Origin of the sequence: Ruminococcus sp. J1101004sp1_RTP21198st1_B9_RTP21198_201120 (genome assembly GCF_040924245.1) — a bacterium.
Taxonomy (GTDB): Bacteria; Bacillota; Clostridia; order Lachnospirales; family Lachnospiraceae; genus Blautia_A; species Blautia_A faecis.
Genome location: NZ_JBCOMI010000029.1, coordinates 1 through 51,252, shown reverse-complemented (window position 1 = coordinate 51,252; position 51,252 = coordinate 1). Strand labels below are relative to the sequence as shown.

General features: G+C 40.7%; 56 protein-coding genes and 1 pseudogene. 48 read left to right on the top strand and 9 right to left on the bottom strand.

Annotation, left to right across the window (positions count from 1 at the left end; genetic code table 11):
* The 8 genes from AB5618_RS16980 to AB5618_RS16945 all read left to right on the top strand — a co-directional run.
* Nucleotides 1–465 (top strand): ParA family protein (locus AB5618_RS16980; RefSeq protein WP_368366927.1); only part of this gene is annotated, 465 nt, incomplete at its 5' end.
* Nucleotides 455–1,366 carry a ParB/RepB/Spo0J family partition protein gene (locus AB5618_RS16975; protein WP_015514764.1) on the top strand — a complete coding sequence of 304 codons (912 nt, stop codon included), beginning with the start codon at nt 455–457 and terminating at the stop codon, nt 1,364–1,366. The genes AB5618_RS16980 and AB5618_RS16975, both read left to right, overlap by 11 nt.
* A 78-nt stretch (nt 1,367–1,444) precedes the next feature.
* Nucleotides 1,445–2,443, top strand: a complete 999-nt coding sequence (locus tag AB5618_RS16970; protein WP_015514765.1) for a DUF6017 domain-containing protein — start codon at nt 1,445–1,447, stop codon at nt 2,441–2,443.
* Nucleotides 2,444–2,452: 9 nt separating this feature from the next.
* Nucleotides 2,453–2,749, top strand: a complete 297-nt coding sequence (locus AB5618_RS16965; protein WP_015514766.1) for a hypothetical protein — start codon at nt 2,453–2,455, stop codon at nt 2,747–2,749.
* Between the two features lie 13 nt (nt 2,750–2,762).
* Nucleotides 2,763–3,161: a hypothetical protein gene (locus AB5618_RS16960; RefSeq protein ID WP_015514767.1), complete on the top strand. Its 399-nt coding sequence runs from the start codon at nt 2,763–2,765 to the stop codon at nt 3,159–3,161.
* A 279-nt stretch (nt 3,162–3,440) separates the two neighbouring features.
* On the top strand, nt 3,441–4,043 hold the full coding sequence (locus AB5618_RS16955; RefSeq protein ID WP_015514771.1) for a Type 1 glutamine amidotransferase-like domain-containing protein: 603 nt from the start codon (nt 3,441–3,443) through the stop codon (nt 4,041–4,043).
* A gap of 54 nt (nt 4,044–4,097) precedes the next feature.
* Nucleotides 4,098–4,616, top strand: coding sequence for a ClbS/DfsB family four-helix bundle protein (locus AB5618_RS16950; RefSeq protein ID WP_033126079.1), 519 nt, complete (start codon nt 4,098–4,100; stop codon nt 4,614–4,616).
* A gap of 63 nt (nt 4,617–4,679) precedes the next feature.
* Complete coding sequence (locus tag AB5618_RS16945; protein WP_008392833.1) at nt 4,680–4,889, top strand: DUF6219 family protein; 210 nt, start codon at nt 4,680–4,682, stop codon at nt 4,887–4,889.
* A gap of 105 nt (nt 4,890–4,994) precedes the next feature.
* Here the strand turns inward: AB5618_RS16945 and AB5618_RS16940 are convergent, their stop codons facing one another.
* The 3 genes from AB5618_RS16940 to AB5618_RS16930 form a co-directional block, all read right to left on the bottom strand.
* Nucleotides 4,995–5,645, bottom strand: a complete 651-nt coding sequence (locus AB5618_RS16940; RefSeq protein WP_015514775.1) for a CpXC domain-containing protein — start codon at nt 5,643–5,645, stop codon at nt 4,995–4,997.
* A 65-nt stretch (nt 5,646–5,710) separates the two neighbouring features.
* Entirely contained in the window at nt 5,711–6,235 is a 525-nt protein-coding gene (locus tag AB5618_RS16935) for an ImmA/IrrE family metallo-endopeptidase (RefSeq protein ID WP_242953242.1), read from the bottom strand.
* An 82-nt stretch (nt 6,236–6,317) separates the two neighbouring features.
* Nucleotides 6,318–6,737: a helix-turn-helix domain-containing protein gene (locus AB5618_RS16930; RefSeq protein ID WP_015514776.1), complete on the bottom strand. Its 420-nt coding sequence runs from the start codon at nt 6,735–6,737 to the stop codon at nt 6,318–6,320.
* A gap of 253 nt (nt 6,738–6,990) precedes the next feature.
* On the opposite strand from AB5618_RS16930, the gene AB5618_RS16925 reads away from it, so the two are divergent.
* The 27 genes from AB5618_RS16925 (at nt 6,991) to AB5618_RS16795 (ending at nt 36,196) form a co-directional block, all read left to right on the top strand.
* On the top strand, nt 6,991–8,313 hold the full coding sequence (locus AB5618_RS16925; RefSeq protein ID WP_101872277.1) for a DNA repair protein: 1,323 nt from the start codon (nt 6,991–6,993) through the stop codon (nt 8,311–8,313).
* A 14-nt stretch (nt 8,314–8,327) separates the two neighbouring features.
* Entirely contained in the window at nt 8,328–8,744 is a 417-nt protein-coding gene (locus AB5618_RS16920; protein ID WP_242953241.1) for a hypothetical protein, read from the top strand.
* A gap of 234 nt (nt 8,745–8,978) precedes the next feature.
* Nucleotides 8,979–9,206 (top strand): hypothetical protein, encoded by a 228-nt coding sequence (locus tag AB5618_RS16915; RefSeq protein ID WP_005334838.1) that lies wholly within the window; start codon nt 8,979–8,981, stop codon nt 9,204–9,206.
* Between the two features lie 659 nt (nt 9,207–9,865).
* A complete protein-coding gene (locus AB5618_RS16910; protein WP_227176742.1) occupies nt 9,866–10,486 on the top strand; it encodes a sigma-70 family RNA polymerase sigma factor in 621 nt (206 codons plus the stop codon).
* A gap of 473 nt (nt 10,487–10,959) precedes the next feature.
* Nucleotides 10,960–16,221: a SpaA isopeptide-forming pilin-related protein gene (locus tag AB5618_RS16905; RefSeq protein WP_368366926.1), complete on the top strand. Its 5,262-nt coding sequence runs from the start codon at nt 10,960–10,962 to the stop codon at nt 16,219–16,221.
* 68 nt (nt 16,222–16,289) lie between these two features.
* Nucleotides 16,290–16,436: a hypothetical protein gene (locus AB5618_RS16900; protein WP_162290843.1), complete on the top strand. Its 147-nt coding sequence runs from the start codon at nt 16,290–16,292 to the stop codon at nt 16,434–16,436.
* Entirely contained in the window at nt 16,423–16,701 is a 279-nt protein-coding gene (locus tag AB5618_RS16895; protein ID WP_055183036.1) for a hypothetical protein, read from the top strand. Before AB5618_RS16900 ends, AB5618_RS16895 begins: the two co-directional genes overlap by 14 nt.
* The gene (locus AB5618_RS16890) at nt 16,702–17,265 is read left to right on the top strand and encodes a PcfB family protein (RefSeq protein WP_118447861.1); all 564 of its coding nucleotides are present in this window, start codon (nt 16,702–16,704) and stop codon (nt 17,263–17,265) included.
* Nucleotides 17,262–19,076, top strand: a complete 1,815-nt coding sequence (locus AB5618_RS16885) for a VirD4-like conjugal transfer protein, CD1115 family (RefSeq protein WP_368366925.1) — start codon at nt 17,262–17,264, stop codon at nt 19,074–19,076. The genes AB5618_RS16890 and AB5618_RS16885 overlap by 4 nt, the downstream gene beginning before the upstream one ends.
* A complete protein-coding gene (locus AB5618_RS16880; protein ID WP_226837804.1) occupies nt 19,060–19,632 on the top strand; it encodes a helix-turn-helix transcriptional regulator in 573 nt (190 codons plus the stop codon). Before AB5618_RS16885 ends, AB5618_RS16880 begins: the two co-directional genes overlap by 17 nt.
* Before the next feature lie 249 nt (nt 19,633–19,881).
* Nucleotides 19,882–20,097, top strand: coding sequence for a Maff2 family mobile element protein (locus AB5618_RS16875; protein ID WP_005334815.1), 216 nt, complete (start codon nt 19,882–19,884; stop codon nt 20,095–20,097).
* A 19-nt stretch (nt 20,098–20,116) separates the two neighbouring features.
* A complete protein-coding gene (locus AB5618_RS16870; RefSeq protein ID WP_055195005.1) occupies nt 20,117–20,989 on the top strand; it encodes a VirB6/TrbL-like conjugal transfer protein, CD1112 family in 873 nt (290 codons plus the stop codon).
* A gap of 22 nt (nt 20,990–21,011) precedes the next feature.
* The gene (locus AB5618_RS16865; RefSeq protein ID WP_173721528.1) at nt 21,012–21,401 is read left to right on the top strand and encodes a PrgI family protein; all 390 of its coding nucleotides are present in this window, start codon (nt 21,012–21,014) and stop codon (nt 21,399–21,401) included.
* Nucleotides 21,316–23,820, top strand: a complete 2,505-nt coding sequence (locus AB5618_RS16860) for a VirB4-like conjugal transfer ATPase, CD1110 family (protein ID WP_243277353.1) — start codon at nt 21,316–21,318, stop codon at nt 23,818–23,820. Before AB5618_RS16865 ends, AB5618_RS16860 begins: the two co-directional genes overlap by 86 nt.
* Complete coding sequence (locus AB5618_RS16855) at nt 23,807–24,265, top strand: hypothetical protein (RefSeq protein WP_173721530.1); 459 nt, start codon at nt 23,807–23,809, stop codon at nt 24,263–24,265. The genes AB5618_RS16860 and AB5618_RS16855 overlap by 14 nt, the downstream gene beginning before the upstream one ends.
* 51 nt (nt 24,266–24,316) lie before the next feature.
* On the top strand, nt 24,317–26,560 hold the full coding sequence (locus AB5618_RS16850; protein ID WP_368366924.1) for a CD1108 family mobile element protein: 2,244 nt from the start codon (nt 24,317–24,319) through the stop codon (nt 26,558–26,560).
* A 26-nt stretch (nt 26,561–26,586) separates the two neighbouring features.
* On the top strand, nt 26,587–26,895 hold the full coding sequence (locus AB5618_RS16845; protein WP_005334805.1) for a DUF4315 family protein: 309 nt from the start codon (nt 26,587–26,589) through the stop codon (nt 26,893–26,895).
* Nucleotides 26,870–27,604: a CD1107 family mobile element protein gene (locus AB5618_RS16840; protein ID WP_005334804.1), complete on the top strand. Its 735-nt coding sequence runs from the start codon at nt 26,870–26,872 to the stop codon at nt 27,602–27,604. The genes AB5618_RS16845 and AB5618_RS16840 overlap by 26 nt, the downstream gene beginning before the upstream one ends.
* 72 nt (nt 27,605–27,676) lie before the next feature.
* On the top strand, nt 27,677–29,788 hold the full coding sequence (locus AB5618_RS16835; RefSeq protein WP_226822776.1) for a DNA topoisomerase 3: 2,112 nt from the start codon (nt 27,677–27,679) through the stop codon (nt 29,786–29,788).
* A 28-nt stretch (nt 29,789–29,816) separates the two neighbouring features.
* Nucleotides 29,817–30,866, top strand: coding sequence for a DUF5688 family protein (locus AB5618_RS16830; RefSeq protein WP_005334802.1), 1,050 nt, complete (start codon nt 29,817–29,819; stop codon nt 30,864–30,866).
* Nucleotides 30,867–30,948: 82 nt separating this feature from the next.
* Nucleotides 30,949–31,116 (top strand): hypothetical protein, encoded by a 168-nt coding sequence (locus AB5618_RS16825; RefSeq protein ID WP_005423587.1) that lies wholly within the window; start codon nt 30,949–30,951, stop codon nt 31,114–31,116.
* Nucleotides 31,106–33,688, top strand: a complete 2,583-nt coding sequence (locus tag AB5618_RS16820) for a JAB domain-containing protein (protein WP_368366923.1) — start codon at nt 31,106–31,108, stop codon at nt 33,686–33,688. The genes AB5618_RS16825 and AB5618_RS16820 overlap by 11 nt, the downstream gene beginning before the upstream one ends.
* Complete coding sequence (locus AB5618_RS16815) at nt 33,685–33,945, top strand: transposon-transfer assisting family protein (protein ID WP_003864553.1); 261 nt, start codon at nt 33,685–33,687, stop codon at nt 33,943–33,945. The genes AB5618_RS16820 and AB5618_RS16815 overlap by 4 nt, the downstream gene beginning before the upstream one ends.
* On the top strand, nt 33,935–34,819 hold the full coding sequence (locus tag AB5618_RS16810) for a YodL domain-containing protein (RefSeq protein WP_005334798.1): 885 nt from the start codon (nt 33,935–33,937) through the stop codon (nt 34,817–34,819). The genes AB5618_RS16815 and AB5618_RS16810 overlap by 11 nt, the downstream gene beginning before the upstream one ends.
* 3 nt (nt 34,820–34,822) lie before the next feature.
* Complete coding sequence (locus tag AB5618_RS16805) at nt 34,823–35,113, top strand: molecular chaperone (RefSeq protein ID WP_118001299.1); 291 nt, start codon at nt 34,823–34,825, stop codon at nt 35,111–35,113.
* Nucleotides 35,114–35,337: 224 nt separating this feature from the next.
* Complete coding sequence (locus AB5618_RS16800) at nt 35,338–35,652, top strand: helix-turn-helix domain-containing protein (RefSeq protein WP_003864550.1); 315 nt, start codon at nt 35,338–35,340, stop codon at nt 35,650–35,652.
* A gap of 115 nt (nt 35,653–35,767) precedes the next feature.
* Complete coding sequence (locus AB5618_RS16795) at nt 35,768–36,196, top strand: hypothetical protein (RefSeq protein WP_003864549.1); 429 nt, start codon at nt 35,768–35,770, stop codon at nt 36,194–36,196.
* A 130-nt stretch (nt 36,197–36,326) separates the two neighbouring features.
* Here the strand turns inward: AB5618_RS16795 and AB5618_RS16790 are convergent, their stop codons facing one another.
* From AB5618_RS16790 to mobC, 6 genes are read right to left on the bottom strand one after another with little or no spacing between them, the layout of a single operon-like run.
* Nucleotides 36,327–36,605: a helix-turn-helix domain-containing protein gene (locus tag AB5618_RS16790; RefSeq protein ID WP_118001297.1), complete on the bottom strand. Its 279-nt coding sequence runs from the start codon at nt 36,603–36,605 to the stop codon at nt 36,327–36,329.
* Between the two features lie 4 nt (nt 36,606–36,609).
* A complete protein-coding gene (locus AB5618_RS16785) occupies nt 36,610–37,023 on the bottom strand; it encodes a dUTP diphosphatase (protein WP_118001296.1) in 414 nt (137 codons plus the stop codon).
* Nucleotides 37,013–37,792, bottom strand: a complete 780-nt coding sequence (locus AB5618_RS16780; RefSeq protein WP_118700680.1) for an FAD-dependent thymidylate synthase — start codon at nt 37,790–37,792, stop codon at nt 37,013–37,015. Before AB5618_RS16780 ends, AB5618_RS16785 begins: the two co-directional genes overlap by 11 nt.
* Complete coding sequence (locus tag AB5618_RS16775) at nt 37,779–38,105, bottom strand: hypothetical protein (RefSeq protein ID WP_118930657.1); 327 nt, start codon at nt 38,103–38,105, stop codon at nt 37,779–37,781. Before AB5618_RS16775 ends, AB5618_RS16780 begins: the two co-directional genes overlap by 14 nt.
* Before the next feature lie 29 nt (nt 38,106–38,134).
* A complete protein-coding gene (locus AB5618_RS16770; protein WP_368366922.1) occupies nt 38,135–39,688 on the bottom strand; it encodes a relaxase/mobilization nuclease domain-containing protein in 1,554 nt (517 codons plus the stop codon).
* Nucleotides 39,666–40,052 (bottom strand): plasmid mobilization relaxosome protein MobC, encoded by a 387-nt coding sequence (mobC, locus tag AB5618_RS16765; RefSeq protein ID WP_368366921.1) that lies wholly within the window; start codon nt 40,050–40,052, stop codon nt 39,666–39,668. Before mobC ends, AB5618_RS16770 begins: the two co-directional genes overlap by 23 nt.
* A gap of 366 nt (nt 40,053–40,418) precedes the next feature.
* On the opposite strand from mobC, the gene AB5618_RS16760 reads away from it, so the two are divergent.
* The 13 genes and pseudogenes from AB5618_RS16760 (at nt 40,419) to AB5618_RS16700 (ending at nt 50,575) form a co-directional block, all read left to right on the top strand.
* Complete coding sequence (locus tag AB5618_RS16760; RefSeq protein ID WP_015535374.1) at nt 40,419–40,589, top strand: hypothetical protein; 171 nt, start codon at nt 40,419–40,421, stop codon at nt 40,587–40,589.
* Nucleotides 40,590–40,618: 29 nt separating this feature from the next.
* A complete protein-coding gene (locus tag AB5618_RS16755) occupies nt 40,619–41,047 on the top strand; it encodes a hypothetical protein (protein WP_138340621.1) in 429 nt (142 codons plus the stop codon).
* Nucleotides 41,048–41,237: 190 nt separating this feature from the next.
* On the top strand, nt 41,238–41,966 hold the full coding sequence (locus AB5618_RS16750) for a hypothetical protein (protein ID WP_243130888.1): 729 nt from the start codon (nt 41,238–41,240) through the stop codon (nt 41,964–41,966).
* Nucleotides 41,956–42,018: pseudogene (locus AB5618_RS16745) on the top strand (TnpV protein); the annotation flags it as partial. The gene AB5618_RS16750 and the pseudogene AB5618_RS16745, both read left to right, overlap by 11 nt.
* A 366-nt stretch (nt 42,019–42,384) precedes the next feature.
* A complete protein-coding gene (tet(O), locus tag AB5618_RS16740; protein ID WP_014636291.1) occupies nt 42,385–44,304 on the top strand; it encodes a tetracycline resistance ribosomal protection protein Tet(O) in 1,920 nt (639 codons plus the stop codon).
* A gap of 69 nt (nt 44,305–44,373) precedes the next feature.
* Nucleotides 44,374–45,594 (top strand): tetracycline efflux MFS transporter Tet(40), encoded by a 1,221-nt coding sequence (gene tet(40) / locus AB5618_RS16735; protein ID WP_368366928.1) that lies wholly within the window; start codon nt 44,374–44,376, stop codon nt 45,592–45,594.
* A gap of 387 nt (nt 45,595–45,981) precedes the next feature.
* Nucleotides 45,982–46,377: a DUF6483 family protein gene (locus AB5618_RS16730; RefSeq protein WP_004614494.1), complete on the top strand. Its 396-nt coding sequence runs from the start codon at nt 45,982–45,984 to the stop codon at nt 46,375–46,377.
* A 54-nt stretch (nt 46,378–46,431) separates the two neighbouring features.
* On the top strand, nt 46,432–46,746 hold the full coding sequence (locus tag AB5618_RS16725; RefSeq protein ID WP_005342838.1) for a DUF3784 domain-containing protein: 315 nt from the start codon (nt 46,432–46,434) through the stop codon (nt 46,744–46,746).
* A gap of 29 nt (nt 46,747–46,775) precedes the next feature.
* Entirely contained in the window at nt 46,776–47,153 is a 378-nt protein-coding gene (locus AB5618_RS16720) for an SdpI family protein (protein WP_003864540.1), read from the top strand.
* Between the two features lie 50 nt (nt 47,154–47,203).
* Nucleotides 47,204–47,632, top strand: coding sequence for a hypothetical protein (locus AB5618_RS16715; protein WP_008121327.1), 429 nt, complete (start codon nt 47,204–47,206; stop codon nt 47,630–47,632).
* Between the two features lie 263 nt (nt 47,633–47,895).
* A complete protein-coding gene (locus tag AB5618_RS16710; RefSeq protein ID WP_003864535.1) occupies nt 47,896–48,072 on the top strand; it encodes a helix-turn-helix domain-containing protein in 177 nt (58 codons plus the stop codon).
* A gap of 120 nt (nt 48,073–48,192) precedes the next feature.
* Complete coding sequence (locus tag AB5618_RS16705) at nt 48,193–49,182, top strand: helix-turn-helix domain-containing protein (protein ID WP_117499823.1); 990 nt, start codon at nt 48,193–48,195, stop codon at nt 49,180–49,182.
* A gap of 1 nt (nt 49,183) precedes the next feature.
* A complete protein-coding gene (locus tag AB5618_RS16700; protein ID WP_173684843.1) occupies nt 49,184–50,575 on the top strand; it encodes a tyrosine-type recombinase/integrase in 1,392 nt (463 codons plus the stop codon).
* Nucleotides 50,576–51,252 lie beyond the last annotated feature (677 nt).

The window sequence follows — 51,252 nt, the reverse complement described above, 5'->3', positions numbered from 1 at the left end:
AGCAGAGAAATGATCATGAAGGAATATATCGATGCGATAAGATGCCGATACGATTATATCCTGATCGACTGTATGCCAAGCCTTGGTATGATGACAATCAATGCACTGGTCTCCTCTGATTCTGTGCTGATACCTGTACAGGCCGCATATCTGCCTGTTAAAGGACTTCAGCAGCTGATCAAGACCATTCTTACAGTAAAGAAAAGACTGAACCGGAAACTGGCGATTGAGGGCATTCTCCTGACTATGGTAGATTTCAGAACCAATTACGCAAGAGACATTGCATCGAGAGTACATACAACCTACGGAAGCCAGATTGAAGTATTTGAAAATGTGATCCCGATGTCTGTAAAAGCAGCTGAGACCAGTGCAGAGGGAAAAAGTATTTACATGCACTGTCCGAAAGGAAAAGTTGCCGAGGCATATATGAAATTGACACAGGAGGTTTTGAGTAATGAAAAATAGAAGTGGCGAAAAGATTAAACTGGCAAGTATTGATGAACTGCTTGGTGTGGTAAATGAAGAGTCAGCAATGGAGATAGAAATTAGTAAGATCCATCCGTTTAAGAATCATCCGTTCAAGGTGCTGGATGATGAAAAGATGCAGGATCTGGTTGAAAGTGTAAAGATCAATGGAGTACTGACTCCGGTACTGCTTCGCATGGATGAAAATGAAGAATATGAAATGGTATCCGGTCACAGAAGAATGCATGCAGCACAGCTTGCAGGACTTACGACTATTCCGGCAATCGTAAGAGAATTATCGGATGATGATGCCATTGTGGCGATGGTGGACGCTAACATTCAGCGAGAGGAACTGTTGCCGAGTGAGAAAGCTTTTGCTTATAAGATGAAATTAGCAGCTATGAAAAGACAAGCAGGAAGACCAAAAAGTAATTCTGGCCAAAATGACCAGAATTTAATAGGAACTGTATCTAGGGATGTATTAGCAGAGCAAGTTGGAGAAAGTTCTAAACAGATTCAGCGTTACATTCGCCTGACAGAATTGATTCCTGAACTTCTTGATCTGGTAGATAACAAAAAGCTTCAATTCACGGTTGCTGTAGATATCTCTTACATCGATAAGGAAGTACAGGGATGGATTTACGAATATATCTGCGACACAGGATTTATCAAACCAAAACAGATTGCAGCACTCAGAAATCAGCTGAATGATGGACCAATCAATCAGATCCAGATGTTATCAATTTTCAATAACTGTGTGATGGCAAAGAAAGTATCCCGATCTCTTACTTTCTCAGAAAAGAAACTGACAAAGTACTTTCCGGATGATTATACAGCCAAAGATATGGAGCAGGTGATTGAATCATTATTAGAAAAATGGATGCAGGAACAGTCCTGTTAAGGATAGAAAATGCTAAGAAAACAAAGTCAAAGAAGTTTAAAAAGAGGACTTCTTAGCAAAAAATGAAAGGAGGAAACTATGGAGAAAAAAATGACATTTAATTATTTTTACGGTACCGAAGCTGATCAGTTCAGCTTCTACCGCATACCAAAAGCATTATTTACAGACAGTTATTTTAAAGATTTATCGAGCGATGCTAAAATTTTATATGGACTGATGTTGGATCGAATGTCTCTTTCCATCAAGAATCAGTGGTTTGATGACAAAAACAGAGCATATATCTATTTTTCCATCGAAGATATCATGGAATTACTGAACTGTGGCAGAAATAAAGCCATCAAATCCATGAGAGAACTGGATGACGAAACAGGAATTGGTTTGATTGAAAAACGCAGACAGGGATTTGGAAAGGTGAACGTTATCTACGTGAAAACCTTTATGCCCGAGAAAACAGATGAGAAAAAATTTGAAGAGGAATTAAAGAAGTTTAAAAAACAAACTTCTTTGGAAAATGAGGAACCTACAGAAGTTTACAATTCAAACTTCATGAAGTCCCAAAATCAAACTTCTAGAAGTCCCGAAAACAAACTTCAAGAAGTTTACATTTCAAACCCTAATAATACTAATCTTAGTGATACTGAAATGAATGATAATAAATCTAATCATATCATATCTGTGGATGAGAAAAGATTTGATAGCGATAACCGCTCTGAGGATTATCAGGCTTATGAAAACCTTGTCAAAGAGACCATTGATTATGAATCACTGGAAGTAACCCATCATGACGATATGCGGCAGGTAGATGAAATCGTGAACCTGATCGTAGAGACTGTGATGTGTAAAAATGACAAGATCTTGATTGCCAGCAACTGGTATCCGGCATCACTGGTGAAGAAAAAATTTCTGATGCTGACCTATTCACATATCGAGTATGTCTTACACTGTATGAGTGGTAACACCACAAAGGTGAAGAACATCAAGAAATATTTATTAGCAGCCCTGTTTAATGCACCGTCAACGATGAACGGGTATTATCAGGCAGAGGTGAACCATGATATGCCAGGACTGGCAAGATAGGAGGTGCACATGTTTATTTTAAAACTTGCTGGGAAGATATTATTACTGCCGGTATGGCTGATACTTTTTGTGATCGGCCTGGCAGTGAAGATGACAGTACAGACTTATGCGGTTGTCAGAGGAATCCTTGGATTTATATTCACTTTGTTGATTATAGCGACTGCATACTGTTACCATGATTGGGTACAGGTTGCATTCCTGTTTTCGCTGAGTGTAATTCTGTATCTGATCCTGTTTGCAGGAGTGTTTGTAGACACTGTACTGGATATGACAAGAGAAAGTATTATTGATTTTATTTTATCGTGAGGAGGATATGAAAATGAGCGAAAACAATGATTTTATTCAGTTACCACCGATCAAAAAAGACACACCTTCCGAAGTGGTCTCAATGATCTGGCAATATTTGAAATTACCCGAGGAATCCAGAAAAAGGGTGAAAGCAGAGCTGATTAATGTACATGAGAACTGTGGGAAAGAAGATTTTCAGATTCCTAATCTCTATGACATCGTTCCAAAAGAGGAAATCGCAGAATTTGAGGACATCATGCGTAAGATCATAACAGGAATTATTTCTGAGGCTAGTGGTATAGCCACCTGGGTGTATGTGCAGAAATATGAGAAACACAAAACTCTGGATGAAATGCTGCAAGAATGGCAGGGTGCAGGCCAGTTTATTATTGTCATGGATACCTGGTTCGAAAAATTGATGGCGGAATAACATGATTCTGTGATAGAATGAAGAAAATGATTTGATGTGAAAATCGGAATTTGAAGGAGTGCACATGATGAAAAGAAACAAAATAACAGCATTATTATATTTTATAACGTCTTTGCTTTTCTACGTTAGTGCTATATTAAATTTTACTAGTGATGTTGGGATGGGTGTTATATATCTATGTCTAGGTTCAACCTCTTTGTGTTTTGGTGCTACATGGTTGAATAAAAATAAAAAAGATGATGATAACAAATAAATCGGTATTTATAAAGGAGAATATTGATGAAACTATTTTTATGTTCGCACTTTTCAAGTGTAGGAAGTCTGATAAAAGAAGAAATTGAAAATAAGAAAGTCGCATTTATTCCAACAGCTTCGTTGCGTGAAGGCTACACCGGTTATGTCGGCTCGGCTCGAAAATTATTCAAAAAGTTGGGAGCAATCGTAACTGAAATTGATATTTCAACGGAGGCTTATTCAACGATACAGTCTGTTTTTGAAGATGCAGATGTGATATATTTTACCGGCGGAAATTCTTTCTTTCTTATGGACCAACTCCGTAAAACAAGAACTGATGGGTTGCTGAAAAAGGAATTGGTAAATGGAAAATTGATGATCGGCGAGTCGGCAGGCGCAATTATATGCGCTCCAAGCATCCAATATATCGAGCAAATGGATGAAAAGCCGGAGGACTACTCACAAGAAGATGATGCAGGGCTTGATTTGATTGATTTCTATGTTCTTCCGCATTATCTTACAGCACCATTTAAGAAAGTTACCGAGAAAATAATGACTGAGTTTTCGGATTTGAATCTATGCCCTATTAACAACCATCAGGGAATTGTAATTGATGGTGAAGGTTCAAAGGTTATTTGCAAAGACTAATTTGAAAAATCCTTTTTTTGAAACTGGAAAATCGGAAGCTGAGGAGATAGACTATTGAGAACATATGAGAATAAAGACGAGCTTAAAAACGAGATAAATAAAAGCTTTGCAAAGTATATTTCAGAATTTAATGATATTCCGGAGCATTTAAAAGATAAGAGAATTGATGAGGTCGATCGAACTCCGGCAGAAAATCTTGCTTATCAGGTTGGCTGGACAACTCTTGTTATTAAATGGGAATCAGACGAAAGAAAGGGTATTCCTGTCAAAACTCCTTCGGATAATTTTAAGTGGAATCAGCTTGGCGAATTATATCAATGGTTCACAGATACATATGCTCAGCTGTCACTGCAAGAATTGAAAGACAGATTGAATGAGAATATCAACTCTATTTATGCAATGATTGATTCTCTGAGTGATGAAGAATTATTTAAACCACATATGAGAAAATGGGCTGACGAAGCAACTAAAACAGCTGTCTGGGAAGTATACAAATTCATACATGTTAATACAGTTGCTCCGTTCGGAACCTTTAGAACCAAGATTAGAAAATGGAAAAAGATTGCACTATAACTTTCAGTTTGTATATATCTTTTAAAAGGTATATGATTAAGAAAAACGGCAGGAGGTATCTGAATGAAATCACATAAATATTGGTCTATCGGTGCACTGATTACAATGCTTGGAACTTTTTATACAGGTTATAAGGGATCAAAAGAAGGCCATAAGTACTTTGCAGCAAGTTCTTTGCTTTGCATGATTATGGCTATTTATACAGGACACAAGATGATTTCTGGTAAAAGTAGGAAGAAAAAAGAAGTTTCAGTAGAGAGTGTTGAAGATTAAAAAACAAAATATTTTAATAAATAACGCCGGTGCGGGATTTTTAATATCCAGTACTGGCGTTATTTATTCTACAGGGGCTTGGGGGTGTAGCCACCAAATATATTATTAATTTTCTTCTTCGGTAAGTTTGTTAAGGATCCACTCCCTATTGATAACAATATCCTCATCATCGCGGAGATCTTTGAAATCAGTGCAGTGTGAAGAAGCAAATTCATACATATTGTCAATGTCAACTGCACCAGTAATCTCACCCTTATTAATGATTACAAGAATATTTGTTCCGTCGTCGTCGACAGCAAAGCGCAGTTCATCAAATTCTATATCGGGATCATTTTTGAGAATAGAATCTGTCGCAAGTAATTTAACAAGTTCCATTACCCTGTCATCTTTACCTGCATCAAAGATCTGGATCTTTTCAACGAGCTGATTTGCTGATGTCACAATCCGGTATAAGTACTTTTCGGTACGATAATCAGCCAAAGCATTTTTTTCATAAAATATTTCATATGTCTTCTTTACTTCTGATTCAGGAACCAGATAAATCATGACAAGATCTTCCATCTGGTGATAGAGTGTGGAGTAGTTTAAACGAAAGGTCTCTCCACAGCTCGGGCAGGTATAAAGGAAAATAGATTGATTAAGTACCTTCTCTTTCATTTCAGGATCCAGTGCAGTATTAATACTGTCCCAGAGCTCAAAATCCCCCTCATGATGGCAGGAAGGACAAGTTACCTTTTCTATATGATGTCTTGACATAAATGTTCCTCCTTTCAGTGAGATAAATCTATAGTTTTCTTATTGTAGAATGCGCTTATCCTTTATTATTTTGCCAGGAAATTACTCTGAATCTCCATCGGCATATGATAAGCCTGGCCTCGTTTTGTCAGGCTGTATAGTTTAAAGCTCATGAGTTCCGGAGTTGCATTCAGAGAACTGCAGAGTCCGAAATAATCCAGGTCTTCGTTCTGAACCATATCTTCGATCTCCTCATCATCAATCAGAAGATCGGCAGCAAACAGATTGGCCTGGTATTCTGTATTATCCGTCATATTATAGAGTGTATCATCTTGCATCGGAGCCATTTTCAGCTGGGAACGATGCAGCATGATATGCCCTAATTCATGGGCGGCAACGATCATCTTTTCTTCTTCTGAAAGGAAACTGCTGATCATGACATAGATCGTCTTGCAGCTCATAAAACAATATCCTTTCAGTGTCTTATATCTGGAAGTTTCCCCGACAACAATGTTCATCTGATCCATGATCTCAAATGGATCTCGGGTTCCATATTTCTTGATTAATTTCTTTGTTTCTGTATATATGTAAGTGTTTCTCAAATAAATCACCTCAAAAGTAAAAAATAAAAGGGCAGAAATATCCTTGTAACTATAAGGTAACAGATTAGGTGTACAATAATCCCGCCTTCTATTATTTTTCCTCTTGGTTTTTCAGATATTTTTTCGGTGTAAATTTCTTTGCACGTCTTTTGGAATCCAGATAAAGGCTCTGGATCTCATCCATAAAAGCTATTTTATCTTCGTCTGTCAGTGATCCACCGGCAAACATAGCTGCAGCCTGTTCCAGAATCTGCTGAGCCTGTTTGGCACCGCGGTTACCAAACTGTTCGGATGCCTCTGTGATAAAAGCTTCATTCTCACTCATGAGATAAGAAACATCACACTGTAATGCATCTGCCAGTTTCTGATACAGAACATTTTGTTTTGGGAAACGTCCTTCTACTTCCCAGGATCGAATGGTCCTATATGAAACACCAACCATGCTGGCCAGTTCCTGCTGACTCATCTTTTTTTCTTTTCTTAATGATCTTACTTTTTCACCGAATGTCATAAACATACCTCTTTCTAAGCCTTGTCTTATAAGTTTCATTAGCCGCTTCAAGGCAAAACGGGAAATGTGTCTCCTAAAAAATAAAAATTAATCTTGACAAAGGGAAATATCTCTCCTATAATGTGAATCACAGATAAGGGAAACATCTTTCCTATAAGATACACAATATTTCCTCTTTTGTCAATGAATATGTGAAATGAATTTCCTATATTTTGAAGAAAACAGGAAAGATAGACAGTCATTGATAGTTAAAATGGGATACATGTTACAGAAAGAGGAAAGACGTATGGGAGGTGGCAATGTGAGTCAGGATCAGACTTCTATTATCTGTATTGATCTAAAGTCCTTTTATGCTTCTGTGGAATGCGTAGAACGTGGGCTGGATCCATTTAAAGCAAACCTGGTGGTTGCAGATCCGACCAGATCAAAGTCAACAATCTGCCTGGCAATCACTCCGGCTATGAAGGCTCTTGGCATCAAGAACCGGTGCCGGATCCATGAGATACCGGATTGTGTGAAGTACATCACAGCCATGCCAAGGATGCAGCTGTATATGGATTATTCCGCAAAGATCTATGGAATCTATCTGCGGTACGTCTCAAAAGAAGATATCCATGTGTACAGTGTCGATGAGTGTTTTATTGATGTGACAAACTATCTGCAGCTTTATCATCTCACTGCAAAAGAAATGGCGGTAAAGCTTATGCAGGAGGTTATGGAAGAAACAGGTATCACTGCAACCGCTGGTGTGGGAACCAATCTGTATCTTGCTAAGATCGCAATGGATATCGTAGCAAAGCATGTGGATGACCATATTGGAATCCTGGATGAATTCTCTTACAGAGAGCAGCTATGGGATCACAAACCATTAAGTGACTTCTGGAGGATTGGATCCCGGACTGAAAAAAAACTGGCCGGTTATGGAATCCATACGATGGGCGATATTGCAATGGCTTCTTTAAGATCCGAAGACTGGCTGTATAAGATGTTTGGGATTGATGCAGAGCTGTTGATCGATCATGCATGGGGATATGAAACATGCCGGATGAGTGACATCAAGAACTATCATTCGGAGGAACACAGCCTTTCAAATGGTCAGGTGCTGATGCGAAATTATTCTTTTGATGAAGCACTTGTGATCGTAAGGGAAATGACAGATAATCTGGTCCTGGATCTGTTTGAAAAAGGACTGGTAACAAGCTCTCTCACCTTATGGATCGCCTATGACCACAGGTATGAGCATGAGGCATCCAAAGGAACCGTAAAACTCGAAAGAGAAAGTAACAGTTCCAAAAAGATCATAGATGCAGTGGAAGATTTATATCTCAGGATTGCAGACAGATATACCGGAATCCGAAGAATCGAGGTGTGTGCGAACAGGGTTGTTCCTGAAAGTTATGTGCAGTACAGCCTGTTTGATGATCCCAAACAGACCGATAAGGAACGGCATTTACAGGAAGCAGTATTGAATGTAAAGCAGCGTTATGGGAAGAATGCGATCATGCGGGGATCCAACCTGCTAGAGTGTTCTACTTATAGAGAACGCAACGAGCAAATAGGTGGTCACCGTGCTTAGAGGAGGTGCAAAAAGTGCTGGCAAGTGCATATCAACCGTATTTATATTTACCAAGACCGGTTTCCAGGAGACATCCCATGGATGTAGGACGCAGGGCAAAACAGTTTGCTCCATTTGCGGCACTTCGTGGACTGGATGAAACAATCCGGCAACAGGAAATCATTTATGAACCAAAAAGAGATTTATCTGAGGAAAAGAAAAATGAGTTGGATATGAAATTAAGGATCCTGGCATATGGAATGAAGATACAGGCAACTTATTTTCAAAAGTCATGGAAGAATCCATTAATTGGTCAGTACCATACATTATCTGGAACCGTAGAATTTTTTGATCCATCAGTCCACTTACGGATTAATGATACCGAGATTCAGATCCAGGACATCTGTGATCTGACTGGTGATGTATTTGAAACTATTGAAATATCATGTTAATTAATCACAGCGGAATTTTTTATACCGGAAAGAGTGAGTGGTAGCTGGTGAAAGGATAAAAAAGGATGCACAGATCGACAAAGCAGATCTGATCAGAATAGAAATCGTGCTGTTCGTGTAGCTTTGGCACTTACGGAATGGATGGCATGATGCTCATAAGGCGGATTTGATTTCCCTTTGGTCCGTTGAGTAATAAATGGAGAAATATCTTATTGCTTAAAGGAGGAAGCCTATATGGGATCAGGTGCTATTAAATGGCATGTACATTGCTCTGTATGTGGAGCATTTATTGAAAAGAGCGCACAAAGCGATTCAGAAGTGGAGTGCAAAAAATGTCGCAGTACATTGGAGATATTTGTAAAGGATGATATGGTGTCGGTTCGTCCGATTCACATCCGAGATGAACAATTAAAGTCCAGGATGCGGACGTATTCCCGAAAAATGATGAATCAGGGATCATAACAGAATAGAATGAGCTGTCTGTAGTAAGCGTTGGATTTGGCAGGAACCATCAAGAACGCACCAGACAGCAAGAGTTTGTCAAGGAGCTGAACCTGACTGGAATCACTAAGAGCCCGGCAAAACATTTACGGATACACTGCAAGATCAGAAGTCTTTTCTGGTTTTGGAGATTGTTGAAGTATTTGTTTTGTCGGGCTTTTTTGACGTATTTCGAAAAATTTTTAAATTTTTTTGTCGTACCCCACTGTAAAACAGGCTCTCAGCGTTTCGTTATATAGAGGTTGAATTCTTTTTTGCAAAAATAATTGTAAATAGAGATTTTGATAATATGACACAAAGGAGGAAGCAAAGATGACTGAAATCGAATACCAGGAATTTGTAAGGCATTGTCCTTACGATGCTATGGGCGATTATTCCATGTTTCGCAAAGAGCAAACAGAGAATGAATCAGAAGATGCACATATCAACTGAATAAGCCAGGCAATCTGGCAAACTTAATCTAAACGCAGATACATGCGTTACAAAGGAGTCGCGGACTCCCGTTCAAAAAAAACGGGTGAGTTCGTGACCTCTTGTACTGCAGTTCTTTATGTCTGTGCAGAAATTTCATAAAAGATGGAATGGACCACCCGGAGCCGAAAGGCAGAAAGGTGGTCTTTATGTTGACATTAAAAGAACTGAAAAAAATCGTGAAAGTTGCTGATGTGGAGAAGAGAATCCCAAGCGTGAAATCCTTGAAGGAACACAAAGTTGTAGTAAAGGAAATGATCAATGCAGATACAACAATCTCTGTTTATGATCACGGATATGTACTTTATACAGCAGGAAATCAATCAACCGTATTTCCGCTTCATAGTTGTGATGACTATGAATATGTGAGTGTAACTGGCGATAACAAGGAATTCAATAAAGAGTTCTTTGATAATGAAAACTGGTATATCCGTCTGCTGATGGAGGCTGAAGACCGTATGGCATACAGCCAGAGCAAAATCAGCACCAATCATGGTGTGTTTTCTAACAGCGATGTTACAGATGATGCGGAGATTATGAGAGGATCTTCAAAAGATTTTGTTGACGATGTTATCGACAGAGAAATTCTGCATGCGCTGATCAAGGAATTGACAGAGAGGCAAAAGATGGTACTCAATCTGGTTTATTTCGAAGAAATGCGTCAGCAGGATGTCGCAGATTATCTGGGAATCAAACAACAGAGTGTAAATGACCTCCTGAACAGAGCATTAAAAACGATGAAAAAAAAGGCGGAAAACGAAGAATTTTAAAAAAATTTCAAAAAAATTGAATTAGACCACTGTAAAACAGGCTCTGAGCGTTTCGTTATATGAAGGGTTTGCATAGAACACCTTCATGTACCTTGAAAAATGAATAGCCTGCCCGGAGTGATATTTGATTTGAACATGCATAGAGCGAAAAGCTGCGTGTCTGCCAGAAGAAAACGTATCAGAGATGGAAACTGATATAGGAACGGATCCGGGAAAGAAAACAGGAAAACGCTTAAATCTTAAATCAAAATAAAATGTCTGAATCTAAAAAGAGGATGACAGTAGAAATCATGTGGCGGTATTTGTGACAAACAGGTACCGCCATATATTTGTGCTGTTATCTCAGCTTGTGCTGACTGTCCCAAATAGCACAAATTTCAGGAAAGGAGGCGATCATCTTCGTATAAAAGATAATATGCAGAAACTAACAGATAACCATACACAAAAGAATCAGAAAGGAAGGATTTAAGAGAATGAACGTGAAAAAGAAAGCACGCAGGGTGATGTCCGGTTTACTGACTGCAGTAACGGTTCTATCGACGGTACTCTCTCCCGCTGTTGCCTATGCTTCTGATGATGCTGGATCTGTAAAAAAGATTCCGTATTATGAGGAGATCAAGGATCAGTTGGATGAAGATGAAGTGGTAACTGCAAAGGATTATGAGATCAAGGTTGGAGACAATTTCGATGTAAAGAGTGATTATACCGGTCTTACGATCCAGGATGGCAGCAAAGTAAAAGTTACATTTCAGGAAGCAAAAGATGCGGACGGGAATGATTTTTCTACCGATTATGCCAATTCCTATAAGGCAGTCTATTATGTAGAACCACAGACAACGGATCACCCAACCTACCAGATCAATCGAAAGATCGTGGTAAAAGAAGCGGATCAGCAGAAAGATTCGCAGTCAGAAAGTTCTTCTGATCAGGATGCTGGTTCTTCCGATAAGACAGAAACTGAGGATTCTGAGGCTGACTCGTCTACAGAGGAAACTGGTGCTGCTGAAACGGAGAGCAAAACAGAACTGACAGAAAAAGAATTTGATGCAGAGATCGAAGCAACGGAGAATCAGGAGACCGTTGATCCGGAAACAGGGATCACACTCTCAGAGGTTATGCAGGAAGCTGTTGACCAGGAAGTTGCTCTTGCGGATCTTGAAGCAGGCGAAAGTATTACTTTTGATATGCCAATGATGCTTGCTTCCGGTGAAACAGGAACAAAATCAGTCACAGTCACAGCCGGTTCCTGGTACTATTACGCAGATTATGGATTAGGTTCTTATCTGACTTGTCCGTATTATGTGAAATGGGGAAGCATCAATGCGACAGCATACTGTGTTGAACCATCGAAAAAAGGACCGGGAAATGGAACTTATACGATCCAGAAACTTGCCGATGGAAAGACACTTGCAAAGGTCTGCTATTACGGAACAAAAGCAAGTGATGAGAATGGTTTCTTCGATGAGAAACATCCGGATTTTCCGGCAGGAAAGAGATTCATCATTACCCATCTTGCAGCAGCTTATGCAAATGGATCCAGTGACTGGGCATCCGGAACCAATGCAACAGGAAAGAACCTGGCAATGGAACTTTACAATTATTGTGTAAATATGCCGGACATTCCGTCTGTAGATATGAGCTTTTCCGAATCTAATGTAAAGGCTTATGTGGAAGGAAACAGCCAGCGAACAAGCGTGATCACATTCAAAGCAGATAAACTGCAGACAATCACATTTAAGTTGCCAAGCGGTGTAAAGCTTGTAAATGTGACAACCGGTAAAACAAGTGCTGCAGGAGCAAGTGTAGAAATCAGTGGAGGTACACAGTTTTATCTGACAGCACCACTTGATCAGGCAGAGAGCGTCAGTGCTACATTTTCTTCTCGGATGAAGGGAAGCATTGATAAAGAATACTCTGCTTACAAGATTGTAACAGGATCCGGAACACAGGACCTGGCTCTTGTTTTCGGTGAAGGTGTCGGAAATGAGAAATATGTGGATTTTAAAGTAACCTGGACAAAAGAATGCAAAGTATCCATTGTAAAGAAAGATCAGGATACAGGAAATGCACTGGCTGGTGCAGTGTACGGGATCTATTCCGATGCTGCATATACAAAGCTGATCGCAGAGATGCCTGCAACTGATCAGAATGGTGCTTCACAGCTCACAATGGAGAAAACACAGGAAGTTGTTTATCTGAAAGAAATCTCTGTTCCAATAGGGTATCAGATCGATACAAAGTCTTATAATGTGACTCTTGCTATCGGAAAGACAACGACCAAAAATGTAACAGACAAACGTGTAAATGCAAAGATCAACATTGCAAAACAGGATGCTGAGACAGGGAATGCAGCACAGGGTGATGCAACGCTGGAAGGTGCAGTATATGGCCTTTATGCAAGGGAAGATATTGTTCATCCGGATGGAAGAACCGGAACGATCCATAAGAAAGACAGCCTGATCACATCCCTGACAACGGATAAGAATGGCGAAGCTTCTGTATCGGATCTCTATCTTGGAAAGTATTATCTGAAAGAGCTTAGTGCTCCGGTGGGATACGTACTGGATCCGACAGAACATGAGGTGGACTGTACTTACGAAGGTGCTACTGTTCCGACAGTAGAAAGAACTTCTGTATGTAAAGAAACTGTCATCAAACAGCCATTTCAGATCATCAAGGTAGCAAACAACGGGAAGACCGATGCAGATCTTCTGCAGGGAGTTGGTTTTTCAGCATGGCTTGTCAGTGATCTGAAAGTAAAAGCAGATGGAAGTTATGATTTTGACTCAGCTAGACCAGTTGTACTGACTGCAGATGGCCAGGCAGAAATGTTTACCGATGAAAAAGGATATGCAAGATCGATTCCGCTTCCATATGGAACTTATGTGGTAAGAGAAACCACAAGCAAACACAACTATGCACCGGTTGATGATTTTATAGTGAAGATCACAGAGAATCATCCGGATACACCGCAGACATGGCGAGTGCTTCTGGATAAAGAATTCAAAGCAAAATTAAAGATCATCAAAAAGGATGCAGAAACACAGAAATCTGTACTCCTGGCAAATACAGAATTCAAGGTATATGACCTGGATAACCAGAAATATGTGGAACAGACAACATCCTATCCGAAGCCAACGGTACACAAATCCTATTTCACAAATGAGGAAGGATACCTGGTACTGCCAAAGAATCTGAAACCTGGCAACTACCGGATTGAGGAAGTGACGGCACCCGATGGGTACACAATATCCAAAAACTATGTGACAGTTGCAGTTGATACAGATACTGCTTATCTGACCGATCCTGTCACAGGAGATGCAGTCATTGATGTGGAATATACCAATGCCCCGGTCAAAGGTCAGTTAAAGATCTATAAACAGGGTGAAGTGTTAAAGGGATTTGATAAGGACTTCCAGTATGAAATGGCTGGACTTGCAGGTGCTGAATTTGAAGTCTATGCGGCAGAGGATATCTATACTGCCGATCATCAGGTAGATGCAGATGGACAGAGAACTTTGTACTTTGCAAAGGATGCACTGGTGGCAACCGTTACAACGGATACAGATGGTTATGCAACTGTAAAGAATCTTCCACTTGGCAGATACTATGTCAAAGAGAAGAATGCACCGGACACTTATGTGTTAAATACGGTGCCGGAAAATGTCGAATTTGCTTATGCAGATCAGGATACCGCAGTGATCGAGAAAGAAATCTCTGTCACAGATGAACGACAGAAAGTGTCGATTACGGTCGAAAAACAGGATGCTGAGACAGGCAATACAGTAGCCGGAGCAGTGTTCGGTATTTACAATGCAAAAGACATTCAGACGAAAGATGGAAAAGTGATCGTCAAAGCAGATACTCTTTTACAGGAAATGACTTCTGATGAAAAAGGTCAGGCAGCATGTACACTGGATCTTCCACTTGGAAGCTATTATGTAAAAGAACTGAAAGCACCAGATGGATTCGTATCTTCGGATGAAGTACTGAGATTTGATGCTTCTTATCAGGGGCAGGATGTACAGACAGTAACATTAAAATCCGTAAAGAAGAACCAGCCGACAACTGTTGAAATCACAAAATCAGATGCAACAACCGGTGTAGAACTGGATGGAGCTTATCTGAAAGTAACGGATAAAGATGGAAATGTAGTAGATAGCTGGACATCTTCCAAAGATGCACCGCATGTGATCAAATATCTGAAAGTGGGTGAGACTTATACCCTACATGAAGAGTTTGCACCGCATGGTTATCTGGTAGCCAATGATGTGACATTCACAGTCAAAGATACCGGAGAGGTTCAGAAAGTGGAAATGAAGGACGAGGTACCGGTTGGTGAACTCATCATCAACAAAAAGGGAGAATTTCTGGATTCTGTTACGCTGGCCGATAAGGTCAAAGGTGTGGTGGAACACATTTTCAACTATGTAACCGGAAAACTGACAGATGTTACGTTTGAAGTCTATGCTGAGGAAGACATTAAGGCTGCCGATGGCGTCAGTGACGATTACTATAAAAAGGATGAACTGATCGCAACGATCAAGACAGATGAAACCGGTATTGCAAAACTGGAAAATCTTCCACTTGGTAAATACTATGTGAAAGAAACAGGAACTGCTTACGGTCATGTACTGGATGGTGAGATTCGTCATGTAGATCTGACTTACGTGGATCAGAATACACCAGTTGTAGTCTATGACAAAGACTGGCAGAACAACCGCCAGAGAGTAGAAGTCAATGTACTTAAGAAAGAAAAAGATTCTGACCGTACATTGGAAGGCGCTATCTTTGGATTATTTGCCAAAGAAGACATTAAGTCTGAGACAACAGGTAAAGTCCTGATCGAAGCCGATGAGATCATTGAGCTGAAATCTACGGATGAAGAAGGAAAGATCACATTTGTTGCAGATCTTCCAATAGGAGCAACTTACTATGTAAAAGAGCTCTATGCACCGGACGGATTCGTAACCAACGATGAAGTAAAGGAATTTACCTTTGAGTATGCAGGTGAAGATCAGCCGACAGTCACTTATGATTTTACCTTTGATAATCAGCCAACCGTCGTTGAATTTACCAAATCCAGTCTGACAACCGGAAAAGAACTTCCAGGATGTAAGCTGAAAGTGGTAGATGCTGATGGAAATATCGTGGATGAATGGACTTCCGGTAAAGAAGCACATGTGATCCGTGAGCTGACTGTCGGAAAAGAATACACACTGGTTGAAACAAAACCTGCTGATGGTTACGTGACAGCTGAAAGCGTAAAGTTCACGATCAAAGATACTGCCGATGTGCAGAAAGTTGAGATGAAGGATGATGTAACGAAGGTGAAAATCTCCAAACAGGATATCGCCGGAAAAGAACTTCCGGGAGCGAAACTCACAATCCTTGATCAGGATGGAAAAGTTGTGGAAAGCTGGACCAGTACAGAGAAAGCACATTACATCGAAATGCTTCCGATCGGAAAATACACTCTCCGTGAAGAAACGGCACCGGATGGCTATCTGGTTGCAAAAGATGTGGAATTCGAAGTAAAGGATACCTGTGAAGTACAGCATGTAACTATGGTGGATGAGAAAAAACCGGCAGAAAAGACACCGGAAGGTGGAAAATCTGTCAGTGATTCACCAAAGACTGGGGATAACACCAATCTGTGGCTGTGGTTTATGCTTCTCGGCATTGGTGCGACTGGTACAGGAGCCCTTGCATTTATGAGAAAAAAGAAACACTAATTAAATAAGAATGAGCGTTCATGGAAACCGAAAGGAATCTGTGGACGCTTTTTTAGATGGGAGAAACCATGAGAAATATCATTATTTTTGTTGCTCTTCTGGGAGCAGCGGCAATATTTACAGTTTTGTATTGTCTCATTGCTGCCGGAAGTCAGGCAGAGAAAAAACTGACAGAAATCATGAGAAAAGAGGAAGAACAGAATGAAGACAAATAAAGATCTGATCATAGAACCAAATGCAGCTATTGAGGGAAGAAAGTACAGCGAAGAAAAGCCATGGTCCTGCAAGTACTGTTACTGGTGGGGAGGCAAAAAGAAAGGCTGTAGCTTGAAACAGTGCCACTATCTGCTTCCGGAAAAGAAAAAAGCAGTAAAAACAACACCATGTGGTGGCTGTCCGTATGGAAAACATGTTCCATGCATCGGATATTGTATTGCCCGTCTTCATTCTGAAATGAAAGGAAAGAAAGGACGTGGGTAATTGCAGGAAGAAGTAAATCAGAAAGTGATCAGCCTGAGCATCCAGGGAGTCAAGATCACTGCCAGTGTGCTAAAAGCAGCCCTTCGGAAGTTCCTGGAAATGGACAACCGGAGGAAACAGGAAACAACGCAGGTGAAAATGGCTGAAAAGACCGGACGGGCTCAGGAGAAAGGAAGGGAAAAAGCCCGAAAAAAGATTGAAAAGAAAAAGCCACATGGAAAGCAGACCATCAAGCAACTGAATGCACAGGGAGTACAGCTTTCCAACATAAAGATCACAGATGAAAATATCAAATCCTTTGACCGTGTGGCAAGAAAGTACGGGATTGATTACAGCCTGAAAAAAGAAGTCGGTGCTGATCCACCAAAATATCTGGTCTTCTTTAAGGCTAAAGATGTGGATGTGATGACAGCGGCTTTCCGGGAATATGCCGGAGTAGAACTGAAAAAGAAACAGGCGAAGAAACCATCCGTCAGAAAGAAACTGCAGAAATCTGTAGAAAGAAAAGCAAAGCACCGCCAGCGTGTGAAGCAGAGACAAAAATCCAGAGGTCAGGAACGATGATCCGGGAAAAATTACAGAAGATCCAGGTCAAACGACTGGTGATCTTAAATCTCCCATATTTCTTTATCTTCTATGTAGCAGATAAAGGATCCTGGCTGTACCGGCATTGCCTGGGAGAAAGCATGGTCCAGAGACTTGGCGTGATGTTAGTCAATTTCCGACTGGCATTTTTAAGCTGGCTGCCAAGTATCGCTTTGCAGGATCTTACAGTAGGTGTTCTGGTTGCAGGTGCATTAAAACTGGTGGTCTACTATCGTTCTAAAAATGCAAAGAAGTTCCGACAAGGTGTGGAGTATGGATCTGCAAGATGGGGAAACAGAAAAGACATCGAACCCTTTATGGATCCGGTCTTTGAAAACAATGTCATCCTCACAGAAACGGAACGTCTGACCATGAACAGCCGGCCAAAAGCCCCAAAGTATGCCAGAAATAAGAATGTGATCGTCATCGGTGGTTCCGGATCCGGAAAGACAAGATTCTATGTAAAACCCAATCTTATGCAGATGACGGATCACGTGTCCTATGTGGTCACTGATCCGAAGGGAACGATCATCGTTGAATGCGGGAAGATGCTGGTAAATGGAGGATACCGGATCAAGGTATTAAATACGATCAACTTTAAAAAGTCCATGCATTACAATCCGTTCCATTATATCCGGAGTGAAAAAGACATCTTAAAGCTGGTCAATACCATTATTTCAAATACCAAGGGTGAAGGCGAAAAATCAACGGAAGATTTCTGGGTCAAGGCCGAACGTCTTTTGTATTCTGCACTGATCGGATACATCTGGTATGAGGCACCAGAGGAAGAACAGAACTTTTCTACTCTGTTGGAATTTATCAATGCCAGTGAGACCAGGGAGGATGATGAAGAATTTAAAAATGCAGTGGATGAATTGTTTGAAGAACTGGAAGCAGAAAATCCGGAACACTTTGCAGTAAGGCAATATCGCAAGTACAAGCTTGCAGCCGGCAAAACTGCAAAATCGATTTTGATTTCCTGTGGTGCCAGACTTGCACCATTTGACATTCAGGAACTAAGAGAAATTATGTCGTATGACGAAATGGAACTGGATATGATCGGTGATCAGAGAACAGCCATGTTTGTCATCATCAGCGACACAGATGACACATTCAACTTTGTGGTAGCGATCATGTACACCCAGCTTTTTAACCTGCTTTGTGATAAGGCGGATGATGAGCATGGCGGCAGGCTTCCCTATCATGTACGACTGCTTCTTGATGAGTTCAGCAATATCGGACAGATCCCAAAATTCGACAAATTGATTGCTACGATCCGAAGCAGGGAAATTTCCGCTTCTATCATTCTGCAGTCACAATCTCAGCTGAAAACCATCTATAAGGATGCTGCTGAGACGATCACAGGTAACTGTGACACTGTTCTTTTCCTGGGGGGAAAGGAAAGTTCCACACTGAAAGAAATATCAGAAACCCTGGGAAAGGAAACCATTGATCTTTACAACACATCCGACACCAGAGGCAGCAACCGGTCCTATGGACTGAACTATCAAAAGACTGGAAAAGAACTGATGAGTAGAGATGAGCTGGCGGTCATGGATGGAGAAAAATGTATCTTACAGCTTCGAGGAGTCCGGCCGTTTTTAAGCAACAAGTATGACATCACAAAGCACAAACGGTACAAGGAACTTGCCGATTATGATAAGAAAAATGCTTTTGATGTTGAAAAATATCTGAATCATAATCTGACATTTTCAAAAGATACAGAGTTTGAGATGTTTCGGATTGATGTAACAGAGGATGAAATAAGACAAATTGAAATCATTAATTAAGAAAATTCCTATGTTACCAAAGTGGAAACATAGGAAAACCATGCTGGTTCTTTCTTTTTTAATGGTATCATTATATGATATGAATGAAAGAGAGGTAAGAAGTATGGCTTTAAATGATAACATTAAAAAAATCAGAGAAGAAAAAAAATATACACAACAACAACTTGCCGATAAACTGTACGTATCACGACAAACTGTATGCCGATGGGAGAACGGTTCAAGATGTCCAGATCTAATTACAGCAAAAAAGTTAGCAATGGAGCTTGGAGTCACTTTGGATGAACTTATATCTGATGAAGATATCACAGATATTCAATCAAAATATGGAATATGGAAGTTTGATAGGGTAAAAGAAAGGGAAAAAATTCAGATGATGCAAAAAAGGATCCTAGATTTTATAGAGATTATAGGAGGTATATTTTTAGCAATTTCTTTGTTGCTAAGAGTTCAATTTGATATGAAAGTACCAGCGTGGATTACGATAATATGTATTTTAATAGTGACAGTAGCATTTTTGTTTAATTTTGTGCTGGCAAAAAAATTGGATAGGAAGTAAAAAATTTCAAGTATTTGTAAAAAGAACAAAAAGCGATAGAGCATGTAGAAAAATCCATCTATATGCTCTATTTTTTTATGTTTTTTCAAGAAAGAAATCTAAAAGTAGGAAGAAAGGAGAAAAAAGTAAAGATAAAGATAAGATCGCCTTGCAAATAAAACAGGTAAAAAAAGGTCTGAATAAAAGGGAAAGGAGTAGAGCCAAACGCTTACAGACCATAAGAAAAAGCGTTTGTTCACACATTTGATTATGGCTTTTTTTAGCAGTGCAATCAATATTCTTCAGACACTGGTCGTTGCAATCGGTGCCGGCCTTGGTGTCTGGGGCGTAATCAACCTGATGGAAGGTTATGGAAACGACAACCCGGGTGCAAAATCCCAGGGAATTAAGCAGCTGATGAGCGGTGGTGGTGTTATCCTGATCGGAACACAGCTGATCCCGCTTCTGAGTGGATTATTTGGTTAAGAGAAAGGAGTAGAGATCCATGTTCAGTCAGATTTTTGATGCGATTGAGGAATGGATGAGGGAACTCTTAACCGGGATGATCACTTCCAACCTGGACACGATGTTTACTGATGTCAATCAAAAGACTGGTGAGATCGCTACCCAGGTTGGACAGACCCCGCAAGGGTGGAACGGCAGCATATTCAGTATGATCCAGAATCTATCAGATTCCGTGATTATGCCGATCGCAGGTATTATTATCACACTCGTACTCTGCTACGAATTGATTTCTATGCTGACCGAGCGTAACAACATGCATGATATTGATACCTGGATGTTTTTCAAGTACTTCGTAAAAATGTGGATCGCTGTGTATCTGGTGAGTAACACATTTACGATCACAATGGCGGTATTCGATGTGGGCCAGCACGTAGTTAATTCTGCGGCCGGTGTTATCACAGGAAGTACCGCCATTGATATTTCTTCGGCATTGACGGATCTTTCCACAACACTGGAAAGTATGGAAATCGGAGAACTTGTTGTATTGGCGCTGGAAACCCTTATCGTCGGCTTCTGTATGAAGATCTTGTCTGTACTGATCACAGTGATCATGTATGGACGTATGATAGAGATTTACCTATATACCTCAGTTGCGCCGATTCCATTCGCAACTATGAGTAACAGAGAATGGGGACAGATCGGCACAAATTATTTCAGAGGACTCTTTGCCCTGGCTTTCCAGGCATTTCTGATGATGGTATGCGTTGCAATCTATGCAGTGCTTGTTGCAGGTATCCAGTATTCAGATAATCTGAGTTCTTCATTATTTGGCGTTATGGCTTACACAGTGATCTTATGTTACAGCCTCTTTAAGACGGCATCCTTAAGTAAGTCGATATTTAACGCGCACTAAATTACAGGAAGGAGTGAAAATCATGGCATATGTCAGCGTACCGAAAGATTTAACAAAGGTAAAGAATAAAGTAGCATTTAACCTGACCAAAAGACAGTTGATCTGTATCGGGATAGGTGCTGCAATGGGAATTCCAAGCTATTTCCTCTTGCGTAATGTGATGGGAAACAGTAATGCAGCAACAGTCATGGTGCTTTTGATGTTACCGGCATTTTTATTTGCCATGTACGAAAAAGACGGGATGCATCTGGAAGATGTTCTGATGCATATGATCAGGGTGAAGTTTCTTCGTTCACCCATTAGAAAATATGAAACCGAAAACTATTATGAGACAGATCCGGAACAGATCAGACAGTCTCCGGATACAGGAAAACCGAAAGGAGGAAAAACGGTTGCGAAAAAAGAAAAATAAGAAAACTGTCGCAGATACCGGATACAAAAAAGTAGACAGAAAAGAGAAAAAGAAAAAAGAAAAGCAGGAGGAAAAACGCAGGCAGAAAAAACTGTCCGTCCAGCAGTCGATCGCTTATAAGGAAATGGGAAGAGATGGAATCTGCAGGGTACAGGGAAAAACTTATTCTAAGTGTATCCGCTTTTATGACATCAACTACCAGCTGGCTCAGAATGAAGATAAAAATGCAATCTTTGAAAACTGGTGTGACTTCCTCAATTACTTTGACAGCAGCATCCATTTTCAGCTGAGCTTTATCAACCATAAGAGCAGCATGAAGGAGTTTGAGCAGGTCATCCGGATCCGACCACAGGAGGATGCTTTTGATGATGTCCGTATGGAATACGCAAAGATGTTGAAACAGCAGCTGGCAAAAGGAAACAACGGTCTGGTGAAGTCAAAATATATCACCTTTTCCATCGAAGCGGATAATATCCGGGAAGCAAAGCCAAAGCTGGAACGTATTGAATCAGATATCCTGAACAACTTCAAGATCCTTGGAGTTCCGGCATATCCGCTGAATGGCGTGGAACGTCTGCAGATACTGTATGAAACTTTCAATCCGGATATCATGACAGACTTTCAGTTTGATTATGGTTCCATGATCCGTACCGGACTCAATACCAAGGATTATGTGGCACCGACCAGTTTTGTATTCCGAGACAGAAATACGTTCCAGATGGGAAATACTATCGGGGCTGTCTCTTATCTGCAGATCCTGGCACCGGAGCTTACGGATAAGATGCTGGCAGAATTTCTGGATATCGATAAGAACCTGATCGTCAACCTGCATGTCCAGTCTGTGGATCAGATGAAGGCAATCAAGCTGGTAAAAAGCAAAGTGACGGATATCAACCGTATGAAAATCGAAGAACAGAAAAAAGCAGTCCGGGCCGGATACGATATGGATATCATTCCATCGGATCTGAACACGTATGGCGGAGAAGCTAAGCGTCTGTTAGAAGATCTGCAGTCACGAAATGAGCGTATGTTCCTTGTAACAGCGCTCTTTTTAAATACTGCAAAGACAAAACAGGCACTGGATAATGCCATCTTCCAGACGGCCGGTATTGCACAGAAATATAACTGTGTGCTGAAACGTCTGGATTATCAGCAGGAAGAAGGATTGATGAGCAGTGTTCCGTTGGGAGTAAATCATATCCCAATCAAGCGGGCTCTTACGACTACCAGTACAGCAATCTTTGTTCCGTTTACGACACAGGAACTTTTTATGGCAGGAGAATCCTTATATTACGGATTAAATGCACTCAGCAACAACATGATTATGGTGGATCGTAAAAAGCTGAAAAACCCGAATGGATTGATCCTTGGTACACCTGGATCCGGTAAATCCTTTGCTGCAAAAAGAGAAATCACCAACGCTTTCTTTGTCACGAAGGATGACATTATCATCGGAGATCCGGAGGGTGAGTATTATCCACTGGTCCATGCACTTGGCGGACAGGTCGTACACATTTCACCGACCAGTAAGGATTATATCAATCCGATGGATATCAATATGGATTATTCCGATGATGACAATCCACTTGGTGTAAAATCCGATTTTGTCCTGTCCTTATGTGAGCTGATTATGGGAAGCAGGGATGGTATTGAAGCAGAGGAAAAATCAGTGATCGACCGCTGTCTTCCACTGGTGTATCAGAAGTACTTTGCAGATCCAAAACCGGAAAATATGCCGGTCCTTGGTGACCTGTATGACTGCCTCAGAAAGCAGAAAGAACCCCAGGCCCAGAGAATTGCAACAGCACTGGAAATCTATGTAAATGGATCACTGAAAGTATTCAACCATAGAACCAATGTGGAACTGAATAACCGTATTGTCTGCTTTGATATTAAGGAACTTGGAAAGCAGCTGAAGAAAATCGGAATGCTCATCGTCCAGGATCAGGTATGGAACAGAGTTACAATCAACCGTGGCATCAAATCTACCAGGTACTATATCGATGAATTCCACCTTCTGCTCAAAGAAGAACAGACAGCAGCTTATTCTGTAGAAATCTGGAAGCGATTCCGTAAATGGGGTGGTATTCCAAGTGGTATCACCCAGAATATCAAAGATCTTCTTGCCAGCAGGGAAATTGAAAATATCTTTGAGAACAGTGATTTTATCCTGATGCTGAACCAGGCTGCAGGTGACAGACAGATCCTTGCAAAACAGCTGAATATTTCCCCATATCAGTTGTCTTATGTGACGAATTCTGGGGAAGGAGAAGGACTTCTTTTCTATGGAACAACAATTATTCCATTTAAGGACAAGTTCGATAAGAACTTGAAGCTGTACAGTTTGATGACTACAAAACCGGAAGAAGTTGAAAAACGAGAGAAAGAAATGGAGGCGGAAAAGCATGAAGGAAATTGATAAGATTCGAATCAGGCAGTGGAACCAGGATAATCCTTACATTCAGATGAAAAATCTGGAAAATGCACAGGCTGGATACCGTGTTCATACAGTCAATGATGATCATCATCTGTATGAACTTCCGCTGGAAACACAGAACATTATCCTTGACTGGGTATTCTGGAACTTTTATCCGGCACAGAAGATCTATCCACATCTTACCAGTGATGATCTGAAAGAAGTTTTGTATAAACGTACCCAGATTCATCTGTACAATAATCAGTTTAAGGAAGCTATGCTGATCAATGGTTTCTGGCCAAGAGATCCGAGTGAATTGAACTGGGTATTTCATATCCAGGCGAGCTCTCCAGCAATCAGGACACAGGCAGATGGTTATCCTGGTATCCCGATTATAGGACGCCAGGAACTGAATGAGTACAGAAAGAAAAGTTGTGCCAGGAGGTGATGACCTATAGCTGGAAAAGAATTTAAAGGCAAAGATAAAAAGGTCGCAAAGATGACCAGGGATGGTCTGACAGAAGAAAATCTTCGTGATGGTAGTGTAAAAGATATCAGTCACAGGAGTCGAGGACGACCGGAAAATAAGGAAGAATTTGTTCCTGAACGGGAACGGAAAAAGGCTGAGAATGAAGATTCAAAATCGGGAAAAGGTAAACGACTGCAGATGGAAAAGATCCGGAAATCTTCTGTCAGGCAGGAAGCTGTTGAGGATACAGTTGAAGTCACACCGGAAGAAAAAGTATCCGGATATCGAAAGAAACTGCATCGTCATGAAAAAATCCCGGATGATGATAATAATCTGAACAGCCAAAAGAAATCCATTCGGAAGAAGCAGCTGCAAAAACAGATGACCAAAGAACAGGCAAAAGCCGGAAGATTATCTTTTGATGATGAAGGAAATCAAATGGTGAAAGGTGCTGGCATGAAACCGGGAGGGACAGCCGGGAAATACATTGCTACACAAGCTGTTATATCTGGCATGAAAGCAGTCACTTCCGAAGAGGAAGAAACAGATGAAAATGCAGGTGTGGAAAGTGCCAGACTTGCAGAGCGTGAAACAGAAGCTGCGTTACGTGGCCTACGTCATGCTCAGATCCGCAGCAAACGAACGGATGTGAAAACCCATCGCAGAGGTTATCGTGAGGCTACTGTAGAAAAGAAACTGAAATTTGGTTCTGCAGAAAGTATGGAAGGAGTCAAACATGCAGAATCGGTAAAGAACGCTGAGCAAAAGAGACATTTCTATAACCGCTTCTTTCAGAAAAAACGATATAAGGATGCATACCGGGCAGCCAGAGCCGGAAAATCCGCTGGCAGTCTAGGTGGAGCGACAACCATTACCGGTGTCGAGAACATGACGGTGAAAGCAAAGATTGCCTTGAAAGAGATTATAAAGCGTAATCGTGCCATGTTCGCAGGCATCGGTATTTTTGCGCTTCTTTTTCTTGTCATAGCAGTATCTCTGGGGAGCTGCAGTGCCTCTATTGAGGGTGCTGGATCTGTGATCGGTATTACAACGTATCCAAGTTCAGACGAGGATATCTATGCTGCCGAAAACAGATATGCCGCTTTGGAAAGTGCCTTGAATCAGCAGATCAATGAGATGGAACGAAGACATCCAAATTATGACGAGTATCAGTACAACATTGCTGAGATTGGTCATAATCCATACCATCTTATCTCGTATCTTACCGCAAAATACGGGGACTGGACGTACTCAGATGTTGAAAACGAGCTGCAATCTCTTTTTGAAGCACAATATCATCTGAATACAGAAGATCGAACAGAAACGGTGACAGAAACCAGAAATGTTCGAGTCGGAGAATCATTAGGACAGGTAGTGACCAGCGGATATTGTAACTGTCGAATCTGTTGTGGTGTATGGTCCGGAGGTCCAACTGCCAGTGGTGCATATCCAACTGCAAACCATACCATTGCTGTAGATGCTTCCAATCCATTTGTGCCGATTGGCACTAAGGTAGTAATGAATGGTGTGGAATACACAGTTGAGGATACCGGAGCCTTTGCACGATATGGTGTCCAGTTTGACGTTTACTATGATAACCATGCTGCAGCCTCTGCTCATGGACACCAGACCTGGGAAGCTTATATCGCAGATGACAATGGCAGTCAGGAAGTAACCGTTACCAGTACAAGTACCAAGAAGATTCTGTATGTGACACTGACAAATGGAGGCTTTGATGCTGTGGCAAGAGCCAATCTGAATGCAGAACAGCTGATTATTTACAATGCGTTAAATACGACCTATGGAAACAGAAATTATCTGTGGGATGTAAACAATGTGACCAGTGGATCAGGCGGTAATGGAATGAGCTATGAGATTCCACCGGAAGCACTGCAGGATGAAGAATTTGCCCGGATGATCCGAGAAGCGGAAAAATATCTGGGAGTACCTTATGTATGGGGTGGTTACTCTCCGTCCGGATTTGACTGCTCAGGATTCGTATCTTATGTCATTAACCACTGTGGTAATGGCTGGAACTATGGACGATTGACCGCAGATGGATTAAGAGGCGTATGTACTTATGTATCACCGCAAGAAGCAAAACCAGGAGATCTGATCTTCTTCCAGGGAACGTATAACACATCCGGTGCAAGCCATGTGGGTATCTATGTCAGTAACAATATGATGATCCATTGCGGGGATCCGATCCATTACTCAAATATCAGCACATCCTACTGGCAGCAACATTTCATGTGCTTTGGAAGACTGCCATAAAGGGGTGAACGAAGGGAGGTGAAAGTTTGAATAAAAAGATTAAAAAATATCTGGATGAGATTGCCAAGACAGAGAAAAAGATCGCGGATCTGCAGCAATATCTTAGGGGTGTCCAGGCTGCATTAAAGCAGGAAGAGGACAATGAGATGATCAGGTGCATCCGTGGTATGAAGATGGATAATGATCAGTTATATGATCTTTTGGATGGTATCCAGAGTGGAAAAGTTAAATTTCAGGTAAGCAGGGAGTCTGACGATGAAGGTTCAGGCTCCTTTGTATTCACAGAAGAAAATAAGGAGGAATATCAGAATGGTGAAATGGAAGAAAATGAATAAGAAAATGGCAGGACTGCTGTTGGGAGTCATGATGCTTTTTACAGCATCAACCACAGCATTTGCCTATGTGGATGAATCGGCAGAGGCATCCAAAGTAGAGACAACTCAGACGGAACAGTCAACAGACAAAGAAGAGAAAAAGGACGAGGCGACAAACACAAACGAGGTGCTGCCGGAAGATGGAACAGACAAGGGAACTGCATTTACGACACCTGGCAATGGTGAAGTCAAGGATGACATTACCGATGATTCCACAAAGGAATTTCTTACGGTTACAACGAAGAATAACAACACTTTCTATATCGTGATCGACCGTAGTGCCACATCACAGAATGTCTATATGTTATCCCAGATTGATGAGAATGATCTGTCCGAATTTCTGGATAAAGACAGCACTGCTACTGTCGTAACACCACAGCCAGATAAATCAAAGGTAGTGCTGGATGAAACAAATAATGAGGATGTAGACAAGGAAGCTACCATTGATCCGGAGAAAACAGCATCTGCAAAAACCAATATGGGTGCAATGGCAACAATCCTGATTTTGGCTCTCGGCGGTGTGGCAGCTTACTACTACTTCAAGATCTATAAACCTAAAAAAGAGGAAGATGAGGATGATCAGCCGGAAGGTTTGGAAACAGGTGGACTGGAAGAAGTTCCGGATGAGGAAGAGTCTGAAGACGAAGATTTTGAAGAAAATGAAAAATAAATAAACTTTTTTAGTGGAGGGGGCTGTAAAACATGCTCTCTCCGTTTCGTTATATGAAGGAGGTAATACATCATGTATTTAGTAATTGCAGAAAAACCAAGTGTATCAAGAGCAATCGCAGAAGTGATTGGAGCACAGGAACGAGAAGACGGATATTTACAAGGAACCGACTGTATGGTCAGCTGGTGCTTCGGACATCTGGCCGAATATGTTTCACCGGATGCTTACGATGAGAAATTTAACCAGTGGAGATATGAAGATCTCCCGATCATCCCGAAAGACTGGAAAGTTACAGTCTCAGAAGATAAGAAAGATCAGTTCTATATCTTAAAAAGACTGCTCAACAGTCCGGAAATTGAATACGTCGTAAATGCCTGTGATGCCGGACGTGAAGGAGAATTAATCTTCAAACATGTCTATGACTTATCCGGAAGTAAAAAGCCGGTGAAACGATTATGGATCAGTTCTCTGGAAGATTCAGCAATCCTTGATGGAATGCAGCATCTGAGATCCGCAGAGGAATACCGACATCTGGCCGAAGCTGCTGTATGCCGTTCTCAGGCTGACTGGCTGGTAGGAATGAATGCAACCAGAGCTTACACCACAAAGTACTTCAAAAAGCTGACCGTTGGAAGGGTTCAGACACCGACACTTGCCATGTTGGTGGAACGTGCCGGACAGATCAGCAATTTCCAGAAAGAAAAGTATTTCAATGTGGAACTCGATTGTGATGGAATTCCGGCTGTAAAGCCAAAAATCTTTGATCCGGATGAGGCGGAACAGTTAAGAAGTAGATGCCAGGGAAGTGAAGCTATTGTCACAGCAGTAAAAGAAACGGAAAAGAAAGTAAAAGCACCAAAGCTTTATGATCTGACCACACTGCAGAGAGAAGCAAACCGTATCTACGGAATGACAGCCAAACAGACACTGGATACCGCTCAGAGCCTGTATGAAAAGAAACTGATCACTTATCCAAGAACGGACAGCCAGTATCTGACCGAAGATATGGAGCAGACAGCAAGAAATGTGGTTCGTCAGATTTATGAGAAATATCAACTGACAGGTCCGTTTGATCAGCCGGAGCAGCCAGATGTGAAGAAAGTCATGAATAACAGCAAGGTGACAGATCACCATGCAATCATTCCAACGATGGAACTTGCATCCTGCCATCTGGATGAATTGAAATCCTGGGAAGAAAAGATTCTTTTCCTGATTGCAGTCCATACGGTCATGGCAATGAGTAAGGATCACATTTACCAGGAAACAGAGATTGAAGTGGAATGCCAGGGAGAAATCTTCAAAGCAAAAGGAAGAACTGTGTTGCAGGATGGATGGAAACTCTTTGAAAACTGCTTCAAGAATAAGGATCGCATGGCAATCGTAGATCCGGATCAGGAAATGAAAGAGAGGATGCCGAAAGTAACCCAGGGACAGACTTTCTATGCTGTAGCTGCAGAAAAGACAGAACATTTTACATCGCCACCAAAACCATACAGTGAAGATACTCTCCTTGCAGCAATGGAAACTGCTGGAAATAAGGAATTCGATGAAGACACAGAAAAGAAAGGATTAGGAACTCCGGCAACAAGAGCCGGTATCATCGAAAAACTGATCTATTCCCAGTATGCCACCCGAAAAGGGAAACAGATCCTTCCAACAGATGATGGAAAAGTCCTTGTGGAGATCCTGCCAGACTTTCTGAAATCTGCAAGTATGACTGCAGAATGGGAAAATCAGCTGCTCTTGATGGAGCATGGAGAGATTGCACCGGAACAGTTTATGACCGGGATCAAAAACATGCTGACCATGATGCTGAATGGATGCGATGCGATTTCCGAAGAAGAAACAAGAAGATTTCAGACCAGAGAAAGCATTGGAACATGTCCGGTATGTGGAAGCCTGGTATATGAAAGCAAAACCAACTTCTATTGTAGCAACCACGATTGTCACTTTGCTCTCTGGAAAGATAACCGCTATCTGCAGAGCATGGAAAAAACCATGGATAAAAAGATGGCTGCAGAACTTCTGAAAAGTGGATGTGTGCATGTAAAAGACCTGTATTCCAGAAAGAAGAATATGTACTTTGAGGCAGATCTTCATATGGATGCAGATGAAACCGGAAGGGTGAATTTTTCTTTATCCTTTCCCAAAAAGAAACCAAAAAACAAAAGCAAAAAGAAATAAGAAAACAGATTAGAGGAGGAAACGAAGAATGAATTTTAATGAATTTGTAAATGAAGTAAAGGACAATATCAGACTCTTTTTACCGAAGGATTATGAGAATGCCGAGGTGTCAACGATGGAGTGTCAGAAACTGAACCGTGCCTATACGGGATTGATGGTGAGAAAAGAAGGGGAGATGCTTACTCCAACAATTAATCTTAACCAACTGTATGAAGCATATAAAGCACAGCCTGGCGTAACAATGGAAACTGTATGTAGAAAGATTGCAGATATAGTCATTGAGGCACCGATACAGGTTGATCTGAAATCCATTTTAAATTATGAAGATGTGAAGGACAAGCTGTTTATCCGTGTATCATCAGCCGAAGCAAATAAGGAAGTCCTCGAAAATGCGCCACACCATCTGAAGGAAGATCTCGCAATCACCTATCATGTGGCAGTAGGCAAGGATCAGGATGGATTAAGTTCCATGTTTATCAAGAATGATCTGCTTGAACAGTATGGAATCTCTGCAGAACAGCTTCATGAAGATGCGATGAAAAGTTCACCGCGTGTCATGGCTCCGGAGGTATCAAGTATAGGTGCATTGATAGATGAAATGTACCAGAAAAATATTCTCATGCTGACACCGGATGAACGTGAAATGCTGCAGGAAACATTGCAGGAATCAAGCGAGATGCCGACATTCTTTGTTGTTACGAATACAGACAGAATTGATGGAGCCGGTGTGATCTTTTATCCGGAATTCATGGATAGCATGGGGGAACTTCTTGGAAATGATTTCTTCATTTTGCCATCATCCATCCATGAAATGCTGGTCTTGCCAGATGACGGGCAAGTGGATGCAGAAATGTTAAGAGATATGGTAAAAGAAGTCAATGCGACTCAGGTAGCACCAGCAGAACGCCTTACCAATGATGTATATCACTTTGACACAAAGGATCACGTCTTTGAAAAAGCCGACAGATTTACAGAACGTCAGAAAGAAAAAGAAGCGCAGGCTGCAAAAACAGAGAAAGCAGGAAAAGAACAGCCGGATCAGAAACCGAAAACAAAGAAGCACGATATGGAACTCTAATATCAAGCATGAAACCCGTTAAATGAGCAAACGCCCTGCGGCATAAGGAAATGTCGTGGGGCATTTTGAAAAGGAGAAGATTATGACGAAAGAGAACATTAAAACAAATACAAGCTTAAGATACAGCCAGTATCGAAAAAGATTATCACACACATTTTCGTTTAAAAAATTGAAGAAGCAAATTGAGACGTTACATGATCAGGAATTTATTATAAATGTGCCGATTGGAGGTGTTGCTGATGGCAGATAAATTAGAACAGGTAGCAATTCGTATGGTGGAACAGCCACCACTTTATAGTAATGAACCTATGAATAATCCAGATGTAGCAATTCGTGTTATGAATGAATTTCTTTCCCAGATGGATCGGGAACTCTTTTGTATTGTTAATTTACAGGCAGATTTAACACCGATCAATATGAATATCGTATCTGTAGGATCGCTGAATGAAGCATTAATTAATCCAAGAGAAATATTTAAGAGTGCAATTCTTTCGAATGCTCATTCAATGATGCTCATTCATAATCATCCGTCCGGAAATCTGACACCATCTACATCGGATATCCAGACTACAGCAAGAATGCAGGAATTAGGGGAATTGATGGGGATTTCATTGGTTGATCACATCATTACAGGACGGAATGGGAATTACTATTCCTTTCGAGATAAAGGAGAATTTCCAGATAGCAGGGTTCGTTTTTCTACTCGTGTTGAAGATATTGATCTGACTAAAGGAATGGTGACTGAAGCCACCGCACCCTATGAAGAAGTAACAGATACAAAAGAAAAGGGTGACGTAAGAGATATTCCAACAGTGCAGACAGCAACAATTCCATTACCGGTTCAGGGAAAAGATATGGACAGCATTATGCAGTCACTGGAATCCGGTGTGGAAGAACTTTTTACAAGTAACCGCTATCAGGAATTTCTTAAAACCATGGCAAAGTTTCACAATTATTCCTTTAATAATACAATGCTGATCGCCATGCAGCGACCGGATGCCACACTTGTTACCAGCTACAAAAACTGGCAGTCCATGGGTAGACAGGTCATGAAAGGCGAAAAAGGAATTACAATCATTGCACCGGCACCATATAAGAAAATGAAGGAAAAAGAGGTTCTGGATGAAAATCAGCGACCGATCATGGGAACCGATGGAAAACCTAAGACTGAACAGGTGGAAGTTACAGTTCCGCATTTTAAAGCAGTTACCGTCTTTGATATTGCTCAGACATCCGGGGAACCAATCCAGACACTGGCACCGGAATTACTGACTGCAGCTGTACAGGATTTTGATTCTTTCATGCAGGCTATTCAGAAAATATCCCCAGTGCCGATACGATTCGATGAGATCGATGGCAATGCCAATGGATATTATCACAATGCAGATAAGGAAATCGTGATCAAAAAAGGACTCAGTGAAAGCCAGACCTTAAAGACTGCTATTCATGAAACTGTCCATGCTAAACTGCATGACAAGGAAATCATGGAAAGCCTGGGTGTAGAAAAAGACCGTCTGACAAAAGAGGTTGAAGCAGAATCTGTTGCTTACTGTGTGTGTTCTTCCTTTGGTTTGGATACATCGGATTACAGTTTTCCTTATATTGCAGGGTGGAGCAGCAGCCGGGAAATGAAGGAAATGAAAGCATCTATGGATGTGATCCGCAAGACAGCCGGTGAAATGATCGATCAGCTTACAGAAGAACTGGAAATCATTCTTGAAGAAAAACAGAAAACAGAATTACATGAAAAATACGGCATTCTGGTAGATGCACTGGAAGCAGCCGGATACCGCTATGATTATCGGGAAAGCGAACCGGGACATATTGTACTGGCACCGGATGGGACACATGAAATTGCCGGGTATTTGCAGTTTGAATCATGGGGAGATATCAAAGACTGGCTGGAAGATACGATTGCAGAAGGGACGGATGTTTCGGAGAGAATTGATCGGGCTATGTACCCATTTAAGTATGATTATACCCTAGAGGAAGAAATGTTCAGAGGTAATGGTGACCTCTATGCGATTTATCATGTGGATGAAGACACACCGGGAAAACAACATTTATTTATGAATATGGCAATGGTCAAAGAAGATGGAATTACAATCGATGCAGAAAATTATAAATGTGTCTATTCTGGCAGATTACATGAAAATGAAAAGCTGGATGATTTGTACGCTATGTTCAACGATAATCCACCGGCAGATTATAAAGCACATTCTATGTCGGTCAGTGATGTTATCATTACAAACCGTGGTGGGGATATGCAGGCATATTACGTGGATCGATTTGGATTTGCAGAACTTCCAGACTTTGCAGCACAAAGAGAAAAAATACTCGATATTGTCCCGGAAATAGAAAATGTGGATTATGAAAATGATCTTACATGTATCAGCTTTTATGCGGCTGAATGTGCTGAATTTCCTGTAATGGGTGAAGTACATTATGACCTGACATTACCAGAAGCCTTGGAAGCTTATGAGAAAATCCCATCAGAACGTATGCATGGACTGAAATGTGTTGGCTTTGATCTGAAAGACGGAAGTGATTATGAAGGAATGCAGAGTCTGATGATTGAAGGAAAAATACAGAAAGAATTTTTGAATTCGATTCCTGGATTTAGAGAAAATTCTTATGTGCAAAATGTAATCAGTCGTGTGGAAAAATACTTGGAAGAAAGACATCCAAATGTGGAAAATCCTCTGGAATCCAATAAGAAAGTGGATAACGAAAAAAATATAAGCGAAGAAAAAAACGAGAAGGAGCTGAATATACAGATGAAACCAATACCGAAAAAGAAAAGGGGGGAAATGAGCCTATGAGAAATGTAAACCTGGAAGAAAACGAACTGACTATTACTGCTATCTTCCAGCAGCACACAAAGGAAGAAACAATCCAAACACTGAAAGAAGCTTTGGAAGTTTTGGAACAGGAAGAAAGTGATCCTGAGAATGATGAAATAATTGAGATCATCAATTCTACAGTTGGAAAATTACAGCAGATCGAAGACAAATACTACTATTCTCTGGATCTGAATTATTATCTGAATAACTTGGAGGACGATGCCTATGAAGCTTAATCAATTTGCAGTCTACCGAGTAGATCAGCAGACAGCAGGAAAAGCACTGTGGCATCTGCCATATCAAGAGGCAAGACAGCAGAATGTGTCGATTACTGTCGAAAATTACCGATTAATCTCGATTCATGAAATGCAGGAAAATGAAAAAGTCGCTGACATCTGGAAACGGACGAAAAATCAATGCGAAGTCAGTGACGTGCTCGTATTGAACAAGAATGGAGAAATCAGCTGCTACTATGTAGATGAGAACTATCCACAGTATCTGGCCGGATTTATTCGTATCAACACATCCGGTGCACTGATCACTATGGAAACTGAGAATTATCAGATTGATGGGAAAAAGGGGAACTGGATTGCAACAGACACCGTCATTATAGATGGAAAACAGTTTTATTTGATGGAACATCAGGTATACCGAGATCAGGCCCAGGGTGTTATCCTGGATGCTTATGGAAAAATGGTTGTCGAAGAATGTAAGAAATTCGATGAAAAGACAAAACAAAAGATTCATGATTACATCCAACAGCAGGTACCGCTAAATCCGGTCGAACAGCTAAAACAAGATGGTAAAATCCGTCTGGAACATTACCAGAAATTCTACCAGAACGGCACTTATGAACGAAGCAGAGAATCTGGTACAGAAGCTAACTATGATATGGTGGACGGTCTGGTGAATAATCAGAAGAAGAACCTGGAAAAAATTTCTGATGCACGCAATAACAAACAGACGTCCCGAAATCAACAAAATAATAAACCTAAGAAACGAAGGTCCGTAATCAAACGACTGCATCAGAAACAGATTGCCATTGCTCGCCGGTCCGGAAAGCCGATACCAAAGTACCTGGATCAGGAAATGGAAAGAAAGCGGGGATAGAATATGCGAAGGTTAAAGTGTGAAAAAGAAACGATTATTCTGACTAATGAAGATGATGGATTCTATGATGTGTATACCTTCAATCAGAACTTGCAGAAACGGTTGAGGTCTTTTGCGGAGAAGTATCCGGATGATTGCTGGTTGAAAGGATCTTCGGAGGATGGTAGTGAAACGTATATGATTAAAAAAGGGCGGTTATCATTGAATTTAAGACCACCCTATTCCAAGGATAGAATTCATAAAGCAACCGAACGAATTATTGAAGAACAGAAAGAGCAATCGAAGGATTCATAGAATGCGATTTAAGAGAAAAAGGCCTCATGACCATGAGAAAAAATGAAAGCAAAATACGTTAGCTGATAAAGTGTATAGGCTCAAAAGGGAAAGTGCCCTTTTGGGCCTTTTTAATTTAAAATAGTTCTAAAGAACAAGTTGACAATCTGTAGATTCTGTATGTTTTAAAGATCAATCGTTATACTAATTTTAGACCGAATTATCGTTCTAAAGGAGGTGTCACAATGGATTTAAAGGCGGTTGGTCAGAGAATAAAAGCTGCAAGGGAAGCTAAGAATCTTACACAAGAAGAATTGGCAGCATTGGTAAACTTGAGTCCAACTCATGTAAGTGTTATAGAGAGAGGACTGAAAGTAACAAAACTTGATACTTTTATTGCGATTGCAAATGCATTAGATGTTTCAGCAGATACACTATTGATTGATGTTGTGACACATTCGGTTAGCGGCGTTACGAATGAATTATCTGAAATGATAGAGAAACTACCTAAAGAAAAGCAACAGAGAATTATCAATGCAGTGAGAGCATTGGTGGAATAAATACGTGAATAAGAAGATGGAAGGGCTTATTGCTCTTCTTTTTTATTTGGTTTAACGTGAAAATATGATATAGTAGTTCTAAAGACTTATATATAATTCTAAGGAACTTGATAAAATGAAGAAAAAAAATATAACACTTGTATTTGTTGCTATCGTTTTTTCGATTATTGTTGGAATGATAATTGGGAAAAGCTTATTAAAGCATAAAGAAGGTGAGCCAGATGTAGTTGGCAGTTTTTCTATGAATAGAGATGAGAATCTTACAGTAGTTGCTAACAGAAAAAATATTTCTGATAAAGAAGCATTTACAAGACTGCTTTTAAAAATGTACAAAGAGAATTCATTTCATTCAATAAAATTTTCTACAGATCATGGATATGCAACCAGCCTTGATATGACCGTATATTCTTGGAAAGAAGATATCGAAAATGGAAAATCCATTATGCAGATAGAATTTAGACCGATTGAATATGGAAAAGATTATGATATTGTTCATAATCCGGATAAATATGTGCTTTTTATCGATGGAACAGAAATAAAATGAAATATATAGATATGCAGATAAAGCGCAGAAAAAGAGGATTGCTCAACACAGGAGGATATTTTCAATTACCCTCAAAATGATAAAAGCGAGGCAGCGGAAAATCCGTTGCCTCATATCAGTATTATGACAATTAATCTAGTTCCGCCCCTAACTCATACCTCCAATACTCCGCCGCCTCATATTCCCTAGGTTCTGAGAGTACCGGTACAGTAAAGAGTTCAACCGGAACACCGAGTGTTGATGCAAAGATTTTCATAAGATCCTCTTTTGGTGTTCGGACATCGCTTTCATACTGAGCAATCCGGACATCAGCACAGCTGTCGGGAAATCCAACAGCCATGCCAAGTTCTTTCTGGGTGAGATGATTTTTCTGTCTTAAGTGTTTTAATTTTCTTCCAAATGTAATCATAGTATTATTCTCCTGTGCTTCCAAAAGCCCCAGTTCCTCGTTCTTCACCGAGATCCAGGACAAAGTCTGCAATCACAACCGGTGTGATCACCAGCTGACCGACGCGTGTGTCTTTATGAATGATCTGAGAAGATGTGCTCACGTTGCTGATAATGGCATGGATCTCACCACGGTAACCGGAGTCAATCGGTGGAAGTTCGCATACCAGTCCTTTTGCAGCCATGCTGCTTCGTGGAAAGACATATCCGGCAAATCCATCCGGGATGATGAGACCAAATCCAAGCGGAATTCTCGCAACTTCGCCTGGCTTTAATACGCAATCATAAGGCATGAATACATCCGCACCGGCATCATTTTCATGTGGCCGGAAGGGATGATGATCTGCTTTCAGACCAAAGTCAATCAGTTTAATCTTTATGGCTGCTCACCTCCTTCCTGATGAGCAATGGATAATCTGCTTTTAAGATATCTGACGGTATCCAAAGCTTTGAAATAGGATTCTGGCAGGACATCTGTTTTTCCATGCAGCTTCCTCTCTGACAGAATGGACCGGTAAGATCCGGTGCAAAAAGGATTGGGCTTAATTTGTACAATCTTTGCCAGATCTGTAGCATCACAATCCTTGTTTCATCCGTATTTCTTCGGCAGGTTCTTTGGCCAATCATATGCTTCCACTGGTAAGGTGTCGCGCTGATGATCAGTACGTTTCGAAGTCCCTGAGGTGTGGCGTATCCGGCTGAATCATGATCAATGCCTAAGGCACAAAGCTCTGCATAATGATCCAGATCTGACTGACAGCTTTTCTTGTAAATATCCTGGATTTCTTTATCTGCTTTCATGATTCCATATGGAATAGCAAATGCAGCATGACCGGAATAATTGCTGTACTGCAGAGATGCACTCATGTACTTTACTTCGTTCTGATGTCTTGTGATCTGTGCCAGGAAGCGTCTGCTTGCACCAACAACAGCTACGGTAATGACCATGAATTTCTGCACGGTTGGATGCGGAAGCCCTGCAATGTTTTCTACAGTCTTCTGACTGTAGGATTGACGGTAAAGATCCATCAGATCTGCCATGTTCTGGATCGTATGACCGTGTTGTGTGAGTCTGGCAGCAAAGACCATATTCTGTTCTGCTTCCCGGATCCCATAGCAGTTTAAGATAGCTGTTTCAATGTGATCCATAGGCCTGTTCCTCCTTTACCAGAGCTTTTAAAAGGATCAGATAATTGATGCAGTCTGTGATTTTTTCATCCCACTGTTCCATGTCAAAATGTAACAGAGTGGAATAACACATATCGTAAAGGGATACGACATGTTTCGACATCATACCGGCTAGTGCTGCTTTGGAATCACAGTTCTGTAAAGCGGCAGCAATCTTGAATGCACTAAGGCGGTCAATATTGTCACCGGTATATTCTTTCTTTTTATGTGCCAGAATATCAGCACATTTTCTCATCTGAAGTTCAAATACAACATTAAATTCTTCTTGTGTCATGTGATAGTTCCTCCTTTGTTTTGTGATAGTTATCGTTCGAGATCTTTGGTTTTTGATCTCACTGGTTCCGGAATCTGCATCTGAAGAATGGCATCAACATTCTGATCGGCAGTATCCAGATCTTTTAATTTTTCTTTCAAGCTGCTTATTGCTTCTTCTTCGGAAGCTATCTGCTGTTGCAGTTTTTCTTTTTGTAAAGTCAGAGTTTTTAGGCTTGTCATCTTTCCATCCTGATAAAAGGATCTCAGCCAATCTCTGGCTTCTTCATATTTCTGAATTTCCTTCGCATGTTCTTTCCGGTACTTTCCTTTGTACTTTGCTTTTGAAAACTGGGAATAAACTTCCTTATTTGCATAGTACTGTCCGGTATAACGGATCTGATTGTTGAGGATCCTTAGATCGGAACGATGCTGAGCAACCTGTGTCTGCATTTCTTTTAGTTCCTGCTTTGAGGCAAGCAGTGTGTTTTTCAGATCTGACTGCGTATCAAATCCATGTTCCTGCACATAGATAATGGTATTTGCCATTTGCTGCAGGTTAGAAAGTTTTACCCGATGAGCATAAGCCGGGCTCCGCATTGCTTTCACATTTGTCTGGAGATTTACAACCAGGCGCAGGTGAGATCTGATGTAGAGAATGGCCAATGGATCCTTGCGTAAGAAGGTCTGTTCCAGGTATTCTTTTCCATATCGTGTTCCCAGTGCACGTTCAGTAATCCGCTTCTGTCGATCAGGATGAAGATAGCTGTATCTGCCACGATGCTCAATCACAGAGATTTGAAATTGTTCCAGAAGTTTGGATTGGAATTCATCAAAACTATTGGATGTGGCAGCACATTCATCAATTGTATTTCGCAAATATTCTTTCTGTGTAAGGAACACGGTGGATGTTGGCTTGAGACCATCTTCGATGATTTTCTGATTGATCTCATCCAGTTTTTGTTGGCCATGTTTCTGTGCCATATACTCTTTCTGAGTGATTTTTTTCTCAGCCGGTGCAAGAAGATCTATTTGGTGAAGTCCTTCCTGTTGGCACCGATCCATGACGGTTTTCTTAAAAGTGTTCATGAATTTATCAGTGGATCGATGCTTGTAACCGGCGGCTTCCTCATGTGGTTTATCCATATAAGGCCGCCTTTCCACTGCAGTCTTTCGCACACTGTTGATGACGATATGAGTATGGATATTTCCGGATTCATTGTGACCATCAGTATGCGTAACCACCAGTGCCTGATATCCGGGAAACATCTGCTTTGCAAGGTCCAAACTGATTGCCTGTGCTCTCTCTCCGGTAAGACCGTTTTCTGTAACATCGGCTGGATCGTAGCTGATAATGTAGTGGTGACTTTTGATATCTTCACGTTTCTTATTTTTGTGAAAATGAGCATTTGTCAGTTCACATTCCTTGTCAAAAGACATCGGATCACAGTTCAGTCCATCCATATAAAACTCTTTTCGTAGGATGCTTCGTCCGGATTCATCTACAATCTTTTTCCCGGTTTTTTCATCATGTTCAAACAGAAGGTAATTGATAGCAGCCGAGTAATTTGCATTTCTGCTTTTAATGTGTTTTACGATTGCCATTCATACCACCTGCCAGTTTCAGTACCTCTTTTCTCAATAGGAATAAGTCCGTGATGCACTGATGGATTTCATTTTCTATAGCACGAGATTGACTGCCACCACTGTTAAAATGCTTGGCGATCTGATTGAGATTCGATCCGATCTTTCCATATTCACTGACCAGTTTTCTGAGATCATTCATGTCTGCAACAACTTCAATCTGATGATGGATTTGCTTTTCCAATAGAAGTTTCCTCAGATATTCAGATCGTGAGATTGAAAAACAAGCAGCTCCTTGATCCAGCAAATTGAGTTCGACATCTGTCAGTCGTACTGCAACAAAATGTCTGTGATTTAGTTCTTTATCTTTGTTTTCTGTTCTCATATTCCTCCTTTCGCTACGACTATTCCTCCCACCGGGAGTCACGTATTTTAATATCGGCTGTCCCTTCCGATATTAGAAGTAGTGCTGTGAACACCTTTAGGTGGAACCAACAGACAAGTGAAACGTCTGTTATGAAGAGGGTATGGGGAGATCCCCATCAAGATAAAACCCATAGGTGAACAGGATGCTAAATGGCAATACTGTTAAACATGGGTGGATCTTGCTCTGTATGTGTACCCCTCTATATAACGAAACGCTCAGAGGCTGTTTTACAGTGGGGGAAAAGAAAAAATATCAAAAAAAATGATGATTAATGGTGAGCTTGTGATAGAATGAAAAAAAGAGAAAAGCATAAAGGATGTAGACATGGAAGATAATAAATCAATGACTGTCAAGAAAACGGTAAAATCAGGAATAACTTTTGGAAGTGCATTAGCTATGGTTATTAGTTATACAACGTGGAAGTCTGTCGGCTGGGCGATTTTTCATGGATTACTTAGTTGGGTGTATGTCATATATTTCCTTTTGCGCTATTAAATTAGAATTTGGCAGAGGAGTGCGATTGTATGGGCGAAATTAGGTTGCAGATGATAGACTCTCATATATCTTCACACTGGTGGCAAGAACTTGTGAAATATTTTGTCAATGTTGGTAATAGTTTGGAAATAAGATGTTGGAAAGAAGAAAGTGAAGAAATACAACAAGCATTACAATACGGAAATCTTACGGAAGCTAATTATGAAGTCTCTATTAAAGGCATAGTTACAAAAGAATTTTTAACAGAACTATTATCAGAAAATCCACAAGACAAAAGCATATACAACAAAATGACAAAATATTTCACAATCAATGTTGATAGTGGACAGCGTAGATTTTGCAGTGCTCATTATGGCACAGAAATATATGTAATGGGTGTTTCTGATGACGATATTACTTTTTTCAAAAATGCAATGAGTACATATACAGAAGATGATTTTAGTATCGCTATAAACTAATAATTCTAGTTTGTCGGTACGAAGAAAAAGGTAAAATACTGTAGTGATAAGATTAGCGGTCAAGGCGAGAGGGAGTGAGGTGTAGGTATTGACACCAAAAAGGCACTCCCTTATACTTGAGAGAAAAAGGTGCAAAAACCTATTGATAAGATTAGCGGTCAAGGCGAGAGGGAGTGAGGTGTAAAAGACTATGGCAAAATACACCAAAAGGAGAGATAAAAGAGGGTATGAGTGGAAGTCTGCTTATCGGGAGAAAGAAGCTCTTATGCTGGAGAGGGGATACCCGGAAGTAAGTCCTCATGATTTCTATCGGGAGTTGTTTCCGGCTGGCAGTCTCCAGCAAGAGCCGGAGGACGGAAAAGGTAATATTATAGCGACACAGATTAGACCGTCTGGCAAAGGAAGAACCCGGCAGTGGGTAATTGATGATAGTCTGAAAATGCTGGATAAGGTCATAGGAGATAGGTTTGGGCTGATACCGCCTATTAGTTTTTACGGAAAGTCACACACGAAAGAGAACGCTCATGAGCTGTTTGCGGTGGTGGTGGACGTGGATTATGTAGGCAAACAGCAGTTAAAGAACCTGTTGAAGCAGTTTGGGAATGGTGTGCAGCTTCGTCCGACTTATCTTGTCAGCTCCGGCAAGGGGGTACATCTTTACTATTTCTTGCAGGAGCCGGTTCAGTTGTATCGAAACCGGGAAGAAGTGCTTGCGGAGCTGAAAGAAGCCTTTATTCGGCGGCTATGGAATGATACCAGCTCTATCCGTCCGGACAGCCCGGATATAACCGGAATTTATCAAGGTTTCCGGTGTGTGGGGAGTCAGTCGAAGCTGGGTGTAGATTTCCCAGTAAAAGCCTATAAGCTGTCAGAGAACCGTTACACGCTGGAGGACATAAAAGCCAGCATGCCTCAATAACATAAGGGCTTGTGCGAGGGAGATTGTGGAAAAGGAAATTATTTTTGCATAAACAGATGATTAGTGGCAGGGGGAAATCCTGCCGCTTTTTCTGCTTTAGTTTGTCAGCTTGACAAATAAAGGGTTAAGGAATATAATTAGATTCAGTATTATACAAGGAGTTAATAAATATGCGGCAAGGTATTCTTAAATAAACTGTCAATTTGATAGTGGGAACAAAAAGTAGCAGTCCCGTTTCACTTTTAATATGGGGCTTAGTTTTTTGTACCCAGTTTAAGAATACTTTTATCATGTAATTTTATATGCCCGAAAACATATAAGTGTTTTGGGGCTATTGGAGTTATTTACCCAGTGATAGGAGTATTTATCACTGGGTATTTTTATGCCCTTTTTTGGGTGTTGATAGGAGGAAAATCACATGAAAATAATTAACTTAGGCATTCTGGCTCACGTTGACGCAGGAAAGACAACATTAACGGAGAGTTTATTGTATACCAGTGGTGCAATTGCAGAACCAGGGAGCGTAGATAAAGGCACAACAAGGACAGATACAATGAATTTGGAGCGTCAAAGGGGAATCACTATCCAGACAGCAGTGACATCTTTTCAGTGGGAGGATGTAAAAGTCAACATTATAGATACGCCAGGCCATATGGATTTTTTGGCGGAAGTATACCGTTCTTTATCCGTATTAGACGGAGCAGTATTATTAGTTTCTGCAAAGGATGGCATACAGGCACAGACCCGTATACTGTTTCATGCACTACAGACAATGAAGATTCCGACAATTTTTTTCATCAATAAAATTGACCAAGAGGGGATTGATTTGCCAATGGTATATCAAGAAATGAAAGCAAAGCTTTCTTCGGAAATTATAGTGAAGCAAAAGGTTGGGCAGCATCCCCATATAAATGTAACGGACAATGACGATATGGAACAGTGGGATGCGGTAATTATGGGAAACGATGAACTATTAGAGAAATATATGTCAGGGAAACCGTTTAAAATGTCAGAACTGGAACAGGAAGAAAACAGGAGATTCCAAAACGGAACGTTATTTCCCGTTTATCACGGAAGTGCTAAAAACAATCTGGGGATTCGGCAGCTTATAGAAGTGATTGCCAGTAAGTTTTATTCATCAACGCCTGAAGGTCAATCTGAACTATGCGGGCAGGTTTTTAAGATTGAATATTCAGAGAAAAGGCGGCGTTTTGTTTATGTGCGTATATATAGCGGAACATTGCATTTGAGGGATGTTATTAAAATATCTGAAAAAGAGAAAATAAAAATCACAGAGATGTGTGTTCCGACAAACGGTGAATTATATTCATCCGATACAGCCTGCTCTGGTGATATTGTAATTTTACCAAATGATGTTTTGCAGCTAAACAGTATTTTGGGGAACGAAATGCTGTTGCCGCAGAGAAAATTTATTGAAAATCCTCTCCCTATGCTCCAAACAACGATTGCAGTAAAGAAATCTGAACAGCGGGAAATATTGCTTGGGGCACTTACAGAAATTTCAGATGGCGACCCTCTTTTAAAATATTATGTGGATACTACAACGCATGAGATTATACTTTCTTTTTTGGGGAATGTGCAGATGGAAGTCATTTGTGCCATCCTTGAGGAAAAATATCATGTGGAGGCAGAAATAAAAGAGCCTACTGTTATATATATGGAAAGACCGCTTAGAAAAGCAGAATATACCATCCACATAGAAGTCCCGCCAAATCCTTTCTGGGCTTCTGTCGGGTTGTCCATAGAGCCGCTCCCTATTGGAAGCGGAGTGCAGTATGAAAGCAGAGTTTCACTTGGATATTTAAATCAATCGTTCCAAAATGCGGTTATGGAGGGGGTTCTTTATGGCTGCGAGCAGGGGCTGTATGGATGGAAAGTGACAGACTGTAAAATCTGTTTTGAATATGGATTGTATTATAGTCCTGTAAGTACCCCCGCAGACTTTCGGCTGCTTTCCCCTATCGTATTGGAGCAGGCTTTAAAAAAAGCAGGGACAGAACTATTAGAGCCATATCTCCACTTTGAAATTTATGCACCGCAGGAATATCTCTCACGGGCGTATCATGATGCTCCAAGGTATTGTGCAGATATTGTAAGTACTCAGATAAAGAATGACGAGGTCATTCTGAAAGGAGAAATCCCTGCTAGATGTATTCAAGAATACAGGAACGATTTAACTTATTTCACAAATGGGCAGGGAGTCTGCTTGACAGAGTTAAAAGGATACCAGCCAGCTATTGGTAAATTTATTTGCCAACCCCGCCGCCCGAATAGCCGTATAGATAAGGTTCGGCATATGTTCCACAAGTTAGCTTAACAGCTTGCAAAAGTCATATAAAATGAGATTTGAAAGGATTAGAGACTAATTATGATGAAATGTAACTTCATGTTTGCTAAAAATTCAAAGGCATATTCTGTCTACCTGCTGTTCCGATTTGTCTGTTCCCTGGCGGTTTCTATGTCCACAGTGCTTTCCATCGTGTACCACCTGGAGGTGGTGCAGCTGGATGCTTTCCAGCTTGTCCTGGTAGGGACGGTTCTGGAGACCTCCTGCTTTCTGTTCGAGATACCCACCGGTGTGGTGGCGGATTTGTATAGCCGTCGGCGCTCGGTGCTGATTGGAATGTTCCTCTACGGCCTGGGCTTTCTGATGGAGGGTGCGCTACCGTGGTTCGCGCCGGTTCTGCTGGCCCAGGTTGTCTGGGGTTGCGGTGATACCTTCATCACCGGCGCTCTGGAGGCGTGGATTGCCTCGGAGGAAGAGGACAAACCCATAGACAAGGTGTTCCTGCGGGGCAGTCAAATGGGGCAAATCGGCGGCGTTCTGGGCGTGGTGCTGGGCACACTGCTGGGAAACATAAACCTGCAAATGCCTGTCATCTTGGGGGGCAGTTTGTGCTTGTTGTTGGGGCTGGTGATGGTTCGCATCATGCCAGAAACCAACTTCTCCCCTGCTATTGAGGAACGGCAGGGCTTGCTTAAAGACTTTGTCTGCCTGTTCAAGCTCAACCTGGGCTTTGTGAAAGGCGCACCTGTGTTGCTGGCGCTCTTAGCAATCACACTATGCGGGGGACTTGCCAGTGAAGGCTTTGACCGGCTCTCCACCGCTCATTTTCTGGATGACACGGTAATACCCGTTATCGGGCCGCTGAACAGCGTCACTTGGTTCGGTGTTATCAGTCTTATCGGCAACGGCTTAGGTATTCTGGCTTCTCAGTTGCTCATCGCCCGCATGGAGAAAAAAGGGACTGTCAGCCGAACCAGTGTGGTCATGTCCACCAGCGCCGGGTATATCCTGTTCCTGGTTCTCTTCGCGGTGGGGCGGAGCTTTTGGTTCATGTTGTTGGTGTTCCTGCTGGCGGGGCTTATGCGCACCATCAAGGAGCCTGTGCTGGCCGCCTGGATGAACGACCATGTGGATGAGAAAATGCGCGCCACAGTCTTTTCCACCAGCGGACAGCTGGACTCTTTCGGGCAGATCATCGGCGGGCCTATTGTGGGGCTGGTAGCCCAGCAGGTGTCCATACCCTGGGGGCTGGTCTGTACCGCTTTCCTGCTGTTGCCCGCGCTGTTCTTAGTGCCGGTGGCGGGAAAGAAGCGGGATTGATATGGCATAGTTAAGTTTACTGACGAGCGGGAGATTACTTCCGCTCGTCTTCATTTAGTAGCGCAAAATTTGAGGACTCTTTATTTCCTTATTCGGTATAGCGGAGGCGGCTGTCAATTCGACATAATTTTCTTGTGATACTTTACCGTACATGAGCATTAGGAATAGGAATGTATCTTTGTGTGGTAGTTGTTACTTGCACAGGTATTATTGTTTCAAAAATCAGTTCCAAGCCAAATGAAGATACTCCTGAAGAAAAAGAAGAATGACCAATTCCAGTTTGCAGAACTGACCCAAAAGAGCTCGAAGGAGCTCTTTTTCCTTTTTTATAATAGTATCATTATGGTATAATAGAGACATTAAAATCGGAAGTTATGGAGGTGAAAAATGTATTTCACAGACGAAAAAGACTATATTATGCGAATGATAAAAGAAATGGTAAGAGTATTATTTTCTTTAATGTTTGGGAAAAAGTATGTTTCTGTTGAACTTGAAAAAGAAAATAAATATGAAGTATCAGGGAAAAATTTGAAAGATTTTCTTGATATGATTGATTCTGGGGAAATTAACGAAGCAGAGAATATACTTTTAGATAGCATTGATTATACAGACAGAAATGAGGTAATGGCAGCAGCTCTTTTCTACCAATACCTTAGTGAGAAGGATAGTGAGTTTTTGAAAAATAATAATTATACAAAAGAAGAAGTGATGTCTGGTTTTAAGCAATTACTTATGCAGTCAGGATATACTGATTTGCTATGTTTGGTCAAAGCTGAAGAGTAATGTAGAAAATTCAAAGAGATAAGAGTGATTGTCTGAAAGGAGAAATTGTATTATATGTTCTATATTGTTTTTGACTTTATGATGGCAGTGATTATGTTTTTGTTTGGAATGTGGTTTTATAAATCAGAAGGAAAAGCTACTAAATTCTTGTCGGGTTATAATATGAAATCAGCGGATGAACGAAAGAAATACGATGAGAATGCTATGTGTAAGGCATATGGAAAAAGAATGATGTTTATGTCAGTTCCTTTTATTATTGGAATAATCATAGATATCCAATATCAAGGAATAGGCTGTTGGATCGCATGGGGGATATGGCTTATTATGTTTGTTTTGTTGCTTATTGATAGACATAAAAGAGAACGTTAAATCGGAAGTTGTAGTAAAGGAGGTTTACAATGGGGTTTTGGATTTTTATGTTGATTATGGATTTGCTTCTTCCATTTACGATGATTGGTTTTGGAAGATATTTTATGAAAAAGGCTCCAAAGGAAATAAATTCAGTATTTGGATATCGGACTTCGATGTCTATGAAGAACAAAGACACATGGGAATTTGCTCATAAATATTGTGGTAAAGTTTGGTATGTCTGTGGAATGGTTATGTTGCCGATAACAGTAATATTCATGCTTTTAGTAATTGGGAAAAATGAAGATTGTGTTGGGAGTATAGGAGGAATTATCTGTGGTGTTCAACTTATTCCTTTAATTGGATCTATTCTCCCAACAGAAATAGCATTAAAAAAGAATTTTGATAAGAATGGAACAAGACGATAAATTCAAGCTTGTCGAGCTGGAAAATTTGAATTCGTAGGAGGTATCGAAAAATGAATAGGAAAACTATATTCTGTTTTCTGACAGCTTTGATAATGATTTTTGTTCTTGCCGGCTGTGGTGGAAAGAATAGTGGTGGGAATATTGACAATGTTCAAATTCCTGATTGGAAACCATCGGAAATATATTCAGACAGTGATATTGAGGCGGCTTTCCAAACAGTAAAAGACTATTTCGGCAACGAATTTGACGGCTGCACACTGACAAAACTGACCTATCCCGGAGATACATACGCCGATGAATTTTATGAATGGGCTGAACAATATGACGCGGATGAAGCAATCGTAATATTATCATCTTTCGATGTAGACTCATCAGGCGGGGATGGTTCGCTTAATCCGGATTCAACATATGATGATTGGAAATGGATTCTAATTAGGAATGACAGTGGAAATTGGGAACATGTTGACCACGGGTATTAAAGCGACAGATTCAAGTTTGTTGAATTAAAAATGAAATAAAGTTCCAGTAATCATAGAGTGTATGGATTCAATTCCATATGCTCTTTTTCTTTACTTAATTTCATGAAAAATGTAAAAATCTAATGTTACGAGTTGCATTAAAGAAAACTCGTAAGAAAAAAGTAAAAAAATTTGCTTTTGACCACTGTAAAACATGCTCTGAGCGTTTCGTTATATGAAGGGATAATTTTTCTTTCATATTTCAAAGAAAAGAGGATAAAGAAATGTCAGAAAAAAGATGTTATACAGTTCAAGAGTTACAGGAAATCTTAGGAGTCAGCAGACCTACTATTTATAACCTTTTAAAGAAAAAGGAATTCCGGTGGATCCAGTTGGATGGCGGAAAGTATCGCATCTCTAAGAAGAGTTTCGATGACTGGCTCGATAACTTGGAACAATAAAAAACAGGGTGTTGATCAGGCAGATTTTGTCTGCAATCGACATCCTAAATTTTTATCTGGATTTGAGATATGATATAAGAAAAAACACTAACACTAAAAAAGACAGGAAGTGAAGAATAAATGGCAACAGCAATTATGAAACAAAAAGAAGTTCCGGAAATGGACGATGTTGAAGAGATCATTTCAAAGATATCAGAAGACAGTCCTTACAAACGGCGTCCGACACAAAAGAGAACCTGGATGACCGTGCCGGAAATGGGAAAGCTGCTGGGATTAAAAAAGACAGATCGATACTGGCTGGTGCATAAAAATGTTTTTGAATCTAAAGAGATTGCTGGAAAGATACGAATCAATATTGCCAGCTTTGAAAAATGGTACGCCAATCAGATTAAATACCATAAAGTTACCGGAGAAGAACCAGGGAAAGAATTGAAATCCTGGTCCTATTCCGTTAAGGAAGTTGCGGATCTGTTGGGTGTTGATGAGTATCTTGTTTATGATTTACTCAAGAAAAATCAAATGGAAGCTGTTATTGTCGATTACTGGAAACGAATACCAAAAGAATCTTTTCAGAACTGGTATAAAAGCCAGTCCCGGTATCGAACAAAGGAAGACAGAAAAAAAGACGCTCTTCTGGAAGATGCAACAATTACGATGCCTGAGATGGCACAGCTGCTTGGAACAACCAGAAGCGCAGTATATACAATTCTTGATAATCCAAAGTATAGTCATTTTTTTGAATTCATTGTGATTGCAGAAAAGAAAAGGATCACAAAAGAGAGTTTTCGAAAATTCCTGAAAGGTCAGGATCGGTATAAGCTGGATCCATCGAATGATTATGAAGAACTTGCACAGGAACAAAATATTGCCCTGGCTAATTTCCGGCGGAAGAAATTATCACAGACCGGAATACGAGGAAGCAATGGAAATATAAAGTATCTTACTTTTGATGAAGCTTCCTATCTGGCAAAGGTCAGCAGAAGCATGATCAACAAGTGGGCGGATAAAGGAAAGTTCACAGTAATAAAAGTTGGCAGTCGAGTTAGGATCCGTCGGGATGAATTTGAGGACTGGATGGAGCAAAGAGATTTGGAAAGGAGTATGCAATAATATGGCATCAATAAGAGAACGAAACGGAAAATTTAATGTAATCTATTCTTATACGAATGAAAAAGGTGAGAGGAAACAGAAGTGGGAAACCTATGAAACGAAAGCCGAAGCAAAGAGAAGAAAAAAAGAAATTGAATATAAAAAAGAGATGGGATCATTTGTCGTCCGTAAATGCAAAACACTGGACGAGCTTATTACAGAATATGTTGCACTTTATGGCAAAGAAAACTGGGCTCTTTCTACATATGAAGGAAATGTCTCTCTTATCAATAACTATATTCTTCCGATCATTGGTGATACGAAACTCTCAGAGATCAATACCCGTTTCATCGAAAGATATTATCAGAGTCTTTTGAAGAGACGTGCAGTTATCAATCCATTGAATAAAACCAGTCGAAATGAATTTGTATCTTCCAGTACGGTCAGGGATATTAATAAGCTGCTTAGAAACTGTTTTGAACAGGCAGTGAAATGGGAGTTGATGGAGAAGAATCCTTGCACCCATGCGACTGTACCAAAACATAAATCACAAAAAAGAGACATCTGGACAGCGGATACATTGATGTATGCGCTCAGTGTCTGTGAAGATGAACGATTAAAGCTCGCAATTAATCTATCTTTCTCATGTTCCCTGCGACTTGGTGAGCTGCTTGGTCTTACCTGGGATTGTGTAGATATTTCTCATGAGGCAATTGAAGAAAACCGTGCATATGTCTTCATCAACAAAGAATCACAGCGTATAAGAAAAGAATCTTTAAATGCATTGGATGGAAAAGATGTGTTGTTGGTATTTCCGACAAATCATAAGAAGAATTCTACGGTCCGTATTCTGAAAACACCGAAGACAGAAAGCAGTGTGCGTAAAATATTCTTACCGAAGAGCGTTGCTAATATGCTGGTAGACTGGAAAGCTGAGCAAGATGAAATGAAAGAAATTCTTGGTGATGAATATATGGACTATAACCTGGTTATGGCAAGTACCTTTGGGCTTCCTCTCGGAGATGGAGCAATCCGTGGTCCTTTAAAAAAACTGATCGAGGACTATAATCTCCCACCGGTTGTATTTCACAGTTTCCGTCATAGCAGCGTTACTTATAAGCTGAAATTGAATGGTGGAGACATCAAGGCGGTACAGGGTGATTCCGGCCATGCTCAGGTCAATATGGTTACGGATGTGTACTCTCATATTCTGGATGATGACCGAAGGAAAAATGCAGAGCTTTTTGAAGAAGCATTTTATGAGAAGAAGAATCTGGATCCACAGATGCATGTACAGCAGGAAAATAATAATGCAACTGTTGCTGATGAAATCGATCCGGAACTTCTGGCAAAAGTGTTGGCAAATCCAGAGATGCGGGCATTGCTCAATTCACTGGCGAAGACGATGAAGTAATGAAAAATAGTGAAAAAATAGTGTAATTTTAGTGAAAAAACGATTCGCAACGATATAAGAAATAAGTATCGGAATAATAATACAAATAAAGCTTCAAATGAATCAATAAATGAATCTTTAAATTCAAATAGTTGGTAGCATACACGAACACAAGGCAGACAGGAATTATTTCTCGAAGCCAATGTAGATGAACAGAAAAGACTTTTAGAAGTTCTTCGATTCCGTTACAGAAAAGGTTACAGAAATTTTTAATGAATAAAATTTGCCAGTCAAAAACGCATGGACAAACCGTCTCGTATGCGGTATATTAATTGTAGACAAGAAAATATCTTGTGCTTTCGATAGGAAGTTTAATTGAATACTGTTTACCATGATCGAACGTACGAAGCATGGTGGTCATATAACAGATGTCGATGGTAATATCAAGGCATTCCCCGATTATTAGCTGGAGCAAACAATCAGCTAACTTTCAGAGCTTGACAGAGCTTGACAGAGGGGGTATTCAGAATAACTCAAATTGAATCGGAAACAGTTTTTAATAGTGTCCCATATGGGTTTACCTTACCTCAGATTGACAGAGAGTGACAATAGGTTGGAGCTCTCCTAAGCGAGGGGTCGGAGGTTCAAATCCTCTTGGCGACGGGCTTCAAAGCGTTCGAAAATGTTAGCTGGATTAG

What these genes read in the sequence shown, in the direction of transcription:
- AB5618_RS16975 (WP_015514764.1), top strand. Translation starts at nt 455, where the DNA reads ATGAAAAATAGAAGTGGCGAAAAGATTAAACTGGCAAGTATTGATGAA.
- AB5618_RS16970 (WP_015514765.1), top strand. Translation starts at nt 1,445, where the DNA reads ATGGAGAAAAAAATGACATTTAATTATTTTTACGGTACCGAAGCTGAT.
- AB5618_RS16965 (WP_015514766.1), top strand. Translation starts at nt 2,453, where the DNA reads ATGTTTATTTTAAAACTTGCTGGGAAGATATTATTACTGCCGGTATGG.
- AB5618_RS16960 (WP_015514767.1), top strand. Translation starts at nt 2,763, where the DNA reads ATGAGCGAAAACAATGATTTTATTCAGTTACCACCGATCAAAAAAGAC.
- AB5618_RS16955 (WP_015514771.1), top strand. Translation starts at nt 3,441, where the DNA reads ATGAAACTATTTTTATGTTCGCACTTTTCAAGTGTAGGAAGTCTGATA.
- AB5618_RS16945 (WP_008392833.1), top strand. Translation starts at nt 4,680, where the DNA reads ATGAAATCACATAAATATTGGTCTATCGGTGCACTGATTACAATGCTT.
- AB5618_RS16940 (WP_015514775.1), bottom strand. Translation starts at nt 5,645, where the DNA reads ATGTCAAGACATCATATAGAAAAGGTAACTTGTCCTTCCTGCCATCAT.
- AB5618_RS16930 (WP_015514776.1), bottom strand. Translation starts at nt 6,737, where the DNA reads ATGACATTCGGTGAAAAAGTAAGATCATTAAGAAAAGAAAAAAAGATG.
- AB5618_RS16925 (WP_101872277.1), top strand. Translation starts at nt 6,991, where the DNA reads ATGGGATACATGTTACAGAAAGAGGAAAGACGTATGGGAGGTGGCAAT.
- AB5618_RS16915 (WP_005334838.1), top strand. Translation starts at nt 8,979, where the DNA reads ATGGGATCAGGTGCTATTAAATGGCATGTACATTGCTCTGTATGTGGA.
- AB5618_RS16910 (WP_227176742.1), top strand. Translation starts at nt 9,866, where the DNA reads ATGTTGACATTAAAAGAACTGAAAAAAATCGTGAAAGTTGCTGATGTG.
- AB5618_RS16905 (WP_368366926.1), top strand. Translation starts at nt 10,960, where the DNA reads ATGAACGTGAAAAAGAAAGCACGCAGGGTGATGTCCGGTTTACTGACT.
- AB5618_RS16900 (WP_162290843.1), top strand. Translation starts at nt 16,290, where the DNA reads ATGAGAAATATCATTATTTTTGTTGCTCTTCTGGGAGCAGCGGCAATA.
- AB5618_RS16895 (WP_055183036.1), top strand. Translation starts at nt 16,423, where the DNA reads ATGAAGACAAATAAAGATCTGATCATAGAACCAAATGCAGCTATTGAG.
- AB5618_RS16885 (WP_368366925.1), top strand. Translation starts at nt 17,262, where the DNA reads ATGATCCGGGAAAAATTACAGAAGATCCAGGTCAAACGACTGGTGATC.
- AB5618_RS16875 (WP_005334815.1), top strand. Translation starts at nt 19,882, where the DNA reads ATGGCTTTTTTTAGCAGTGCAATCAATATTCTTCAGACACTGGTCGTT.
- AB5618_RS16870 (WP_055195005.1), top strand. Translation starts at nt 20,117, where the DNA reads ATGTTCAGTCAGATTTTTGATGCGATTGAGGAATGGATGAGGGAACTC.
- AB5618_RS16865 (WP_173721528.1), top strand. Translation starts at nt 21,012, where the DNA reads ATGGCATATGTCAGCGTACCGAAAGATTTAACAAAGGTAAAGAATAAA.
- AB5618_RS16860 (WP_243277353.1), top strand. Translation starts at nt 21,316, where the DNA reads ATGAGACAGATCCGGAACAGATCAGACAGTCTCCGGATACAGGAAAAC.
- AB5618_RS16855 (WP_173721530.1), top strand. Translation starts at nt 23,807, where the DNA reads ATGAAGGAAATTGATAAGATTCGAATCAGGCAGTGGAACCAGGATAAT.
- AB5618_RS16850 (WP_368366924.1), top strand. Translation starts at nt 24,317, where the DNA reads ATGACCAGGGATGGTCTGACAGAAGAAAATCTTCGTGATGGTAGTGTA.
- AB5618_RS16840 (WP_005334804.1), top strand. Translation starts at nt 26,870, where the DNA reads ATGGTGAAATGGAAGAAAATGAATAAGAAAATGGCAGGACTGCTGTTG.
- AB5618_RS16835 (WP_226822776.1), top strand. Translation starts at nt 27,677, where the DNA reads ATGTATTTAGTAATTGCAGAAAAACCAAGTGTATCAAGAGCAATCGCA.
- AB5618_RS16830 (WP_005334802.1), top strand. Translation starts at nt 29,817, where the DNA reads ATGAATTTTAATGAATTTGTAAATGAAGTAAAGGACAATATCAGACTC.
- AB5618_RS16825 (WP_005423587.1), top strand. Translation starts at nt 30,949, where the DNA reads ATGACGAAAGAGAACATTAAAACAAATACAAGCTTAAGATACAGCCAG.
- AB5618_RS16820 (WP_368366923.1), top strand. Translation starts at nt 31,106, where the DNA reads ATGGCAGATAAATTAGAACAGGTAGCAATTCGTATGGTGGAACAGCCA.
- AB5618_RS16815 (WP_003864553.1), top strand. Translation starts at nt 33,685, where the DNA reads ATGAGAAATGTAAACCTGGAAGAAAACGAACTGACTATTACTGCTATC.
- AB5618_RS16810 (WP_005334798.1), top strand. Translation starts at nt 33,935, where the DNA reads ATGAAGCTTAATCAATTTGCAGTCTACCGAGTAGATCAGCAGACAGCA.
- AB5618_RS16805 (WP_118001299.1), top strand. Translation starts at nt 34,823, where the DNA reads ATGCGAAGGTTAAAGTGTGAAAAAGAAACGATTATTCTGACTAATGAA.
- AB5618_RS16800 (WP_003864550.1), top strand. Translation starts at nt 35,338, where the DNA reads ATGGATTTAAAGGCGGTTGGTCAGAGAATAAAAGCTGCAAGGGAAGCT.
- AB5618_RS16795 (WP_003864549.1), top strand. Translation starts at nt 35,768, where the DNA reads ATGAAGAAAAAAAATATAACACTTGTATTTGTTGCTATCGTTTTTTCG.
- AB5618_RS16790 (WP_118001297.1), bottom strand. Translation starts at nt 36,605, where the DNA reads ATGATTACATTTGGAAGAAAATTAAAACACTTAAGACAGAAAAATCAT.
- AB5618_RS16780 (WP_118700680.1), bottom strand. Translation starts at nt 37,792, where the DNA reads ATGGATCACATTGAAACAGCTATCTTAAACTGCTATGGGATCCGGGAA.
- AB5618_RS16775 (WP_118930657.1), bottom strand. Translation starts at nt 38,105, where the DNA reads ATGACACAAGAAGAATTTAATGTTGTATTTGAACTTCAGATGAGAAAA.
- AB5618_RS16770 (WP_368366922.1), bottom strand. Translation starts at nt 39,688, where the DNA reads ATGGCAATCGTAAAACACATTAAAAGCAGAAATGCAAATTACTCGGCT.
- mobC (WP_368366921.1), bottom strand. Translation starts at nt 40,052, where the DNA reads ATGAGAACAGAAAACAAAGATAAAGAACTAAATCACAGACATTTTGTT.
- AB5618_RS16760 (WP_015535374.1), top strand. Translation starts at nt 40,419, where the DNA reads ATGGAAGATAATAAATCAATGACTGTCAAGAAAACGGTAAAATCAGGA.
- AB5618_RS16755 (WP_138340621.1), top strand. Translation starts at nt 40,619, where the DNA reads ATGGGCGAAATTAGGTTGCAGATGATAGACTCTCATATATCTTCACAC.
- AB5618_RS16750 (WP_243130888.1), top strand. Translation starts at nt 41,238, where the DNA reads ATGGCAAAATACACCAAAAGGAGAGATAAAAGAGGGTATGAGTGGAAG.
- AB5618_RS16730 (WP_004614494.1), top strand. Translation starts at nt 45,982, where the DNA reads ATGTATTTCACAGACGAAAAAGACTATATTATGCGAATGATAAAAGAA.
- AB5618_RS16725 (WP_005342838.1), top strand. Translation starts at nt 46,432, where the DNA reads ATGTTCTATATTGTTTTTGACTTTATGATGGCAGTGATTATGTTTTTG.
- AB5618_RS16720 (WP_003864540.1), top strand. Translation starts at nt 46,776, where the DNA reads ATGGGGTTTTGGATTTTTATGTTGATTATGGATTTGCTTCTTCCATTT.
- AB5618_RS16715 (WP_008121327.1), top strand. Translation starts at nt 47,204, where the DNA reads ATGAATAGGAAAACTATATTCTGTTTTCTGACAGCTTTGATAATGATT.
- AB5618_RS16710 (WP_003864535.1), top strand. Translation starts at nt 47,896, where the DNA reads ATGTCAGAAAAAAGATGTTATACAGTTCAAGAGTTACAGGAAATCTTA.
- AB5618_RS16705 (WP_117499823.1), top strand. Translation starts at nt 48,193, where the DNA reads ATGGCAACAGCAATTATGAAACAAAAAGAAGTTCCGGAAATGGACGAT.
- AB5618_RS16700 (WP_173684843.1), top strand. Translation starts at nt 49,184, where the DNA reads ATGGCATCAATAAGAGAACGAAACGGAAAATTTAATGTAATCTATTCT.